The 57,671-nt window shown below is 39.8% G+C and carries 45 protein-coding genes and 1 tRNA gene (2 of these 46 running past the window's edge); 38 read left to right on the top strand and 8 right to left on the bottom strand.

All coding sequences use genetic code 11. From position 1 onward, the window contains the following. The 18 genes from VPHSUH08_RS08430 to VPHSUH08_RS08340 all read left to right on the top strand — a co-directional run. Positions 1 to 1,091, top strand: the 3' portion of a protein-coding gene (locus tag VPHSUH08_RS08430; RefSeq protein ID WP_105087219.1) for a glycosyltransferase family 39 protein. The gene continues 541 nt to the left of window position 1, outside the view; the window shows 1,091 of its 1,632 coding nt (coding positions 542-1,632); its start codon lies beyond the left edge, outside the window; it ends in the stop codon at positions 1,089 to 1,091. A gap of 434 nt (positions 1,092 to 1,525) precedes the next feature. Next, positions 1,526 to 2,479, top strand: a complete 954-nt coding sequence (locus VPHSUH08_RS08425) for an ABC transporter substrate-binding protein (protein ID WP_105087218.1) — start codon at positions 1,526 to 1,528, stop codon at positions 2,477 to 2,479. 10 nt (positions 2,480 to 2,489) lie between these two features. After that, positions 2,490 to 3,242, top strand: coding sequence for an ABC transporter permease (locus VPHSUH08_RS08420; protein WP_038125664.1), 753 nt, complete (start codon positions 2,490 to 2,492; stop codon positions 3,240 to 3,242). Between the two features lie 11 nt (positions 3,243 to 3,253). After that, positions 3,254 to 4,027 (top strand): ABC transporter ATP-binding protein, encoded by a 774-nt coding sequence (locus tag VPHSUH08_RS08415; protein ID WP_004698211.1) that lies wholly within the window; start codon positions 3,254 to 3,256, stop codon positions 4,025 to 4,027. A 448-nt stretch (positions 4,028 to 4,475) separates the two neighbouring features. Then, a complete protein-coding gene (locus tag VPHSUH08_RS08410) occupies positions 4,476 to 5,273 on the top strand; it encodes a uracil-DNA glycosylase (RefSeq protein WP_105087217.1) in 798 nt (265 codons plus the stop codon). Between the two features lie 12 nt (positions 5,274 to 5,285). After that, positions 5,286 to 6,362, top strand: coding sequence for a DUF805 domain-containing protein (locus tag VPHSUH08_RS08405; protein WP_105087216.1), 1,077 nt, complete (start codon positions 5,286 to 5,288; stop codon positions 6,360 to 6,362). Positions 6,363 to 6,746: 384 nt separating this feature from the next. Continuing rightward, positions 6,747 to 8,909 carry a ribonuclease J gene (locus VPHSUH08_RS08395; protein ID WP_105087214.1) on the top strand — a complete coding sequence of 721 codons (2,163 nt, stop codon included), beginning with the start codon at positions 6,747 to 6,749 and terminating at the stop codon, positions 8,907 to 8,909. Positions 8,910 to 9,102: 193 nt separating this feature from the next. Beyond that, positions 9,103 to 10,062 (top strand): DUF2232 domain-containing protein, encoded by a 960-nt coding sequence (locus VPHSUH08_RS08390; protein ID WP_105087213.1) that lies wholly within the window; start codon positions 9,103 to 9,105, stop codon positions 10,060 to 10,062. Between the two features lie 16 nt (positions 10,063 to 10,078). Next, complete coding sequence (locus VPHSUH08_RS08385; protein ID WP_105087212.1) at positions 10,079 to 12,106, top strand: DHH family phosphoesterase; 2,028 nt, start codon at positions 10,079 to 10,081, stop codon at positions 12,104 to 12,106. Next, positions 12,103 to 12,549 carry a 50S ribosomal protein L9 gene (rplI, locus tag VPHSUH08_RS08380; protein WP_008602173.1) on the top strand — a complete coding sequence of 149 codons (447 nt, stop codon included), beginning with the start codon at positions 12,103 to 12,105 and terminating at the stop codon, positions 12,547 to 12,549. The genes VPHSUH08_RS08385 and rplI overlap by 4 nt, the downstream gene beginning before the upstream one ends. A 69-nt stretch (positions 12,550 to 12,618) precedes the next feature. Further along, positions 12,619 to 13,977, top strand: a complete 1,359-nt coding sequence (gene dnaB / locus VPHSUH08_RS08375) for a replicative DNA helicase (protein WP_105087211.1) — start codon at positions 12,619 to 12,621, stop codon at positions 13,975 to 13,977. A 309-nt stretch (positions 13,978 to 14,286) separates the two neighbouring features. Next, on the top strand, positions 14,287 to 15,072 hold the full coding sequence (locus tag VPHSUH08_RS08370; protein WP_233189892.1) for a DUF3969 domain-containing protein: 786 nt from the start codon (positions 14,287 to 14,289) through the stop codon (positions 15,070 to 15,072). 204 nt (positions 15,073 to 15,276) lie between these two features. Beyond that, a complete protein-coding gene (locus VPHSUH08_RS08365) occupies positions 15,277 to 16,560 on the top strand; it encodes a DNA repair protein (RefSeq protein ID WP_105087210.1) in 1,284 nt (427 codons plus the stop codon). A 56-nt stretch (positions 16,561 to 16,616) separates the two neighbouring features. Beyond that, entirely contained in the window at positions 16,617 to 16,943 is a 327-nt protein-coding gene (locus tag VPHSUH08_RS08360) for a YolD-like family protein (protein WP_105087209.1), read from the top strand. 177 nt (positions 16,944 to 17,120) lie between these two features. After that, positions 17,121 to 18,653, top strand: coding sequence for a glycine betaine ABC transporter substrate-binding protein (locus tag VPHSUH08_RS08355; protein ID WP_105087208.1), 1,533 nt, complete (start codon positions 17,121 to 17,123; stop codon positions 18,651 to 18,653). Between the two features lie 218 nt (positions 18,654 to 18,871). Beyond that, a complete protein-coding gene (locus VPHSUH08_RS08350) occupies positions 18,872 to 21,001 on the top strand; it encodes a heavy metal translocating P-type ATPase (protein ID WP_105087207.1) in 2,130 nt (709 codons plus the stop codon). 465 nt (positions 21,002 to 21,466) lie between these two features. Next, the gene (locus VPHSUH08_RS08345) at positions 21,467 to 22,420 is read left to right on the top strand and encodes a magnesium transporter CorA family protein (RefSeq protein WP_105087206.1); all 954 of its coding nucleotides are present in this window, start codon (positions 21,467 to 21,469) and stop codon (positions 22,418 to 22,420) included. A 139-nt stretch (positions 22,421 to 22,559) separates the two neighbouring features. Beyond that, positions 22,560 to 22,648 (top strand) — tRNA-Ser (locus tag VPHSUH08_RS08340). Between the two features lie 294 nt (positions 22,649 to 22,942). Here VPHSUH08_RS08340 and dinD read toward each other — a convergent pair. Continuing rightward, a complete protein-coding gene (gene dinD, locus VPHSUH08_RS08335) occupies positions 22,943 to 23,788 on the bottom strand; it encodes a DNA damage-inducible protein D (RefSeq protein WP_199176063.1) in 846 nt (281 codons plus the stop codon). A gap of 244 nt (positions 23,789 to 24,032) precedes the next feature. Between dinD and VPHSUH08_RS08330 the strand changes: the two genes are divergently transcribed. From VPHSUH08_RS08330 to VPHSUH08_RS08305, 6 genes are all read left to right on the top strand, one after another. Next, positions 24,033 to 25,259 (top strand): MFS transporter, encoded by a 1,227-nt coding sequence (locus VPHSUH08_RS08330; RefSeq protein WP_105087205.1) that lies wholly within the window; start codon positions 24,033 to 24,035, stop codon positions 25,257 to 25,259. A 148-nt stretch (positions 25,260 to 25,407) separates the two neighbouring features. Next, on the top strand, positions 25,408 to 25,959 hold the full coding sequence (locus tag VPHSUH08_RS08325; protein ID WP_105087204.1) for a GDSL-type esterase/lipase family protein: 552 nt from the start codon (positions 25,408 to 25,410) through the stop codon (positions 25,957 to 25,959). Between the two features lie 657 nt (positions 25,960 to 26,616). Further along, entirely contained in the window at positions 26,617 to 28,086 is a 1,470-nt protein-coding gene (locus VPHSUH08_RS08320; protein ID WP_158251058.1) for an anthranilate synthase component I family protein, read from the top strand. Between the two features lie 14 nt (positions 28,087 to 28,100). After that, on the top strand, positions 28,101 to 28,679 hold the full coding sequence (locus VPHSUH08_RS08315) for an aminodeoxychorismate/anthranilate synthase component II (protein WP_105087202.1): 579 nt from the start codon (positions 28,101 to 28,103) through the stop codon (positions 28,677 to 28,679). Further along, on the top strand, positions 28,676 to 29,557 hold the full coding sequence (locus VPHSUH08_RS08310) for a DMT family transporter (RefSeq protein ID WP_105087201.1): 882 nt from the start codon (positions 28,676 to 28,678) through the stop codon (positions 29,555 to 29,557). Before VPHSUH08_RS08315 ends, VPHSUH08_RS08310 begins: the two co-directional genes overlap by 4 nt. 11 nt (positions 29,558 to 29,568) lie before the next feature. Further along, positions 29,569 to 30,243 carry a flavodoxin family protein gene (locus VPHSUH08_RS08305; RefSeq protein ID WP_158251057.1) on the top strand — a complete coding sequence of 225 codons (675 nt, stop codon included), beginning with the start codon at positions 29,569 to 29,571 and terminating at the stop codon, positions 30,241 to 30,243. A gap of 87 nt (positions 30,244 to 30,330) precedes the next feature. On the opposite strand, the gene VPHSUH08_RS08300 is transcribed toward VPHSUH08_RS08305, so the two are convergent. Next, the gene (locus VPHSUH08_RS08300; protein ID WP_105087199.1) at positions 30,331 to 31,323 is read right to left on the bottom strand and encodes a hypothetical protein; all 993 of its coding nucleotides are present in this window, start codon (positions 31,321 to 31,323) and stop codon (positions 30,331 to 30,333) included. Between the two features lie 350 nt (positions 31,324 to 31,673). Between VPHSUH08_RS08300 and VPHSUH08_RS08295 the strand changes: the two genes are divergently transcribed. After that, positions 31,674 to 35,168, top strand: a complete 3,495-nt coding sequence (locus VPHSUH08_RS08295; RefSeq protein WP_105087198.1) for a PD-(D/E)XK nuclease family protein — start codon at positions 31,674 to 31,676, stop codon at positions 35,166 to 35,168. After that, positions 35,158 to 38,913, top strand: a complete 3,756-nt coding sequence (gene addA / locus VPHSUH08_RS08290; protein ID WP_105087197.1) for a helicase-exonuclease AddAB subunit AddA — start codon at positions 35,158 to 35,160, stop codon at positions 38,911 to 38,913. Before VPHSUH08_RS08295 ends, addA begins: the two co-directional genes overlap by 11 nt. An 80-nt stretch (positions 38,914 to 38,993) precedes the next feature. On the opposite strand, the gene VPHSUH08_RS08285 is transcribed toward addA, so the two are convergent. Beyond that, a complete protein-coding gene (locus VPHSUH08_RS08285) occupies positions 38,994 to 39,935 on the bottom strand; it encodes a diacylglycerol kinase family protein (protein WP_105087196.1) in 942 nt (313 codons plus the stop codon). A 208-nt stretch (positions 39,936 to 40,143) separates the two neighbouring features. Here VPHSUH08_RS08285 and VPHSUH08_RS08280 point away from each other — a divergent pair, with 208 nt between their 5' ends. Further along, positions 40,144 to 40,851 carry a GntR family transcriptional regulator gene (locus VPHSUH08_RS08280; protein WP_004694848.1) on the top strand — a complete coding sequence of 236 codons (708 nt, stop codon included), beginning with the start codon at positions 40,144 to 40,146 and terminating at the stop codon, positions 40,849 to 40,851. A 192-nt stretch (positions 40,852 to 41,043) separates the two neighbouring features. Here the strand turns inward: VPHSUH08_RS08280 and VPHSUH08_RS08275 are convergent, their stop codons facing one another. Continuing rightward, entirely contained in the window at positions 41,044 to 41,427 is a 384-nt protein-coding gene (locus VPHSUH08_RS08275; protein WP_058948167.1) for a helix-turn-helix domain-containing protein, read from the bottom strand. A 189-nt stretch (positions 41,428 to 41,616) separates the two neighbouring features. Between VPHSUH08_RS08275 and crcB the strand changes: the two genes are divergently transcribed. From crcB to VPHSUH08_RS08260, 3 genes are all read left to right on the top strand, one after another. Then, complete coding sequence (crcB, locus tag VPHSUH08_RS08270) at positions 41,617 to 41,997, top strand: fluoride efflux transporter CrcB (RefSeq protein WP_008602202.1); 381 nt, start codon at positions 41,617 to 41,619, stop codon at positions 41,995 to 41,997. An 84-nt stretch (positions 41,998 to 42,081) separates the two neighbouring features. Then, entirely contained in the window at positions 42,082 to 43,062 is a 981-nt protein-coding gene (locus VPHSUH08_RS08265; protein WP_039965212.1) for a molybdopterin-binding protein, read from the top strand. A 420-nt stretch (positions 43,063 to 43,482) separates the two neighbouring features. Continuing rightward, positions 43,483 to 45,981 (top strand): S-layer homology domain-containing protein, encoded by a 2,499-nt coding sequence (locus VPHSUH08_RS08260; protein ID WP_105087195.1) that lies wholly within the window; start codon positions 43,483 to 43,485, stop codon positions 45,979 to 45,981. A gap of 134 nt (positions 45,982 to 46,115) precedes the next feature. Here VPHSUH08_RS08260 and VPHSUH08_RS08255 read toward each other — a convergent pair whose 3' ends face one another. The 3 genes from VPHSUH08_RS08255 to VPHSUH08_RS08245 form a co-directional block, all read right to left on the bottom strand. After that, on the bottom strand, positions 46,116 to 46,346 hold the full coding sequence (locus VPHSUH08_RS08255; RefSeq protein WP_024061274.1) for a hypothetical protein: 231 nt from the start codon (positions 46,344 to 46,346) through the stop codon (positions 46,116 to 46,118). Between the two features lie 9 nt (positions 46,347 to 46,355). Beyond that, a complete protein-coding gene (locus VPHSUH08_RS08250) occupies positions 46,356 to 47,183 on the bottom strand; it encodes a metallophosphoesterase (RefSeq protein ID WP_105087194.1) in 828 nt (275 codons plus the stop codon). Positions 47,184 to 47,259: 76 nt separating this feature from the next. Further along, positions 47,260 to 48,033 (bottom strand): DUF4931 domain-containing protein, encoded by a 774-nt coding sequence (locus VPHSUH08_RS08245; RefSeq protein ID WP_105087193.1) that lies wholly within the window; start codon positions 48,031 to 48,033, stop codon positions 47,260 to 47,262. Between the two features lie 117 nt (positions 48,034 to 48,150). On the opposite strand from VPHSUH08_RS08245, the gene VPHSUH08_RS08240 reads away from it, so the two are divergent. The 7 genes from VPHSUH08_RS08240 (at position 48,151) to VPHSUH08_RS08200 (ending at position 54,554) form a co-directional block, all read left to right on the top strand. Next, positions 48,151 to 48,672 carry an 8-oxo-dGTP diphosphatase gene (locus VPHSUH08_RS08240; RefSeq protein ID WP_105087192.1) on the top strand — a complete coding sequence of 174 codons (522 nt, stop codon included), beginning with the start codon at positions 48,151 to 48,153 and terminating at the stop codon, positions 48,670 to 48,672. Positions 48,673 to 48,798: 126 nt separating this feature from the next. After that, positions 48,799 to 49,896: an A/G-specific adenine glycosylase gene (gene mutY, locus VPHSUH08_RS08235; RefSeq protein WP_105087191.1), complete on the top strand. Its 1,098-nt coding sequence runs from the start codon at positions 48,799 to 48,801 to the stop codon at positions 49,894 to 49,896. Between the two features lie 16 nt (positions 49,897 to 49,912). Beyond that, complete coding sequence (locus VPHSUH08_RS08230) at positions 49,913 to 51,094, top strand: metallophosphoesterase (RefSeq protein ID WP_105087190.1); 1,182 nt, start codon at positions 49,913 to 49,915, stop codon at positions 51,092 to 51,094. A gap of 819 nt (positions 51,095 to 51,913) precedes the next feature. Next, positions 51,914 to 52,912 carry a DUF805 domain-containing protein gene (locus VPHSUH08_RS08215; protein WP_232054988.1) on the top strand — a complete coding sequence of 333 codons (999 nt, stop codon included), beginning with the start codon at positions 51,914 to 51,916 and terminating at the stop codon, positions 52,910 to 52,912. A gap of 221 nt (positions 52,913 to 53,133) precedes the next feature. Further along, on the top strand, positions 53,134 to 53,379 hold the full coding sequence (locus VPHSUH08_RS08210) for a hypothetical protein (RefSeq protein WP_232054987.1): 246 nt from the start codon (positions 53,134 to 53,136) through the stop codon (positions 53,377 to 53,379). 176 nt (positions 53,380 to 53,555) lie between these two features. Then, positions 53,556 to 53,807, top strand: coding sequence for a hypothetical protein (locus VPHSUH08_RS08205; RefSeq protein ID WP_105087186.1), 252 nt, complete (start codon positions 53,556 to 53,558; stop codon positions 53,805 to 53,807). A gap of 288 nt (positions 53,808 to 54,095) precedes the next feature. Continuing rightward, a complete protein-coding gene (locus tag VPHSUH08_RS08200) occupies positions 54,096 to 54,554 on the top strand; it encodes a hypothetical protein (protein WP_233189891.1) in 459 nt (152 codons plus the stop codon). Between the two features lie 191 nt (positions 54,555 to 54,745). Here VPHSUH08_RS08200 and VPHSUH08_RS08195 read toward each other — a convergent pair whose 3' ends face one another. Then, complete coding sequence (locus VPHSUH08_RS08195; protein WP_077707746.1) at positions 54,746 to 56,101, bottom strand: lyase family protein; 1,356 nt, start codon at positions 56,099 to 56,101, stop codon at positions 54,746 to 54,748. 448 nt (positions 56,102 to 56,549) lie between these two features. Between VPHSUH08_RS08195 and VPHSUH08_RS08190 the strand changes: the two genes are divergently transcribed. After that, positions 56,550 to 57,671, top strand: partial view of an OPT family oligopeptide transporter gene (locus VPHSUH08_RS08190; RefSeq protein WP_105087185.1) — the 5' portion only. 957 nt of this gene lie beyond the right edge of the window; 1,122 of the gene's 2,079 nt are visible here — the first part of the coding sequence; the start codon lies at positions 56,550 to 56,552; the stop codon falls past the right edge of the window.

Below are 57,671 nucleotides of genomic sequence, written 5' to 3'. Positions count from 1 at the left end.
TGTTGCCTGGTATGATTTTACTTGTCTTTGCAGGTATTAATCGTTCTTGGTCTATGGTGAAAGCTATCTTTGATTGGCGTGGCATTTTAGCTTTTTGTGTAGTTTGTTTGCCGTGGTATGTGTACATGTACAGTGTTCATGGTCAAGATTTTATCAATGGCTTCTTAGGGCTTCACAATGTGACTCGCGCTACTCAATCGGAACATCCGGAAGATAACGTATGGTGGTATTACCTCGCTATCTTCCTTGGCGCCTCCATGCCGTGGACAGGTGCTGTTATTTACGGCATAATCGATGGTTTCAAACAACGTCATACAGGGTTTATCTATAATATGACCTGGGGTGTTGGAATTGTGCTATTTTACACCTTGATGGCAACAAAATACCCTCTATATACCTTTGTTAGCTTAGTCCCATTTAGTGCTATCGGTGCTTTGGGCGTTATGAAGCTTATTCGCAAAGGCAAATCTAGAGCCTTAAAATGGATTATTATGGGGCCGACGTTACTTCTGTGGATTGCTTATGTGGCAGGTTCTTTCTTCGCACCATGGGGTTTTTATTGCTTGCTCTATGTCGTGGTTGCTATGGCAATATTGTTTATGTTCTATGCGTGGTATACGAGAAGAGGATATCGTTTAGTTACAATTATTGTACTTGGTACGATGGTTATATCTTCTATAGTTGTTATGGAAGGCTTAGAGCCATTTGTTAAGCAGCGTAGTAATATTGATGTTGTTCCAGTAGTGGACTCCTATGAAGGAGATGTTTATTACTATAACGGCTATAGTACGGCTGTTGTGTATTATACGGGGCATAAGGTTATCAAGATTAATGGTGATGAAAGTCGCTGGGATGATCGAGATAAATTGAAAAAACGTAGCGCTGAATGGCAGAAGAAATATCTTATGGAACAAGTAAGTGAAGAGGAATTTAATAAAACTATCGAATCTGGTAAGCCACTTATGTTAATCGTTCCTAAAGGGGAGATTAAGCATTTCCGTCAGTCCTCCATTTATCCACATGTATCTGAGTCTAGTGAAGCCGGTACATCTGAAGTTTACATATTAAATAAAAAGACTTTATTCAAATAATTGTGAAAAGTTAATAAATATTAAAACAGGTAGCATCCGTTGGATGCTACCTGTTTTTGTGAATTGGCACCTTACCGCTTTTTTGTTAATTAGTTGCTTGCAGCTTTTTTGTTAATTAGAATCTTGCGGCTTTATGTTATCTGAACGGTTTACTGGTGTTAATCCTTTATATACTATTGGTTTGGCATTCTTATTTACATTCTTATTCAATTAAATATTATCCTATCTATATTGATGCTTTTCGTAGCTAAGTAATAATACCTACAATATTGATATGATTTGTTGACATAATTAATACATATTGTTATAGTAGGTTATATTAAGTTTAAAAGACGAGGTGTTCTAAAGCCTGATTTCATATAAGGTTTAGAAAAATGCGAAAAGTGACATGAGTCATAAACGCCCCTTGTTGTGAGGTAGAAAGAGGGGACATTATGAAGAAAACTTGGTATCTAATCATGGCTATCGTGCTGTTGATAGTAAGTGGGTTGGCGTATGGTTATTATGAACACAGTAAACCAAAGACCGACCGAGAATTAAAAACTGTACGTGTTGCGTATTTACCGATTACTCATGCGCTGCCCGTATTTGCTACGAAGGAATTGGAGACGGCAGATGGTCCTGTCCATGTAGAGCTTGTTAAATACGGTTCCTGGCCGGAACTCATGGATGCGCTCAATACCGGTAAAGTAGATGCTGCAGCTGTTCTCGTTGAACTCGGAGTAAAGGCTCGTGAACAGGGAATTGATGTGTGTGCAGCGGCATTAGGTCATACGGAAGGCAATATTATCGTTGTAAATAATGATATTAACTCTGTACAGGATTTGAAAGGCAAATCCTTTGCCATCCCTCATAAACAATCTACACAAAAGATTCTCGTAGACCTCATGCTTGAACGGGCAGGCCTTAGCGAGAGGGACGTACAGATAGTGGAGATGAGTCCTCCCGAAATGCCGTCCGCATTGTCGATCGGTCAAATCGCAGGATATAGTGTGGCTGAGCCTTTCGGTTCTCTCGCCATAGAAATGGGGGCCGGGAAGGTCTTTGAAGACCCTGATCACTTATGGCATGACAATATTTGCTGTGCTCTCGTATTCAACGGTCAATTCGTCGATGAACATCACGACTTGGCGAAGGCTTTCACAAAAGCCTATCTCGATGCAGGTAACTATTTAGATGAGCATCCGGAGGCGCAAAAGGAGATTGCCTTGAAATATATGAAGTTTAAGGATCCTGTCATCGAGCGTTCCTTGCAGGTGATTGGGTTTGGAGATTTGGCCCTCACCGAGGATCGTTATAATGCGCTCGTGCATCACATGACCCATGTCGATCTGATTAAAAAGGTGCCGAGTTATTCGGAGTTTGTAGATACATCGCTGTTGCCATAGGGGGTAGACCATGAAGAAATACACATATGTGCCGGGGGCGTTCATCGCGGTCTGGCTGATTTGGGAGCTGGTTGTCCGCATCGGCGGATTTAACGAGGCCTTGTTGCCGACGCCGTACAAGGTGCTGCTCGGCTTCGGGGAACTTATCGGGGACGGCGTATTGTTCAAGGATATTGCGGATAGTTTGGTGCGCTTTTTCATCGGCTATATCATTTCCGTCGTAGCCGGTGTGTTCTTAGGCCTTATTTTAGGTTGGTATAAAGGCATTTGGAACTATATTAATCCTATCGTTCAGGTGATTCGTCCTATTTCACCGGTGGCATGGTTGCCGTTTATCGTCCTGTTTTTCGGTATCGGTCAAGCGCCTGCCATCGTTATCATTTTTATCGCGGCATTTTTCCCGGTTCTATTGTCCACGGTGTCGGCGATTCAAAATATCGATCCCGTATACATCAAGGTGGCTCGAAATTTTGGTATCAAGCAGCCGGAATTGTTATTTAAAATCGTATTACCCGCGGTGTTTCCTGGTATTGCATCGGGACTTCACATCGCGCTTGGCACGGCGTGGATATTTCTGGTGACGGGGGAAATGGTAGGTTCCCAGACGGGGCTTGGATTCCTCATCATCGATATGCGGAACAATTTGCGTAACGACCTCTTGATGGTGGCGATTCTGACGATTGGCTTTGTGGGACTTTTACTTGATTGGGGGGTGTCCCTCATCGAAAAATGGATTTATAGACGTTGGGGCATTGAGAAATAGGAGGTGGACGTATGGGTTACATTTCGGTGCGCAATGCACACAAGGAATTTATGAAAGATGGAGAACCGCTCACCATCCTTGAGAATATTAATCTGGATATTGAACGAGGCGAATTTATTTGTCTCTTAGGGCCGTCCGGGTCAGGTAAAAGTACTCTTTTAAATGCTATGGCAGGCTTTGAGCTCGTTACCTCCGGTTCTATTACCATTGACGGCGCAGAGGTGAAAGCACCCCAACTGCGGTATGTAACGGTCTTTCAGAATTATGGATTATTGCCGTGGCGAACGGTGGAAAGCAATATTGAACTGGGCCTTGAGAGTAAGAACGTACCGAAGGAAGAGCGACCTGCTATCATCGACAAATACGTGAAAATGGTGGGGCTCGACCATGCACGCAATCGTTATCCGGCGGAGTTGTCCGGCGGGATGCAGCAGCGTGTATCCATTGCGCGGGCGCTGGCGGTCGATCCGGATATTATCTTCATGGACGAGCCGCTAGGGGCCCTCGATGCGTTGACACGCATCAATTTACAGGATGAAATCTCCCGCATCTGCCGTGAAGAGGGCAAAACGGTCGTATTCGTTACGCATGACATAGAAGAGGCTGTAGTCCTTGCGGATCGCGTCGTAGTGCTCGCCGCTAATCCGGGACGGGTGCAAACCATTATCCCCGTCAATCTCATCGATAGGACGGACCGGACCTCCGCATCCTTCGTCAATATTCGAAACCACATATTTGAGCAATTCCAGCTCGCCAAAGAAGACAAAATCGAGTTTTATATATAAATGTGATGTTGTATATACTAGTAGTAACGTAGCAACAAATGTGACAACAAAAAACTGTAGTTTCAAAGATGTTAGAATCATTCGTCTTCATCAAGGCTGTCGCCTTGGCGGTAGAAAATCTTAAGTCGCTTTGAAACTACAGTTTTTTATATTCTCCTGTATGTGGATGTTTTGAATATTAATTTCTCATCAAATTTTCAGAAACAGGTGCTATTACAATATAGTAACAGCATACATTTTATGTAGTGCGTGATTATCATAGATCATGATTGGGAATCGCAATATATGGATTGTATTATAGGGTTTAGCTTATAAATACAGTATATGTATAAATACAGTATATGTATAAATACAGTATGTGTATAAATACAGTATATAAAGGATTGATAATCATGATATACAGCATTATTTATTATATGGTTCGGTAGTATAAATTGGGGGAGAGCCTATGTCCTTATTTACATCAGAGGAAGAGAAAACGCTGTCTTTTGATGAATATATGGCCTCGTTTGATACGAATCAGATTGCAAAAGTACAGCAGTTTGTAGACTGGCTCGGTCAATATAGGGGCGAGCTTGTTCACAATCCGTGGGGTGAGGTGAATCCTGATCTCGAAATTGTTCGACCTGATTTTGATGCGGCTCAAGTGCGTCGGAACAATTTGATGGCGTATTTGTTGCCGCGGTTGGGACGTTCCAAAATTTTTGTAGTGGCGGAGGCTGTCGGATATCAAGGAGGACGCTTTTCGGGTATTGCCATTACTTGTGAGCGTATGTTGCTGGATAAACATAAAACGATTCGGGCTCATCAGATAACGCCTGTTACATTACAAAGAACCAGCTCTCCTGTGAGCCCTATGCTGAAACGGACCCAACAGGAGCAGGGCTTCAACGAGCCTACGGATACGGTAGTATGGAGTGCTATCATCGAACAGGAAATTGATCCGTACGATGCGTTGCTGTGGAATATATTCCCCTTTCACCCTCATAAGGCGGGTGCACCGCTCACTAATCGGACGCCGACCGAGTCCGAGCAGCAGCTGGGTTGGGAATATACGAAGCGATTGTTGGCATTGCACACCGAATTAGGTGGATTGGAGCCGCTTGTGCTCGCCGTCGGTCAAAAATCGGCGGACACAATGGGGCGATTCGGTCTTTCAGCCGTCGGACTTAGACATCCGGCTAACGGTGGCGCTAATTTATACCGTGAAGGTTTTGCTAAAGCTGTAGAGAAAGTTTTGAGATAGAAGGTATTACATATGAAACGATATTGTGAATCCTGCCGTCAGTATTGTGACGAGGCGGCCATGTTCTGTCCGCATTGCGGGCAGCATACGACTGCGGTGGAGGTTGAGAGAATCGCACCGGAAGGGGATATTATCTATCCGTTGGCGCATTATCAGTTGAGTTACAAGGATACATTTCTCCATGTGGTGGGCCGCAAATTTATGAATTCAGATGGCCGTGCGTCCAGAGGGGAATTTTTGCGGTTCTTTTTGATGTGGCTTTTAGTTATCGCTGGAATTCTGGCTCTATCTTATGGGCTTACGGTGGTGCTTCATACGGGTATTTATTTAATCCTGTTGGCATGGATGTTATTGACAATCATCGGTCTTATCTCGCTGATTCCGTTGGGCTCTCTATGCATCCGTCGCCTTCATGATACCGGTAAAAGCAGTGACCATCTGTTTTTTATCTTAATTCCTTTCATCGGACCGATTATTCTATTTGTTCTACTGTGTAAAAAAGGCGAACCGAAGGTCAATCAATATGGTGAGGCGTTGAGGAACATCACTATTGACAAAAGGTTGGCATCTATTATGAAAGTATCGCCTACAAGCAGCGCTTTCACTACTCGAATTCTCGTTGCATTGCTGGTGAGTGCTATCTGTGTATGCAGTGTTTCGACTCGTTATATGGGACCGGAAAATGAACTGGATCCGGGCGGATGGTTTACGAATATCGTCGTCGGTCAAGGTAGTGATGAAGCTGCACGGAATGCGGTACACGATTATTTTGACGCGGTCAATGAAAAGAACTATGATAAGGCTTTCACCTATATTACCGATCATGCTAGGACGAATCCCGTAGAAAAGCAAAAATGGATGGAGTCGATGAAGTCGGCGCCGAAGGTGGTTGTCAGGTCCTTAGGGACGAGTAGTATCAATCGTGTAAACAGTATGAAACGCATCATTTATGAAGCGGATCTGCAAATCACTAAACCAGGAGATGGCGCTGTTGAAGCTGCCCATATGACACGCTACATATCTCTCGTCGAAGAAGATGGCGAATGGCATATTGAAGGGTTTTATAAAAGCATGCCGGATGAAGAATAATAAAATAGTTAGGGCGGTTCGGTCTGAACCGCCCTTTTTAATATTTGTTTAACTTTTGGCGAAATGAGAGGCGAACTCTTTTGTTTATGTTGTTTTTATGTTATAATGAGCACAACGTGTGAAAGCGAGGCTTTCATCAAAACAGATCGGACTATATTGCACTGCGTATCGGATTGAGATAAAAACAGAGGTCTCTTACGGTTGAAGCATCTGATAGTGCACTATACTCATTTGCTGCGGCAAATGGCACACAAACTAGGAACGGCAAAATTTGATAGCGCATTTTTGCGCCCATTTGACGAGACGCTAGTATAATAGCGCCTTTTTCTTTGTGTGACATTTCCTCGTGGCATAGATCAATTCAAGTGATAGGTGAGAAAAACTATGTTAAATAAATTAATGAACAAAATTTTAGGAGGAACTGTGAATACAACAGATAATCAGGTTACTGCGCAAGTGAAAGCAGAACCGACAGTAGCAAAAGACGCTACTCTTACAGCTGCGGCTGAAGGCGAGCAAAAACAAACGCGTCGCCGTACAAATACACGCCGCCCTGCTGGCGAAGGTCGTACGCGCCAACAAACAGCTGGTGAAGGTGCAACACGCCAACGCCGGTCTACAAATACTCGTACAAGTGCGAATAGTGGTCGTACTAATACGACTCGCCGTACAAATACACGCCGCAATGTGGAACAAGGTGAAGGTCAAGAACGCAAAACTCGCCAAACTCGTGCACCGCGTGGTGAAAATACACGTAATGCGCGTACTAATAATGGTCGCAATGGCCAAAATGGTCAGAACCGCAATAATAACCGCCCAAATAACCGTTCCACGGGTTGGAATAATCAAGAGGAACAAGTAGAATTAGTCGGTCGTACGCCAAATGGCGCCAACAAGGGCAAATTCCAAATCATTCCACTAGGTGGTCTTGGTGAAATCGGCAAAAATATGACCATCTTCCAATACGAGAACGAAATTATCGTTCTTGACTCTGGTCTTGCGTTCCCTAGTGAAGATATGCTTGGCGTAGACATCGTTATTCCTGATATGAGCTATATCATCGAGAATAAGGATCGCGTGAAAGCTGTCGTAATTACTCATGGTCACGAGGACCATATCGGCTCCTTGGCGTACCTAATGAAAGAAATCAGCTGCCCAGTATATGCAACAAATCTCGTTTGCGGCTTAATTGAAGGCAAGTTTAAAGAACATAAGGTATCTCCAAAATGTCTTCGTACGATTGCTGCCGGCGATGAAGTTCAAATTGGTCAAGTGACTGTTGGTTTCATCCAAACAAATCACTCTATTCCTGACTCTTGCGCTGTATACTTTAATACACCAATCGGAACAATTCTTCATACAGGGGACTTTAAAATTGACCAAACTCCTGTTGATGGCCGTTTGATGGATATGCACAAATTTGCTGAGCTCGGTAACAAAGGCGTATTAGCGCTATTATCGGACTCTACAAATGTAGAAAAACCAGGCACTACCGGATCTGAAAGTTCCGTAGGTCCTGCGATTAAACAAGCCGTTGGAGAAGCGAAGGGACGCGTTGTTCTGGCAACATTTGCATCCAACGTATCCCGTATTCAACAAGCTATTGATGCAGCGGTTATGTTCAACCGTAAGGTTGTAGTTATGGGCCGTAGCATGGTCAATGTTACAGAAATTGCCCAAGAGCGCGGATACTTGAATATTCCACCAAATACAATCATCGACGTAGACGTAATGCACAACTACACAGATGACCAAATCATGATCTTAACAACTGGTTCTCAAGGTGAACCGATGGCAGGCTTGTCCCGTATGGCAACAAGCAACCATCGCACTGTAGAATTGGCACCGAATGATACTGTTATCATTTCTGCTACACCAATTCCAGGCAACGAAGGTGCTGTAGGTAGAACTATCGATAACTTGCTTCGTTTAGGTTGTAATGTGGTATACGGTAAAGACCGTGGTATCCACGTATCTGGTCATGCGAGCCAAGAAGAGCTTAAAACGATGCTTAACCTTGTTCGTCCAGAATACTTTATCCCGGTTCATGGTGAGTACCGCATGTTGCGTCGTCATGGTGAACTCGGTGTTGCTATGGGTGTAGATCCTAAGAAGGTCCTTATCGGCGACAATGGTCAAATCTTTGAATTCGATAAAGATGGTGGTCGCAAAGGTGGCCGCGTACAAGCTGGCGCTATCTTCGTTGATGGCCTTGGTGTTGGTGACGTAGGTAATATCGTTATCCGTGACCGTCAACAATTGGCACAAGAAGGTATGGTCATCGTCGTTATGGCGATGGACAAAGCTTCCGGTACTATCGTAGCTGGTCCAGACCTCGTATCTCGTGGCTTTGTATACGTTCGTGACGCAGAAGAACTCATGCTTGCTGCAGAACGCCGCGTAGAACAAGTTCTTGAAGATTGCGAAATGCAACGCATCAAAGACTGGACAACAATTAAACAAAACGTACGCGATGCATTGGGTAAATTCTTCTATGATAAAACCCGTCGTCGTCCTATGATCTTGCCGATTATTCAAGATGTATAATCTTATATAATACAGAAAAGTACCGCACCTCAAGGTGTGGTACTTTTGGCATTTTGAAAGAGAAATAAAAACTACCATTAATAGCATTGCTATCGCATTCGTCTACTATATGGGGTATTTGAAGTTACCCTTTTAAACTGTTATAATTAAAAGATACCAATTAATATATCTTCTTATGTAAGAATGGTGATTTATGAATAAAACAAATACAAGAGCGATGGTGGAAACAGCATTTGTATCGGCCATTGTTGTTATGTTAACTATAGTAGGATTGACAGTGCCCTTTCTTAGTTTGCTTGCAACCTTGGTTGCACCATCTGGGATTGCACTGATTGGCATTCGTTGGGGTAGTCGATATAGTTGTGCCGCATCAGTGGTAGCTTTTGTCCTCGTTTCACTTTTAGTAGGCCCATTAATGGCAATGGCTACTATTTTGGCATATTCTTTGCCGAGTATTTTCCTTGGAGAAGCTTTCAGAGCAAATTGGTCTTTTGGTAAGCTTATCGTTATACCTGCTATTGCACTTACTTTAACGAGCCTTATAGGAATTTTAATTTCTGCAGGCCTCACATCTTTTGACTTATCTCAGATTAGTCGAATGATTGATGTGGATCTTAAGAATGCTATAATTGAGTCTGTAAAGCAGCAACCTATGACACAAGAACAGATGGATGCATATATTAACCGTTTAGATTTTGCATTTCAGCAAGTGAAACGAATGCTTCTAGCCTATTGGTTTGCAGCAAATGCAATAGTGATTTATATCTTAGCTAAGCTTGTATCGTATATCGGTCGCCGCACAAATAGTGTGATGCGTACGTTGCCAACAATGGATACGTGGCGCATGCCGCTTTGGGGGGCTGGTGTACTAGCGGTTGGTATAATCCTTGCTTATGCTGGGCCATATCTTGGTTATACTGAAAGTATTTTTGTTGATGTAGGTCTTAATCTAGCTTTATTTGGTGCTATGATTTGTGGACTTAATGGCATTACATGCTTATTGTCCATCATGAAATCCTATAATTTAGCAGGTATTTTTAAGTTTGCTATTATAGCTTTTTTATATGTAATGAGTCCATTGGCACTCGTTATATATGGTGTTTTTGATATGTTTTTGGATATGAGAGCACGTTTTGAAAAACGTAGCTCATAATAGAAAGGAGGCCGTTATGAAATCCTTTCAACGGAGATGGAAAGGTTTAGAAATTACCATTGTTGCCGTTCTCGTATTATTGCTATTATTGTTGGCCTATTTAAATTGGGCTATTGCAATTTTAGCATTAATCATTGTAGTAGCGGCGTATTTGGTTAATTATAATACCCTTCATAACCGGCGTCGTTTAGCAAGAGAACAGTTTAGTGCGATGATGAAGAATGTCACACAAGCTTCTAACTTTGCTTTACAAAATTTGCCAATGGGGATTGTTCTTGTTAATAAACAAGGTACATTGGTGTGGAATAACAGTGTTTTCGCTGACTGGGTTAAGGTGGACTGGAATAAGCTCCAAAAAATGTCTGCGTTGTTACCTGGTTTCCGTATCGATAAAATTTGGGGTAAATCCGGATATATGACGGAAAAATATGAAAATCGATACTTCCAAATTATTTATAAATTTATCGATCCTCGGGATACGCGATCAGATATTGATAGTGAAGATGAACTTGCGGAACATGCAGTGATGGCATTGTACTTCAAGGACATTACAGAACTAGAAAAAGCCCGTATTAAAGCGGAAGAGGGACAGCCTGTATGGGGCATGATTCAAATCGATAATCTTGAAGAATTGACGAAAGGCCTCAGTGATCGTGAGTATACTAGTATTTGGACAGATATAAATAATATCATCATGGATGAAATTGACCGTTACGAAGGTTTTATTCGTAACTTCCAAGATGATATGTATACCTTTGCCATTTCTCGTGGTGCGCTTCATGAGATGGAGGAAGATGGTTTTAAAGTGCTTGAACGAATCCGTAAATTACCATCTCCTCGTCAAGTACCAGCTACGATTTCCATTGGTATTAGTGAAAATGTAGGCTCTGTGAAAGATGTATCTGGCCGTGCTCGTGCAGCCTTAGATATTGCATTAGGTCGCGGTGGTGACCAAGTGTGTATTATGGATGGTGAAAGTACGCGCTTTTTTGGCGGTAATACGGCAGGCGTTGAGAAGAATACGCGCGTTCGTGCTCGTGTTGTATCTCAAGCGATACATGAGCTTATGATTGATTCTGATAAGATCCTTATCATGGGACATCAGCGCGAAGACTATGATGCCTTAGGTGGCATTATCGGTGTAGCTGCCATTGCTCGAGCACTTGGTAAAGACGTGCGCATTGCGCTTTCAAAAGAAACTAGTGCCATTGATAAAATGGTGAATGTTCTTAACGAGTCAGAGTTCTGGCAAGAGAATATTATTACTGCAGAAGCTGCAAGAGTATGGGTAGATGCGAATACGCTCACTGTCGTGTGTGATACGCACCGTCAAGAAATGGTAGCGGCTCAAGAGGCGCTTGAAATTTCTGAACGACGTATTGTTATCGACCATCACCGTCGTGCAGCAGACTTTGTGGAAAATCCATTGCTTACCTATTTGGAACCAACTGCATCGTCCACATCTGAACTCGTAACAGAGCTTGTACAATATGCAGGCGTTCCTGTGAAGCTTTCAAAAGCGGAAGCCACAGGTATCTATGCAGGTATCGTATTAGATACAAAGAACTTTATCCAACAAACTGGTGCGCGTACCTTCGAGGCAGCAGCATTCTTGCGCCGTGCAGGAGCGGATATCGACAGAGTTAAACAATTATTTATTGAAACCTTCGATTCTATCCAATTGCGTGCTAAAATGGTATTTGAAGCAAGTCGTACTGAAGGGATTGCTATTTCCGTAGCGCCTGAAGGTTTGAAGGATATGATGGCGTTGGCTGCACAAAGTGCGGACATGCTCATTAGTAATGAAGATATTGAAGCGGCTTTTGTACTATATTCCTTGAATGACGGCGGTATCGGCGTCAGCGCTCGATCCAAAGGCAAGGTAAACGTACAAGTTGTAATGGAAGCCTTGGGTGGTGGCGGTCACAGAACTGTGGCGGGTGCTCAATTACAAGGTATGACCGTAGAGGAAGCAAAGCAGGCCATCTTGGAGCATGCTCTTGATGCGCTTCATTCCGCAGAACAAGAGGAGGAACAACAATGAAAGTAGTATTGCTAGAAGACGTTAAAAAAGTTGGTAAAAAAGGCGAAATCGTTGAAGTTAGCGATGCATATGGTCGCAATGTATTGATCAAAAAAGGCCTCGGCCTTGAAGGTACAGCAACTAACGTAAATAATGCGAAACAAAAACAAGAATCCATTGCTCATAATAAAGCCGTTGCAAATGACGAAGCTAAGATCTTGGCAGCTCAATTGACTAAGATTGAAGTAACTGTAAAAGTTCGCATGGGCGAAGAAGGCCGCGTATTCGGATCCGTTACTGCTAAAGATATTTCCGATGCTGCTAAAGCTCAATATAAAGTAGATATTGATAAAAAGAAAATTGAAATTAAAGAACCATTGAAAACATTGGGCGTACATGACGTACTAGTTCGTGTTCATCCTGAAATTACAAGTACTATCAAGGTTAATGTAGTAGCCGAATAATAGTATTCACCATGCTCTTTGAGTATGGTGAATTCTTTTATCCATAGTGGTTGTGTGAAGGGGATTATCATGGATGTACGCATTCCACCGCATAATCTAGATGCGGAAAAGGCCGTTTTGGGGGCTTTATTAACTAATGGATCCAATATGGGAGCCGTTGTAGATACGGTGACGAGTATTCTTAAATCTGAAGATTTTTACCGCGATGCACATCGTATTATTTACGATGCTATTTTAGAGATCGTGCATGCCAATAAGACGGCTGACTTTATCACCGTTGGTGAAGAACTAGACCGTCGTAAGCGCCTCGATGCGGTAGGTGGTCTTGCTTATATTACATCTCTTGCGAATGAATCGGTTTCCTACAATGTGGAGGAACATGCGAAAATCATCAGCGAGAAAGCTCAGTTGCGCCGCCTCATCGATGCAGGGAATAAAATCGTAGGCATGACGTATGCTGGCGAAGATGAGCCGACGGCAATCCTCAATAAGGCAGAGCAAATGGTGCTAGACGTAAGCGGTCAAACTCAGTCTGAATCATCCTTTGCGGCCATTGGTGAAGTGGTTTTATCTAATCTAGATAAACTCAATGCACTGCAACAGCATGATGGTGCTATTACAGGCGTGCCAACAGGCTTTAAAGATGTGGATCACATTTTCAACGGCTTACAAAAATCTGACCTCATCCTCGTAGCAGCTCGTCCTGCGATGGGGAAAACAGCTTTTACCTTGAACATCGCTCAAAACGTAACGATGTTGTACGACAAGACGGTGGCGTTCTTTTCCCTGGAAATGGGCAAGGAACAGCTCGTTGGTCGTATTTTGTCCTCCGTGGCAGGTGTGAGCTCTGAAAAATTGCGCCGTGCGAACATGGATCCTGCTGACTGGGAAAAGGTTATTGCCGCAGCGGACCGCATGAGTAAATCCAAGCTCTTTATCGATGATACGCCGGGTCTTACCGTACAAGATATGCGCTCTAAATTGCGCCGTCTCAAGGTGGAACATGGTCTCGATCTCGTTATCGTCGATTATATTCAGTTGATGCAAGGTCGAAATGCTGGTAAGGGCAGTGAAAATCGTCAACAAGAGGTGTCCGAAATCTCTCGTAATCTTAAACTGATTGCTCGTGAATTTAACGTACCGGTTATCGCTTTGTCTCAGTTATCTCGTAGTGTTGAAAGTAGACCAGACAAACGGCCTGTACTTTCCGACCTTCGTGAATCTGGTTCCCTAGAACAAGATGCGGATATCGTTATCTTCTTGTACCGTGATAAATATTATGATGAAAACTCTGAAAAAGGGGACAATGCAGAAGTCCTCATTCGTAAAAACCGTAACGGTTCCGTCGGTACCGTGGAACTCCAATTCGTTGGGGAATTAACACAATTTAGAGACGTAGAATTCCGAGACCTAGGGCCGGAACAATAATGAAAACTATCGTGGGATGCCCTATATTGATGGGGCCCCGTGACATAGCTACATTTTAATTAAAAAGAAAGGACTATACTTCTTTGCTCCTCGTGACCTGATGTCGCTGCATAAGTATAGTCCTTTCTTTTTATCACTGTAGATATGAAGGTGTCCATCAATATAGTGGCACTAGATAGTTTTCGTTGTATTGTTGAGAAAAGGAATGTAAAAGTTTTTGTATCATGTTAGTAGAAAATAAGTCTTATTAAAGTGTATAATAGTACTAGATAGATTTTATAGTGTCGTACAATACGTAAGTATTGTGAGATGGAATATAAGGTTTCCATCCTATGTATGATGAATTTAACTATTAGTGGAAAACAAAATATTGAGTTTTATTTGTTGATGGTTGGATTAGGTGCTGCAGAGGCTTATAAATATAAGCGTATTAGGCTAGGTGTATTTGAGAGCCTGCATTATCATTTGTCCATGATAGATTTAATTGATGAATACCAATTGTCAAAGGACTTAAGGGAGATTGTTTTCCAAGGTATGGGCATGGAAGATATTGTTGATGCAGCAGAGTGGTTTGAAGACTTTGATTGGGAAGGTCATTTGCGTGATGCGATAGATTACTTGGAACTAGATTGTATATCTAGATTAATGGAGCCCTCATATCATACTTGTATTAATGATTTCAACTTGTTTGATGTACCTAATACAGATAGCGTTGATCATCTCTATATTTCTTTTATATCTCATCATAGTTTTGAGCAAATCATGATGATTTTTATGCTAGGGTATACAGTGTTTTTGATTGAGTTAGGTGAGTATTGTGGTGATGCCTTTGATACTTTTAAACGTAACTATCTTACTAATCTTCGAGCTATAAACTGTGGCGAGTCTGAGATTTTAAGTGATGCTCTTGAATTATTTGATTCTTGTGATAACCGAAAAGATTTTTTGAGCAATAAACGACAACAATTGTGGTTAAGAAAGATTTCTATAGATCTTAGAGGGTATTTTTGTAGCCTTAAAGAGTCTAGCATGGATTATAGTAGTGAAAAGGGATTAGTTTATTATAGAAGTCCTAAAGAAACCATATTGGGTTAAGTTATATGCGTACTTAAGAGTACCTACTATTAGATTTGATGTCTAATAGTAGGTACTCTTTTTATTTTTTATGTTCAAAATTTACTGTCATAAAAGCAAACATATGTTTGAAAATATTCTATATTTTTGTTATACTAATCATAGAAATTTTTGTGTTCTAGTTTTTGTAAAAGCCAGTTGTTTAGGGGCTTAGGGGGTGTTTGTATGGGTTCAGGTGATACGGATCGGATGTATATGTGTATTGATTTGAAGTGTTTCTACGCGTCTGTAGAGTGTGCCGATTTGGGACTGGATCCGTTTACGACACCTCTGGTGGTGGCCGATGGTTCTCGTGGCAAGGGGGCTATTACGTTGGCTATTTCTCCTGCCTTAAAAAAGTTAGGTGTTAAAAACCGGAGCCGATTATTTCAGATTCCACCGCATATTGAGTATTTGACGGTGAAGCCACATATGAAGCGGTATATGCAGGTGTCTGCTGAGATTTATGGAACCTTGCTCAAGTATGTGGCGCCCGAAGATGTGCATGTGTACTCTATCGACGAGTATTTCATCGATATCACGCCCTATTTACCACTATATAAAAAGACGCCTCGTCAGTTGGCTCAGATGTTACTTGATGCGGTGCTAGCGGCAACGAAGATTTATGCCACCGTTGGGATTGGAACGAATCTGTTTCTCGCCAAGATTGCCCTCGATATTTTGGCGAAACATGCGCCTGATTTTATAGGGTATCTTGATGAAAGCCTCTTTAAAGAGAAAATCTGGTATCATCAGCCCTTGACCGATATATGGCAAATCGGCAAAGGGATTGCTAATCGACTACATAAATATGGTGCCTATGATTTGCATAGGGTTACCTTAGTGCCTGAGGCGAAGTTGTACAAGGAGTTCGGCGTTAATGCAGAGCTCATAATCGATCATGCTTGGGGCCGTGAGCCTTGTACGATTGCGGATATCCATGCGTATCGACCTATTAAGCACTCTATCTCTCACAGTCAGATTTTGTTGCGTAATTATACCTATGAAGAGGTATACGTGCCTATGCGCGAAATGGTAGAGTCCTTGGTGTTAGAGCTTTTACAAATCAAAGGGGTCACGAATCACATTCATGTCCATATCGGCTATGCTGATGAAAGGATGCGCTCTACAGGGGGTTCTAAAAAGCTTAAGCAGTACACAGATTCTCTACAAACGTTGACGGCTGCAGTTATTAAATTATATGAGCAGCATTGCCATAAAAATGAGCTTATCCGCCGCATAGGAATCAGCTTTGAGGATTTAGTCAATCGATCTGCCATACCTCAAGAGGTGGACCTATTTAGCACTTTTACTACAAATGCAGAGGAAAAAGAACGACAGGTACAAGAGGCTATGCTATCCATTAAGGAACAGTTTGGTAAGAATTCTATTTTGCGTGCCTCTAGTTTGCAAGAGGAAGGAACCATGCGCTTTAGAAATACCTTGGTAGGCGGTCATAATGGGGAATAGATATTATAATGGATACATTGGAAATACATTAGTCGCGTAAAGGGAGGTATAAATTAATGAAATATCGCATGTCTCGGTTACAGCGAGCAAAACAATTTATGCCCTTTGCGGCATTGAGGGGTTTTGAAACTTTATTAACCGCTGTAGCAAGGCCAAAAGAAGATCGGGCAGAGTTGTCAGAGGATCAAATAGATGAGTTAAATACAGTTTTACAATCTGTACGTTGTGGGGAGTGGGTGCGAATTGTTTACTATAACAAACAAAAATATACGGAACTTATAGGTGCTGTTGATATGATTAGTGAGCAATTACAAATTCTATCTGTACAAGGGACTGTTATTCCTTTCAGACATATTAAAGAGCTGAACATGTATGATATGTAAATATAAATATAAATAACGGCTTTTGTTGTGTATGGTAAATAGACTAGAGTTAAGGCATAATTAGGTATACAATGATATTATGGGTTAATATAGCTTGATGATAAATGTTTGAATTTGGTTAGCTGTAGTATACCTATATAGTTTTTTATTTCTTAACTTAGAAAGGCGGTGTATGTAATGCATGATGTCATATCATTACTTATCAATCGCTATGATTTTTTCCTCCAGTTGTTATGGGAACATATAGAAATTTCAGTATTAGCTTCTGTTATTGCTACCATCATCGGTGGATTATTGGGTGTGTTTATATACGAATATAAACGGCTAGCTGCGCCAGTTATGGTAGTGGTTAATTTCCTATATACAATTCCATCTATATCGATGCTAGGTCTCTTGTTGTACGTATCAGGTGTTGGTAATACGACCGCTATTATTGCATTGGTTATCTATGCTTTATTACCGATGGTACGCAATACATTTACTGGTCTTAACCAGATTGATAAAGCCATGTGTGAAGCGGGAATTGCATTAGGACTCACGCGGATTCAACGTTTGTGGAATATAGAGATTCCTTTGGCTATGCCGACGATTATGGCTGGTATACGGACTATGCTCGTTATGACCATTGCCTTGACAGGTATTGCATCCTTTATTGGTGCTGGTGGCTTAGGTGTGGCGATTTATAGGGGCATTACAACAAATCAAAGTGCTTTGACGATTGCCGGTAGTCTACTGATTGCACTATTAGCCATTACTGTTGATGCGCTCTTTTCTTTAGGTGAAAGAGTAACGCGTATTAGCCCTCATATGAAGCGTTATACGATTATATTTGTTTCGATTATGACGATAATTGCGATGGGTATAGGTGGCTGGGCCATGTATTGCCGTCATGTGAAGACCGATGTTATTCATATTGCAACGAAACCTATGACGGAACAGCTTATTTTGGGGAATGTTTTAAAAGAATTAATCGAGAAGAAGACTGATCTAACCGTAGAGGTTACAGAAGGTGTAGGTGGTGGTACATCAAATATTCAACCAGCTATGCTTTCCGGCCAATTTGATATATATCCTGAATATACGGGGACGGCTTGGTCTGCTGTGTTAAAACGTACAGATGCTTATGATGAAAGCTTATTTAATGAGCTTTCACAGGCTTATAAAGAGAAATATAATTTTGAGTGGGTCGGCATGTACGGCTTTAATAATACCTATGGCATAGGGGTGCGTAATGAAATCGCTCAGAGTTATGGCGTAAAAACGTATTCTGATCTTGCTCGTATAGCACCATCCCTAACATTAGGAGGGGAATATGATTTCTTTGGTCGTGAGGATGGCTATCCTGGATTACAACGGGTGTATGGCATGAGCTTTAAAGCGACTAAAGATATGGATATAGGTCTAAAATATACGGCTATTAGTCGTGGTGAGGTGGATGCAATGCCGATATTCACAACTGATGGTCAATTAAGTATTGCTCCGATTACGGTGTTACAAGATGATAAACATTTATATCCATCCTATATGTCTGGTAATGTGGTGCGTAGCGAAGTGTTGATCGCTCATCCTGAACTGCGACCTGTATTAGAAAGTTTGAATCATACGATTACAGATCAAGAGATGGCGAAGATGAATTACGCCGTTGAAACGGAACATCAATTACCAGCTGATGTAGCACATCAATTCCTGGTAGAACGAAGTTTGATATAAGGTGAATATAGTTAGAATTAAAGTAAATAAAATTTGATATAATAGTAAATATAATTTTGTATTGACATTTAATCTCTTTCAATATAAAATAAACATATGAACAGATATTCATATGAAAAGAATATCTAATAGAAACCTCTAATAAGTATTAGAAATATATTAAAATAATATTTTAAAATACATGGATAGAAACTTTCACTATTATCAAAGGAGATATCATGGAAGAAACATTATTGCTGAAGGATTTGAACTGTGCGAACTGCGCAGCGAAAATTGAAGATCGTATCCGTAAAATGGATGTGGTAGAAACTGCAAACTTTACAATTGCTACTCATCAGTTAAAATTGACTGGTTCTTGGGAAGACCGTGAAGCGCTAAAGCGTGATATCCAAGATATTTGTGATGCTATCGAAGAAGGCGTTACAGTGGCAGATTATGAGCGTAAATCTAAAGCGTCTGTAGATGAACACGGTCATGACCACGATCATGGCAGTGATGCTGTAACAATTGCAGTTATCGTAGCAGGCCTATTGTTCATGGCTTACGAAGCGTTGACTACAGTTGTGCCGTCCATTGGCATGCCAGAGTCTATCGAAACTCCAATTTACTATATTGCCTATATCTTACTTGCGTTCCCAGTATTGCGTATCGCAGGTCGTAATATCTTAAAAGGTCAAGTATTTGATGAGAACTTCTTGATGTCTATCGCTACATTGGGCGCCATTGCAATCGACGCATTGCCTGAAGCAGTAGGCGTTATCTTGTTTTACCGTATTGGTGAGTTCTTCGAAGAAAAAGCCACTGATCGTAGTCGTACAGAAATCATGAACGCTGTCGATATGCGACCACAAGAGGTGCGCGTTGTAGACACAGGCTGTGGTGGTGAAATCGTAGTTATGGCTCCTGAAAAGGTTGAAGTAGGCTGGACTATCGAAGTTCGTCCTGGTGATTTAATCCCTCTAGACGGTACAGTTCTTGAAGGTGAAACTCGCGTTAACACAGCTCCTGTAACAGGTGAACCTGTACCGGTTCGCGCTGTACCTGGCACTCAACTTATGTCTGGTTGCATCAACGAATCTGGCCGCATTACGATGCGTGTGGACAAGGTTCTTGAAGAATCCATGGTTACTAAAATTCTTGATGCCGTGGAAAATGCAGCATCTTCTAAACCTAAAATTGACCGTTTTATCACGCGTTTCGCTCGCGTATACACACCAATCGTTGTAGCTCTTGCATTGGCTGTAGCTATCATTCCGTCCCTTATTACAGGTGAATGGCATAAATGGATCTACACAGCCTTAACATTCCTCGTTATTTCTTGCCCATGTGCATTGGTGCTTAGCGTGCCACTCGCATTCTTCTCCGGTATCGGCAATGCGTCTAAACACGGTATCTTGCTTAAAGGTGGTCGCGTTATCGAGGCGTTGGCTAATGTGAAAGCAGTAGCTCTTGATAAAACTGGTACTATCACATCTGGTGAATTTAAAGTACAAAACGTAGAAACTGTAGGCTCCCATGTGAGCAATGCTCAATTATTATCTATGGCGGCTGCTATTGAAGCAGTATCTACACATCCAATCGCAACAAGCATCGTTTCCGAAGCAAAGGCACAAGGTATCGTTGTAGAAGCGTCTGACTTTGTTCAAGAATTAGCAGGCGAAGGTATGGTTGGCACCGTTGATGGTCAACAAGTCCTCGTTGGTAATCGTCGTCTCATGGAACGCTATGCTGTTCAAGGTTACCCAACAGAAGCTGCTGCATACGGCACAGAAGTACTAGTAGCAGAAGGTAATGTATACCTCGGTCGCATTATTATCGCTGATGAAGCTCGTCCAGATTCCGCAGAAGCGATTGCAGATCTTAATGGTCAAGATATTAAAACAGTCATGCTTACAGGTGATGCTGAAGCAAGTGCTAATTATATTGCTAAAGAAACTGGCGTAAGTGCGGTTCGTGCTCAATTGTTGCCACAAGATAAATTGTCTGTTGTACAAGATATTCGCTCTGAATATGGTCCAACTATGTTCGTAGGCGACGGCATCAACGATGCACCAGTGCTTGCTGGTGCTGATGTAGGTGGCGCGATGGGTAGCGGTGCTGATGCGGCTATCGAAGCGGCAGATGTTGTATTCATGCGTTCGTCCTTGACTGCCATCGCTCACGTACTCGACTTGTCCAAAGCGACTTTGCGCGTAGCATGGCAAAACGTAGTATTCGCTATTGCCGTTAAAATTCTTATCATGGCATTAGGCCTTATGGGCTATGCATCCATGTGGTGGGCGGTATTCGGTGATACTGGCGTATCCATCCTTTGTATCTTGAACTCTATTCGTATCTTGCGCCGTTAATTTGGCGACAGTAATCGCATAGATTTATATAGGAATATATAAGCTATAGGATACAAAGCATATAAAGCATATAATATAAGATATCTGATCTAAAAGGTTAGAGTCAAAATAAATAACCTCTATATTAGCGACAAGCCAGTATAGAGGTTATTTTTATAAGCTTTAACCTAATGATATGTTTTAAATTATTTGTTTGCATACTTACTCACTGTAAGTTTTAGTGGTCTAATCATTTGGTGGATTTTTTAGTTTAGCAGCCTTATTAATCTATCTATTCGCTAGATTTGATATAAGGATAGTTTTAAGATGCTTTTAACATATACAATTGTGCATTCTTAATAGACATAAAGCGATTTATGTATGTACTACATAAACAAAACTTTCACAATTGAATTGAATAATAGCTATAAAATAGTATATAATTTATTAGATGATTACTATATGTTCGTTGGAAGGAGGGATAGCATGATCACGGTGTACAAACACATAGAAGAAGAGTTAGTTTCAGACTGCACTGTATCAGATGCCACAAAAGGTTCTTGGGTAAATTTGGTGAACCCAGACCCCGATGAGTTGTCCCTCATCAACATTTTGACGGAAATTCCAACGGACGTTTTAAAGACCGCCCTCGATATGGAAGAACGTTCTCACGTGGAGTTAGAGGACAACTATATTTTCGTGGTTATCAACATTCCTGCGATTCGTGGTAATGATATGTACGATACGGTGCCACTTGGTATCTTTTTGACACCTGACTTCTTTATTACCGTATGTCTTGAAGAATCTGAGGTGTTGTATCCGTTCATTTCAAATCAACTGTCTACGTTCTATACGTATAAAAAGACACGATTCTTGTTCCAAATCTTGTACCGTACAGCTACATTGTTCTTACGTTACTTGCAACAAATTAACCGCCGTACCGACGATATCGAAGTTCAGTTGCGTCATACGACGAAGAACAAAGACTTTTTCCAATTATTGGAATTACAGAAATCCATGACATACTTTACCTCTGCGTTGCGCACGAATGGTACCGTTATGGAACGTCTATTGCGTTTGCGTGGACATAGCACCTATAGACATTTACTCAAGATGTACGAAGAGGATGAGGACTTACTAGAGGACGTTATCATCGAGAATAAACAGGCCATCGAGATGGTTGAAATGTATTCCAATATCTTGATGAACATGATGAACGCCTTCACATCTATCATCTCTAATAACCTCAATATGGTTATGAAAATGTTGGCGACCCTTACCATTACAATGGCCGTGCCAACCATCATATTCAGTTTGTGGGGGACAAACGTGCACTTGCCGTTCCAAGATGATCCAGACGGCTTTGTGAAAGTTGTCGTTATTTCTGTTATTTGCTCTGCTATTGCCATCTTTGGTATGTGGAAAAAAGACTTGTTCTAAATGGATAGCAAATAGCAAGGAAGATTAATGCAAAATTAACTACACATGAAAAAAGCTGGCTATGGGCCAGCTTTTTTGCTTGCTTAACTATTACGTTATTGCTTATTATTAGACCAATCTGATATAATAGTACTGTTATGGAGAGGTGTCCGAGTGGTTTAAGGAGCTGGTCTTGAAAACCAGTGACTCCGCAAGGGGCCGTGGGTTCGAATCCCACCCTCTCCGCCACCAATACATACAATTATCACAGATTATAACAAATCGTAACAAACTATAACAAACATAGTAAGAATAAAGGTTTATAATGGTATTATAGAATTGAAATTATAACGAATTATAACGCAATTTTGCCACCATTTTGCCACCAAAAGAATAAAATAATTTGCCCCCATTGCATGCAGTATGTAATGGGGGCATTTTATTTATATTCTATAAACTAACACTAAAATGTACTGTCAAAATCTAACTTATCTTGAACAAAGTTACCAAATGTCTTTAATGGCAATTGTATGGAGGAAGAGATTATTTTTTTTCTAACTTTTTCTGTTCTTTTTCTAATTGTTTAATACTTTTTGGTGGAGTAGGTAGGTCTTCAGGCATAGTACCACCTAATTCTTTAATTGTTTGACGCACTTTTGCACCGACTTCTCGATGCGCTATGTTTGCATTTTCTTTACCTTGAATATTATCGCGACGTAATTTGCCTTCTGTTTGTGTCAATCTAAACAAATTGGCCGCTAATTCCTCACTTCCCATATGATCTAATATTTTTTGTGAAGGTTTCAGCCCTTTTCGCTTATGGATTTCCTTGTTACCTAAGCCACCATATAAACCTTGATAGCCTGAGTTATGGAATTTAGCAAAGTCCTGAGGTGTTTCAACTCCTGCATTATTGGCTGCTTCTGATAATGCTGTATTATGTTCCTTTATATCTTGCCTGATTAGTAATCGACGTTCATCCTCGGACAAGGATATAAATTGTTCTTGCATTTCACGTTCATGAGTTTTAACTGCAAAATAGGTTTGGGCCTGTGCGATAACCGATTTTTTTGAATCGCCATTCATCGCTATCAGGTAACAAGCATATCTAGATAATACAATATCTTGTATCTCTCTATTAGCAACCCCAACATGTACCATTTTCCCGACGTCGGCAAAATGGTCGGAAATAGATAATTCGCTATTTTGACAAGCTATTTTGGCTTTTTCAATAACATTTAAGAAGTTATCCCATTTTGTATATTCTAAAATAGCTTGTAAATCTCGTGCATACCAAAATTCATTTCCATTAGCATCAATTTGTTTGATAGAGTCGAAAGAGTTTTCAGTACTATTGTCTATGGGCTGAATATCATTAAAGAAAAACATAATACAATCTCCTATGCGGGTAATTACAGATTAGTAATATTTTTAGCATCTATAGTTATATTGCTGGAGATACTAAATTATACTATGAATATTAACAACAAAGACTCTTCATTGCTTTCAGTATAGCATAGGTGAAAGTAAATGAGAATTGACGATAGAGAGAATAGTTTTATGTAGCCAATCTTTACTCACTTATGATATGCTATCGATATATTTATTAGATATTCTGTAGAAAGGAGCTCGTATGAATCGACTTAGTTTCTCGCGAACTCAGATTTTAATTCTCCTTAGCGTGTGGCTCACATTCTTGTTGAGCTTTGTTATGCGCTTGTCCTGGGCATCTGTTATGCCTATCCTCAATGAGGCGTTGCATTTTACAGCTAAGATGGGGGCTCAACATATTTCGGCCTTTTACTTTGGTTATGCGTTAACGGTATTACCAGGCGGCATCTTAGCCGATAAAATCGGTTACAGACGCACCATCTTGTTTAGTTTGATCGGTATGGCCGCTGTAACGGCTTTGATGAGTACCATTACAGACTATACCATGGCTTGGGGTTTGCGCTTCTTATTAGGGGTTATGTCTGGTCCCGTACAAGCTTCTTGCTTGAGTGCTATCGGCGATCACTTCGGTCCTAACCAACGCGGTGCGGCCGTAGGTATCTTCATGAGTTGTACTTCCTTTGGTATTACTACGGTAAACCTTTACGCTCCATATGTAGCTACACATTACGGTTGGCAAACGGCATTCCTTGTTACAGCTATCTTGCCGTTGGTAGTACTCGTGTTATGTTACTTCACAGTGCGCAAGCCAAGTGCAGAAATCCTTGCACAACGGGAAGCGGAGGCTTCTGCAGCAGCTGCTAAACTTGGCGTAGGCCAAACGTCCTTAGTAGAAAACTTGAAGCACATCATTTCCAACCGCAACATTCGTTGTTTGGCCATTGCGGGCTTCTTTGCAACAGGTACGACTTGGGGCGTAACGCAATGGGCGAACTTGTACATGGTTAAACAGTTAGGTGTAACTGCTATCTATGCAGGTCAAGTTATGAGCGTGTTCGGTACGGCTGCGCTCATTGCGAAACCAACGATCGGTATTTTATCTGATATTTTACCAATTAAGAAGAACCATTTAGCGGCGCTCGTTATGTTCTTATTTGCGCCCGCTTTAATTTTGTTTGCAAGTACGGTAAATCCAAATATGCTCTTTGTAACAGGTCCAATCCTCGGTATTGGTGCCTTTATGCATAGTGCGTTGACCAATGCTTTAGTAGTTCAGTCTGCAGCACCTCATTTGCGCGGCACAACAGCGGGCTTTGTAAATTTGTTTAACCAAATCGGTGCTCTCTTGGCGCCATTACTCTTGGGCAATGTCCTCGTCATGACGGGCAGCTACCAAATGTCCTTGATGTCTATCGCCATAGCGCCGATCATCGGTGCTTGTGCATTGTTCTTCATTCGTCTTAAATAATATAAAAGGATCCGTAAATGAACTGTCCTTCTAAAAATTGCGTCTAATTGGAGGGCAGTTCAAAACGGGTCCTTTTTGTAATTAATATGTATATTGTGTATGGTGTTCTTTTATTATATGATTGAGTCATAGTACAGGAGGGATGTAAATGGAAATCATCTGTTTTGGCGATAGCATTACGCGTGGCTATGATGTACCCTATGGACGCGGTTGGGTCGAAATCTGCGATGCTTCCATAGAGAGCGTTAATTTTACAAATTATGGTGAAGATGGCTGCTCCGTACAGGGGATGATATATAATATTGAAAATTGGGCGGTTACTGCGGTATCCGATCCAACACGTCATATTTTCTTGATGTGTGGCACTAACGATATTTTACAAGGTCGAGATAGTACCTATGTGTACAAGACTTTGGTGAAAGCTATTGAGCTGGCTAGTACAAAAGGGATGGTAATCATCGGTTTAGAAACTCAAATTGATAGCGATATGAATGGATTAAATCTGGTTGTACGAGAGGTTAATGAACAGCTAAAAGCCTACGCAGCGGAGCGTAATATTAAGGTCATAGATTTCTATACCACCTTGTTTGAAGCGGATCAAATTGGACAAATTGTCTTTGCTGGAGAGGTACACCCCAACGAGCGCGGTTATCGATTAATGGCACAAACCGCATTAAAGGTGTTTTTACAAATCGGTTAGATAGAATGGGAAAATGGGGTGGACACTTTAGACCGTATACCTGGGTATTTTATGGAGTTTATCAAAATATAGTGTATTTAATTGATGTAATAATTATTTATGTATAATAATAAATAATTATGATAATAAAGAGTCGCTATATATCATTTACATATATTATTATTTAGATATATTTCTAAAGGCTTTATTTAATTGGAAAAATAAGATTAGATAAATGTAGATTATATGTACTTTTTTGGGCTATAGTGAGTAAAAAAATACACATTAATTATAAAAGTGAGTTGACATTATAGTTAGTTAATGTATAATGTAACTAAATCACATGTGAATAATATTTCAAATCTTTGAATGAGAAGTAGTAACTATACTAACTATTCTACAGCAAGTTGATGACCACTATGGAGATGAGATGATCAGCGATTAGCGTATAGTGAATGGGCTCATGAGAGTTCACCGAAAGTATTACGAGTAGGCTGGAACGGTTGTCACCGTTATATGACTAGAGTATCGAAAGGTATATTGACTTTTCCGCACTTGAAAGTATACATAATGGGTGGTATAGCGAACACATTTCGTCCTGTTTAGGATGGAATGTGTTTTTTATTATTTAGATCTAAATTGGAAAGGTTAATATCTATTAATTGTTGGAGGTATTATATGAATACAAATTTAGAGTTTGGAATAGGAAGAGGCCTTATTAAGTGTACTTGTGAAGCGATTCAATGTTATATGGCTATTCAGGAACTTTATGGGGCTAATAACTGCTATATTTTTGAATCGCTAGCGGGACCTTCTCAGGATGTTAATTCTGCATATGTAGGTTTTGATAAGGTGTTGTCAATATCTATAAAGGATAGTTATTTAAATCTACAGGGTGATAGTGCTTTGATAGAGTATATTAAGAGTAATTTAAAAGCTATAAATACAGTTATTATTGATGGACCTGAAATATATGTTCGAGAGGGACATATATTTGATGTTTTGAGTTTTATAACAAGATTATTTCATAAAGAAGAATGTAATACTAAATTAAGTTTTTTATCATTTTTTTCTTATGAAAGTATACGATATATAGAGGATATACCAGATTTAAACCGAGTATGTAATTATGAAATACCTGATATAGTACTTGACTTATATCGAGGAATCATTGAGTTTAATTTAAATGATAACAGTATAACTTATGAAGAATTAAAGTTTACCGGACAACCTGTTATTGATTGGGTAAATATTGAAAGCACTTTACAAAGATACACAAAATATGATTTACCAATACCAGAAATTTATCCAGTCAATATTATAAAAGACAGTATGAGTAAATCTGAATTCGTAGAGATTGCAAATGAGTGTTTGAATCATATTGCTAATGGGGATATTTATCAAATTCAGATTGGTCATGAAATATCTATTAGTACTAATACAAGACCCTTTGATGTGTATTTGCGTTTGCGTGAAATTAATCCTTCTCCATATATGTATTTTGCACCTATAAATAGTGTTTTTGCAATTGGCGCTAGTCCAGAGCTATTTGTAAGAAAAAATGGTCGTGCTATAGAAATGAGACCAATTGCAGGTACTACAAAGAGAACTCATGATGAAGAACTTGATAATATGGCTATTGAGAAACTTAAATGTGATGAGAAGGAAATCGCAGAACATCTGATGTTAATTGATTTATGTAGAAATGATTTAGCTAAAGTTTGTTCTAAAGGAACATTGGAGTTGACACGTCAATTTTTTGTAGAAACTTATTCACATGTTTTTCATTTGGTTTCGGATTTACAAATAGATTTAGAGGAAGTATATGATATTTTTGATGTGATTAAGGCTACTTTCCCAGCAGGAACTATGACAGGGACACCTAAAATTGAATCTATGAAGCTTATTGAAAAATACGAGAATATTAAAAGAGGTCTTTATGCTGGTGCTATAGGTCAAATTGCATTAAATGGAGATGCTGTTTTAGCGCTTTGTATTAGAACGGCGCTATATTATGCAGGAAATTATCATATCCGGGCATCTGCTGGTATTGTTGCAGATTCAAAGCCTAGCAATGAATGGAATGAAACATTAAATAAATTAGCTGCAACATATCTTACTATTACTGGCAAATCACTTTTAGATTGATTTAGGGGGATAACATGAAAACATTAGTTGTAGATGCATATGATAGCTTTGTATATATATTAGTTGAATATTTAAAGCAACTTGATATGAATCCAATTGTATATAGGATTAATGAAATTAATATAGCTTTAATAGAGGAAGTTAGTCCTGATATGATTTTATTAGGACCAGGGCCAGGTCATCCAAAAGATGCTGGTTATACTGAGATTATTCATAGGTTTAAAGGACAAATTCCTATATTGGGGGTTTGCTTAGGACATCAAGCGATTGGCTTAGCATTTGACTGTAAAATCTCTAAAGCATGTAATTTACGACATGGAAAGAAAAGTTTAATAACAAATGATCAACAAGGTATATTTCAACATTTTGATTCTCCTTGTGTAGTAACACGATATCATTCTCTTATTATTGATAAAGAAGGTTTTAATAATGATGAACTAATTATAACATCGAACTCTATGGATGATCATTATATCATGGGAGTTAGGCATAAGAAGTATTCTATAGAGGGGATACAGTTTCATCCTGAAAGTATAGGTACTACCAATGGATTAGAAATGTTACAAAATTTTAAAAAGAGGTATGTAGAATGAATCTGTCAGTAAAAAATTTAGGCTTATTGGCAATATTTTTAGCAACTATTTTTTTATCAACGAAATCGATTTTTGCGAAACTTCTTTATTTAGATGAGATTACTCCTATTATGATATTAATGTATAGGTCTATCATTTCATTACCCTTTTTCTTATTCCCATTGCTGAAAGTAGATTGGAAGAATATGGAAATTAAACAGGTAGTGATATATGGTACAATCGGATCTTTCATCTATTTGTTGTCATCAATAGCAGATTTTATCGGGTTGCTATTCATATCTGCATCTTTGGAACGCGCTATTTTGTTTACTTTCCCAATATATGTTTTTTTACTATCTAAAGAAAACTCTAAAATTACGATAGTTCAGATAGGTTTAATTTTTTCGACAGTAATTGGGCTAATTTTTATGTTTAATCCAATTGTAATAGGGAATATTAAGGAGACTCTATTTGGAGGCGGATTAGTTCTGCTTTCCGCAATCTTTTGGGCTATATTCATAATTTATAGTAAGTATGCTGTTCGAATGATTGGTGCAACTGTTTTTACTAGTGCTTATATGTGTATAAGTACTATAGCTTTAGTTTTTATTTTTATGATTTTTTCAAGGGTTATTACAACTAATTTTTTGTTTGAAGATAGCATGATGGTTTATTTAGTATTATTGGCTTTAATGTGCTCAATAATCCCTTCTTATCTTTTATCTTACGGAGTAAAAGTTATTAGTGCAACACAAACTGCAATAATTAGTGCTTTAGGACCGATTTCAACATTAGTGTTAGATGTCATCGTATTGAATCATGATATTACTATAAATGAAATTATTGGCACTATAATTGTAACTTTAAGCGTTACCTATTTAACTAGATTATATAAATAATGGAGGCGCATATGAAAATAAAGTTCCTTGTTATTAATGGTTCTGAACGAACTAATGGTAATACTGAATTTGCAATAAATATTGCTAAGGAGATTTTAATAAATGTATCAAAAAAGTATAATGTGGTTTTTGACGTAATAAATTTGCGTGAGCTATCTATAAAATCGTGTAATACTTGTGAGGATGTAGAAAATTGTAATTATCGAACGGAACCATGTAGACAGAATGACGATATAGTAAAAGTATATGAAAAAATGAAAGAAGCAGATTGTCTGATATATGCAACCCCAGTACATGGATTTGGCATGCCTAGTTTAATGCAGTCTTTTATTGATCGTTTAGGCGTGGGATATTTAAGATTTGAGCGTCCATTAACTAATAAAATCGGAGGAATTATTGCTGTGGGACGAAGATATGCTCATTCTGCGGTTTTTACTCAGTTAATTCAAAATTTCTTACTGAATAGAATGATTGTTGTTGGTAGCGGATTTCCAGTATATTTATATGGAGGACAGAAGGGTGAGATACAAAATGATACAGAAGGCTTAGACTCTTTATATAGAATGGTTATTAGGATGCTTGAGTTTGCCATATTTATTAAATTGAAAAAAACAAATATAGACATTGGTAAAGAAATATTGCTTAATGAGCGAGATTTTATATATTCAATAAAGACTACAGTATAGAAAGAAAAGCTGTACTCAAAATGTAATTAATTTTACATTTGAGTACAGCCTTTCTTTGCTACTTATTAGCTTGAATTTTTGTACGAATTATTTTTTAGATTTAGTAGATACTTTATTGTTGGACACCTTAGCAGATTGTGCGATTGCATATGCAGTGCCTTTTACTAAATCAGAAGCTTCAGCAGTGTTGCCAGATACGGTTACAGCTGCTACAGTGTCTTCGGTTACTGCGAATAATGCAGTTGCATAAGGGTGTTGCGCACCATTTGGTACAGTTACAGCACCGGATTTAACAACGATGTAACGACCGTTGTTGTTAAAAATATCATAATGGGCTGCTTGTTTTACACCATCATAGCTTTCATTGTAAGCGAACAATGCAGCTACTTCACCACTTGCTACTTGACCAGATTGTTGCATGGAATGCAATTTAGCAGCTGCTACAGCTGTTGGTTGAGTCATGTTTACAGTGATGCGCAAAGAGTTGTTGTTTACAACTGCTTCAGTGATTACGTTTGTAGAGAATACATTCGCAACACCGTTGCCAGCACGGTTGTAAGAGCTAGCAGTTTTCACTTGGTAGCCGTTAGTGTATGCAGGCAAGTCATATGTGTAAGTTTTACCATTTAACAACAAGTCGAAAGCGTTCAATTGGTTAGCTTTGTAGCGAGAAACGTAGGAGCTGCCGTTGCCATTAGCTGTTACGGAGTTTACAGTTTCTTGGTATACAGGTTGGGCTTCAGTAGGGATAGGATCCATGATTTGAAGACCTACAGCTGTTGTTTGTGGTGCCACAAAGATTGGATCACCTAATTCTTTAGATACAGGCATTTGTTGAGCCATATCACCTGCTGTGTAAGGCACTGCTGGCAATGGTTTGTAACCAGGGCGCGGTGCACTTGTGGCATAACTAGTTTGGTAAGCTGGTGTAGCAGCTTGTGGTGCAGGATAAGAATATTGCTCTGCAGAAGCGCGTTCATAAGCGCGTGCGTTAGCGTCAATAGTTGCAGCGAACGCAGAGAAAGACATCGTTGTCGCTGCAAACACTGCAAAAGCAGTTGCTAAATGTTTTTTGTTCATAATAATTTACTCCTAAATACATGATTTTACAAATAACACAGATACTAACTTGTATTATATAGGAATTCATGCTAATTGTAAATAAAATATAAAATATTATCTTAATTATAAATAAATATAATCAAATGAGTCAAATATTGTACAATTAGTCATAGAATGTCATATTACTATATAATAATAATCAGTATAGTAATTTATTATATCGAAAAATTTCGTTTGATGCTATATCTAATTCGTATAGTGCTACAATTAATTTGTGTAGTGCTATTCTAATGCGTTAACTGATATGAGCAATATAAATTTGTGGATTATATTAATTGAGATGGTGAAAGTTTCACTAGGGAGGTCTCATGAGTATTAGCGTCTATTATGGACGAGCTGGATCAGGCAAGACGCGCGCCGTATATGAACGCATACGTCAGGTCATGACAGACTGTCCAGGGGAACCAATAATTTTGCTCGTTCCTGAACCTGCCACCTATCGGGTGGAACGGGAGTTAGCTGAATTTATGCCTGAGAAAGGCTTTACTACGGTTCGCGTCGTAGGCTTTGGTCGTTTGGGTTATCAGATATATCAATCGATAGGCTCAAAAGGGGTCGGTCAATCAAGTTTATCAAGCTTTGGCCGGTCTATGTTGTTGCGCCTTGTAATGAAACGAAAACAAAAGGAACTCGGGCTGTTAGAACAGGCCACAAAGCGACCTGAGTTTTCCTCTGTATTGCAACAACTCTTTTCTGAGTTTCGCGCCTTCCGTGTAGGCCCTGTGGACCTAGAACGAGGGGCAGAATCTGTTAAAAATAAAGTATTACAAAAGAAATTGCGCGAGCTAGCTATTTGTATGTCTGCCTATGAAGAAGAACTCAGTCGCCATGGGGAGCGCGACATCGATCCTATCATGGAAATCGTAGAGGCATTGCCACAATCTCCTCTCATGGAGAATAGCCACGTCTTTATCGATGGTTTCCATTGGTTTACGCCCACACACTATGAGTTGATTTATACCTTGTTTGACTTGGCGAAGGAAGCCGTTATTACTATCGATTTACCGATGGCTCCAAAGGCGTTACATCTAGCGCGTCGAGGGGAGCATCTCTTCAGCCGCCCTTTAGAGATTTACGACACCTTAGTCGCTCGTTATGGCTCTGGTATCAACTGGGTTGGCTTTGACGGGAAACGAGGCCCTCAAATCGTTCAAGCTCTAGAGTCTAATTACTTTATTAGTCCTAGTAAGAAAAACCCTACAGATGCAACGATTCCGCTTATTCGAGGCTATAACAGGGAACGCGAAGCCGATGCTGTGGCTCGTCGTATTTTAGCCTATGTAGAATCATCTGAAGAGGCGCGTTACCGAGATGTATGTATTATGCTCCGCGAGTCTGAAACCTATGGTGACACCCTAGAAAAGGTCTTTGCTCGCTACGGTATTCCGCACTTTATCGACCGTCAGCGGCCTATGAAAAACCATCCGTTAGGCGAGCTGTTGACGGCTCTCTTTGATATCGTACGTCATAACTATAGTCGAGACAGCATGTTCCTCTTGCTCAAGACGGACTTGATGCCGCTTACTCGTGAGGCTGTAGATGAGCTAGAGAACTACGTTCTCGAGTTTGGTATCGACCATTATAAATGGGAACGTGAAAGCTGGCCGTACCTACGAGGCTTTTATGAGGGGCAAAATGAAGATAACCACGTAGATGCACCACGCAGAGCACGTGTAAACAAAGCAAGACAAACGATTATGGATGTTTTATCTCCGTGGTTTGATTTTGCGGCTTATAGTGATGGACATACGGGCGCAGAATGGGGAGCTCAATTATATAGTTTGTTAGAAACATTGCAAGTGCCAGAGCGCCTTTATGAATGGGCGAAGGATGCAGAAACTATAGGTGATCAAGAAGCTAAAGCTAGTCATGAACAGATGTACAATGCGGTCCTTTCCTTTATAGACGAAATTTCTATGGTCATGAAGGATGAAATATTGACCTTGGATGAGATGATGCTCCTCCTCGAAGAAGGCCTTAGCGATGTAAACTATTCTATGATTCCTCCGTCTTTAGATCATGTGGTGATTACCACCATCGAACGTGGTTACAGCCAGTGGTGGCCTAAGGTGTTTGTAATGGGCCTCAACCAAGGTGTATTCCCTCAAAGTATGGGCGATGAAGGACTCATCAAGGACAAGGAGCGTCAAGAATTGGCCGATGCAGGCATTACCTTAGCAGAAGGTGCCTTGCCGAAGGCTTTCAACGAGAATTTCCTATTATACCTCGCCATGACGCGAGCATCCGATTCGTTGACCTTGTCCTATGCGGGCTCTAGTGAGGATGGAACCGGTCTTGAGCCGTCCCTCGTTGTAAAACGATTAGAATCCCTTGGGTACGTAGATCAGGCGGTAGAGATTCCTCTCTCCATTGCACCTGATACAGAGACGGATTACGTGTGGCGTCCACTCCAAAGTCTGTCATTGTTGTCGGAGCGTTGGGGTGCGCTCTTTAGTGGTTATGAGGTCAATCCTCTTTGGTGGGGACTCTATAACTGGGCTCGTGAAAGCGAAACCTATCGTCCTCGTTTAGCGGAGGTGTCACGTGGCATTCGAGATAACAACGATGTGCCTGTTATTACGCAGGATTTAGTGAATGGGTTGTTCTTGTCTAAAGGCTATATGTCTGGCTCTGTAACGCGCCTTGAACGATACCAACAATGTCCGTTCAAGTTTTATGCTCAATATGGTTTGAAACTAGAACCGCGTCCAGTACGTTCCTTTGGAGCTCCTGAAATCGGTACGTTCTTGCATGCGAATTTAGAGCGCTTAGGTAATTATCTATTAGAAAACAACATGCAATGGCGTGACCTCGACGAAGAGGAACAAGCAAATCTATGCCGCACCGTGGCAGACGAAATCTTGCAAGAGAATCAACTGGGTGAAGAAACGAGCGATGCCTACCAAAAAGCCATCGAGCAACGTGTACAGAGAACATTACATGTGACGGTAGACCGTCTCGTAGAATGGTCAAAGCGCAGTGATTTTGATACGAAGTATTTAGAGCAAGACTTTGGTCGTCAAGGTGGCTGGGACCCTATTCGAGTCCCTCTTGGTGAAGACCGTTACTTGCGCCTCATCGGGCAAATTGACCGCATCGACGAATATACACGGGATGGTCAAACCTATGGTATGGTTATCGACTACAAATCGGGTGGCGCTCATGTGACGGCCCAAGATGTGTATTATGGCCTTAAACTGCAACTCATGACCTATCTGCTGGCGTTAGAATCCGCTTATGGTAAAACACATGGCGAATCTATGTCCCCTGCAGCGGTGGTTTACTCCTACGTGAAGAACCCGAAAATCCCTGCTGATGCGCCTATATCTTATGAAGATGCTGTTTCGTTGGCTAATGAAAGCGATGCTTGGCAAAACAGTGGGTACTTCTCCGATGATATAGAGCTGTTGACGCATATTGACAATAAGTTTTTGTCCTATGGTTCTAAGCGAGGGCCTTATGTGCCGATTGCTACGAAAAAAGATCAAACCATTTCTAGCAGAGATTTGCGGAAGGTTAAGTCTACAGGTGAATTTGACATAATGTGCCGCTATACAAATCACGTGATGGCTGAGACGGGTCGTCACATTGGGGAAGGGCAGTTCCCGATTAAGCCATATCAATTGAATGGCCTTAGACCTTGTACATTCTGCGACTACAGAACGGTATGTCGCTTTGACTCTAGCCGTAATCGATATAATTATTTGTCTAGATTGTCCGAAGATGATGCATTAGAACGGATGAAAGAGGTCTTAAACGACAGAAATAATAGCAACGAAGGAGGTGAAAACCATGGGTGTTAAATGGACGCCAGAGCAGGAGTCTGCTATTATAGCGCCTAAGGATTCCTCCTTAGATAATCAGACCTTACTTGTTGCGGCTGCTGCCGGTTCAGGTAAGACCGCGGTTCTTGTAGAACGCATTATTACGCGCCTTAAGGACATGGATAATCCCTTATCTGTTCAAGAACTCATGGTTGTAACTTTCACAAAGGCTGCGGCCCAAGAGATGAGCGCTCGTATTGGCCTTGCCTTGGCTAAAGCCATGGAATCTACAGATGATGCTGCACTACAAACGCGCCTTGAACGACAGCTCAATCTGTTGCCCTCTGCTCATATTTCTACATTGCACTCCTTTTGCCAATGGGTAATCCGGTCCTATTTCTATAAGCTCGACATTAATCCGACAGCGCGCATCGGCAATGAAGCAGAAATGGCATTGCTACAACAAGAGGTATTAGCCGATTTATTAACTAAATCCTATGAAGAGGGCCTTTATAATATCTATGAGCTAGCGGATTTCTTCAGCGATGATAAATCCGATGCAGGCTTAACGGCGAAGATTATGTCCCTGTATAACTACGCTATGTCCCTCGCCAATCCCGATGGATGGTTACGCAAAGCCTTAGAGCCTTATAAAGAGGCGATGGACATAAACCCTAGCGATACGTTATGGGGCGAATATATGTGGTCGAATCATTTAGCTACTATCAATCGTATTCGTGAGCGCTTAGAGCGGATGGAACAAATCTTGCTCGATCCGACAGGGCCTCACAAATGGCAAAACATATACGATAATCAACTGGCTGCACTAGGCATGCTTTCAGCGGCTCAAACTTGGGACGACATGGGCGAAGTTTGTAAACATATAGATACCTTTATTAAAGATCAGTTCCGCATGGGTTCAAAAGAGGCGCAAGCCTATGATCCTATATTGGTGGCAGAGTTTAAATCTTTGGGTGGTCAAAATAAAGATGACCTCAAAGCTATGCAAACCGCTATATTTACCGTTCCGGAAGCTACCTTGCAAGACCAGTTCAAGGCTCAATATCCAATCATAGAAGGGTTAGTAGAACTCACAATTGCGTTCCACCAAGCGTATCGGGATATGAAACAAGAGCAAGGCATCATGGATTTTAGCGACCTTGAGCATCTATGCTTGGCCCTTCTCGTTGAGCCTGGCACAGAGGATGAGCCTAAGCCATCTGAAGTAGCAAAGGAACTGCAAGATACGTTCAAAGAAATCATGGTCGATGAATACCAAGATACGAACGGCGTGCAAGAGACGATTATCAACTTGATTTCTCGCGTCGATAATAGGTTCTATGTGGGGGACGTGAAGCAGGCTATTTATAGCTTCCGTATGGCCGATAGTTCTCTATTTATGGAGAAATACAACACCTATGGGGGTAATGATGCCGTAGAGAGACGTATCGACTTGGCGAAAAACTTCCGATCTGACGCAAATATTTTGGCTGCTACGAACTTCTTGTTCTACCAAATTATGACGGAAGACGCGGCAGAGCTCAATTACACAGAGGCTGAATCGCTCATTCCTGGCCGCATCGTAGAGGATGCGCCAGAGGATTGGGTCGGTGGTGACGTGGAATTGCAACTCTTAGATGTGAGTAAGGATACCCTTGGTGCTGGTGAAAGCGACGAGGACGAAGGAGATGATCCTGAAAACAACGAGCGTGAGCTAGATTTCATCATTCAAAAAATCAAAGAAATCCATGCTGCTAAGAAACAGGTGCAAAATCCAGATGGCACATTCCGTCAAATCGAGTGGCGAGACTTTGCTATTTTGCGCAGATCCTTAGCGGGCTGGGGGACGCGTGCCGTAGAAGCCATGCGGCAAGCGGGAATTCCTGCAGTTGTAAATGAGCGAGATGGTTACTTTGAAGCCCAAGAGATTCAACTCTTATTGGCATTGTTATCCGTCATAGATAATCCAGAACAAGATTTGCCGATGGCTGCCGTGTTGCACTCTGGCCTGGTAGGCCTTGATGCCAACGAACTAGGTGCATTGCGCCTGTCTGGTGAGGGCTCCTTATGGTCTCTTATGCCAGCCTATGCAGAAGAGGCTCAAGATGAGCGTTTATTGGCCTTTATTGGGCATATGGAAAGGTGGCGCACCTTATCGCGTCGTCACGGTGTGACCGACTTGTTGTGGGATATTTACGAATCTCAAGACTATGTAAACTATGTGGGAGCTATGCCGAATGGCCTCGTTCGCCGTGCCAATGTGCTCGCCTTATACGATAGAGCCAAGGGCTATGAAGCCTCTGGCTTCCGTGGGCTCTTTAGGTTCTTGCGCTTTGCGGAAAGCTTGCGCGACAGCAACCAAGATATGCCTCTTGCCAATGTGGTGAGCGAGGCGGACAATGTAGTGCGCCTTATGACCATCCATAAGAGTAAGGGCCTTGAGTTTCCTGTAGTATTTCTATCTGGTGTACAAAAAAGATTCAACATGATGGACTTGCGTTCAGAGCTTCTTATCGATAAAAATGCAGGTCTTGGTTTGAAAGGGTATTTCCCAGATATTCGAGTATCCTTCCCGACCATGCCTTGGTTTTATGTGAAAGACGTAAAAGAAGCGGCCCTCAAGGCGGAGGAGCAGCGCATTCTCTATGTTGCCTTGACACGGGCACGAGATAAGCTGTTCATGACAGGCTTTATTAAAGGCTTTAAAAATTCTAAAGGTGTGTTAAGCACCATAGGTGAGCTCATTAAAAATGCGGCTTCCGTAGAAACTCAACAGTTACCGACAGATATTATTACACAAGCCAATACATACCTAGACTGGATGATTATGGGCTTTGCCCGTCATTTAGATGGCGGTAATCCATTGCGCGTAGCCATCGAGTACGAAGGACCCACCTATTTTGATTTACCGGATAAACAGTGTCGTTTAAAGGTTGAAATCCATGATGGCTCTCTTTATGGTGATCTCGATTACAAAGCGGATATCGACGAGACAACCATCAACAAGGTGCGTGAGTTAAAAGCTGTTAATTCTGTAGAATTACCGCAGGAAATCGTGGACCGTTTTAACTATACCTATCCATACAACGATGCTACACGACGTACTGCTAAAATTTCCGTTAGTGAATTGAAGCGACGATTCCAAGAACGAGAACTTGAAGCAGGAACTATTGATACTTTGAATGAACCGATTGCAACGGTAGAAGTTTCAGCAGATGACCTAGCAAATTCCGTATTCGGTCGAAAGCCACAAGCATTACAGTCTGAAGATGATGTATTAACCGGTGCTCAATGTGGGACCTTGATGCATGAGGCTATGCAATGGCTACCTCTTGTGACGTATACGCAAGCTTCTTTGACGAAAGAACTCGATGCACTGGTGGCGAATGGGACTTTTACAGAGGAAGAACGGAATTTATTAAGCGATACGAGTTTGTATAAATTTTTTAGCTCTGATCTTGGTAAGCGCCTTATCAATGCAAAACGTATCGAGCGAGAGTTGCCGTTTAGCATGCTCTTTGAAGGAAAACGCGTATACGACACCTTAGAGGACGGGGAAAATCTGTTCCTTCAAGGTATTATTGATACGGCCTTTGAGGAGGATGGCGAATGGGTTCTCGTAGATTACAAAACGGATCGCGTTACATCCGGAGAAGAACTCATTAAGCGCTATAAAATCCAAATGGACCTCTATAAAGAGGCCTTGCAGCGATTGACGGGAATGCCCGTGAAAGCATGCTATATTTATAGCTTCCGCTTGCATGATGCAATCATTGTGGACTAATGTACATAGATTCTTATAAACTAATAAACACAAAAGCTCTCTATCCGTTGATAGAGAGCTTTTGTGTTACCAATTACTTGTTATATATGTGGTAGTTTAGGCAGATTTAAGGCTTTTTTCTTTTTGTGTTTTGCAGGTGCAAATACTTTGAGTACGCGCGGTAATACTTCAATATCCACAGGCATATCCGGACCTGCATCACCATCCATATTGGTCGATAAATCATCGACGTCAGATAGAAGTTCGATATGAGCTTTTTTCACCGTTAATGTCGTTGTATAACGAGAATTATAGATGGCACCACTGATAATGAGTGGTAATACGCTGAGAATATCGAGGATAAAATATTCCTTGAAGATAATGATACGCATATAACCATCATCTACAGATGCTTCTGGCATAAAACGCTCAAAGCTAGATACTACATTGGTAAGTAGGGCTAAAACGAGAGGAGATTTGCAAATGAAATCATCGTCCTCTGTTTTAATGCGGTACGTGTAGTCCTTTGTAGTGAACAACGCTTGGCCTGCTCTCAAGAAATACGCGAGAGGGCCGAGTATGCTCTTTTCCTTTGGTGTAACTTCATCTACAACCTTAGGAATAACGCCAGCTGCAATATTATTGCAGAAATACCGATCATTACAACGGCCGATATCAATGGTTCGAGTTTCATTGATATCGATACGTCTGATAGCTTGCGTTGGATTTTGGTGAATGCCGAGCGCACGAGACATATCATTTACTGTACCAACGGGGATAAATCCAAAGGTACAGGAGAATCCACCTTGGGCAATACCATTAACGGTTTCGTTAACAGTGCCGTCACCACCCATGCAGAATACGGCATCAAACCCGCGCTCACAAGCGTCCTTAGCGAAACGTGTAGCATCGCCTTCGCCTCTGGTGAATTTGACCTCAATCGTTTCGAACAATGTACTCAATTTCCATTGTAAATCGAGGGCGTAACGGCGCGCTGCACCGCCTCCTGAGACAGGGTTGATGATAATCAAACAACGGCTCATAGTATACTTCCTTACTTTCAAAAATGAGATATAGCTATTATCTATAGTTAAATTGACAGTCTTAATGATGAGTTCTATAATTGTAATGTATGCACTTAATTTCGCACAACATACTGTCTAAGATATGTTGTATACTATATTATACTCATTTTAACCGTTCTTTGAAAGTCTGAAAGCACGAATGGTTAGTAAGGTTTAGGGGCTAGTAATGGGAAGACAAAGTTCAAAAGATAAATACAAATTGTCCGCAGTGGATTCTATCGAAAGATTACCTCTCAGTGAACAAGTATATTTAACATTAAAAACAGCTATCTTAACAGGCGAATTGATGCCTCAAGAGAAGCTTAACGAAGTAAAGATTGCAGAACAATTACAAGTGAGTGCTACACCTGTGCGTGAGGCATTCCGCAAATTGGCTAAAGATAATCTCGTAGTTATCGTTCCTTGGAAAGGTGTTACTGTAAAAGCTGACACGCCAGAAGAAATCGTAGCACTTTACCAAGTTCGTGAAGTAATGGAAGGACTTGGTGCTAGATTATGTGCTCGTCATGCTACACCTGAGCAAGTACAAGAGCTAAGAACCCTTTGTAAAGAAATGCATGAAATTGAAGATGCCACAGAACGTGTTGATGTAAACAGCCGATTCCATACAATGATTGCTCATTACTCTGGCAATGAACGCATTGTAGATTATCTAGCAGGTTTCCGTGAACGCGTTAATCGTGACATGTACATCAGTTCTTTCAATGCTGTACGTACACATGACTGTGATGATGAGCATGATCAAATCGTAGACGCTATTGAACGTCACGACGAAGTAGCTGCAGAAACAGCTATGCGTCAGCATATCAACAATGCATTTATCTTTAAAAAAGCAAATGCAGAAGTACAACATAAAAAACTTAATGAAGTATAATGTCTGCTGATGCTGATGCTGATGCTGATGTAATAGGCATAATGACATATGAAAAGCTCCGCCATTGACGGAGCTTTTTTGATTGTTATTTTGAATAGTAAATTCAATTTTCATTTAGAGTATTTAGAGCATCTTGATATAAATTAGTTATCATTTGTTGTATTTAATTAACTGTTCTTTTAGTCTATCGGATTAGTTTGTTCTTGTTTTGTTTCGAGACGTTCTTTTGGTGTGGTTCAGAAGCTCTAGTCGTTTATAGTGTGATGTTAGGTGCGCATTACAGTTTTTATAGTCTACAACACGCAGTCTTACGAGCTGGCCTACGTTGATTTGAAAGGCTTGGGCAATTTTAAATAAAATTTCCAAAGACATGCCTGAAATGCCTGTACCACATTCTAATTTGCTTAAATAACTACGACTGATACCAATGTGACGAGCTAATTCTTGTTGAGACATATTTAGGGATACACGAATAATGGCGATTTTATGACCTAAACAAACATATTGATGTTGTAAAAACGGGTCTTCGTACGCGTTGACTCTCAATTCCGTGAGTGGTGTAGACGAGGGGTGCATAGGGACTCCTTCCTTTTCCCTACTCTCTAAATATAGTATACTGAGATTGTTAGCATCTGACTAATATAGAAAACTAGATAATTATCGGCTATTACAGATAATTACACGAATTGTGAAAGTAGTATTACATGTATGCTATAGTAATGGGATCATAACATCTAGTATGTTATCTTGAGTAGAGGAGGCAATATGGAAAAATACATAGCCGTTGCCCTTGGTGGCGCCATTGGGGCCTTATGCCGTATGGCTCTCGGTGAATGGGTGATGACAAAGGTCAGCTCGTTTCCGTATGGTACGGTAGTAGTAAACCTCGTTGGTTGCCTCATTATCGGTTTAGTCTTAGGCCTTTATATGCAAAAGCCAGATCTACCTCAATGGGCGAGATTCTTCCTCGTTGTAGGTGGGTTAGGTGCATTTACCACCTTTTCAACCTTTGCCTTTGAAATGCTACAGCTTATGATGGCTGAATCCTATGTACAAGCGTTATGGTACGGTGTGGTACAAGTAATAGGGGGCCTAATTCTCTGTTGGGTTGGTATGCTAATAGTGCGTCTACTCTGTACTATGTAAACATATTAATATTGAATAATAGTATTAAATACATTTTGATGTTATATAATAGCGTATTTTGTTATTAATGACTTGGGAGATATTATGAAATCTATTAGAACACAAGATGCCGTAGGGCAAACATTATTACACGATCTCGTAAGAATCGTCATAGGTGAGGTGAAAGACACGCCCTTCCGCCGTGGCCATGTAATTACAGAAGAGGATATTCCTAAACTCTTGGATCTTGGCAAGGAACATGTATTTGTAATGGAGCCGGAAGATGAGGGGTTCTTGCATGAAGAGGATGTAGCTCGTGCTTTATACCATATGGCAAGCGGTGAAAACATGCACGATGGCCCTATGGCACAAGGTAAAATTGAAGCCATTGCGGATGTAGATGGCCTTTTTAAGGTTGATGTAGACCGATTACATGCTATTAATAGCATTGGTGAGTTGACTATTGTAACAAAATTTAATAATACACCTGTGAAAGCAGGCGATAAACTAGCAGGCATGCGTTGTATTCCATTGTTGTTAGAAGAACAACAAGTAGAAGATGCAAAGAAAATTGCTGATGGTAAGCCTTTGTTACATGTAAAGCCATTCGTGCGCAAAACAATGGGTATCGTTACGACCGGCTCTGAAGTATTTGAAGGTCGTATTAAAGATGCTTTCACACCAATCATTGAAGAACGTTGTGCTGAATTTGGTGTTACAAAGGTAGCTCACGAAATTGTAACGGATAATACAGACGATATCGTGGCGGCTATCGACAAGGTGAAAGCAGCAGGCGCAGATATCATTTTCTGCACTGGTGGTATGAGTGTTGACCCAGATGATCTCACCCCAGGAGCGATTAAACGCTATGCAGATCACGTTGTTACCTATGGATTACCTGTGTTACCAGGGTCCATGGTTTGCATTGCTTACTGTGCAGATGGCACACCAATCCTTGGTGTACCAGGTGGTGTATTGTTCAGCAAACCGACTGCTTTTGATGAAATTGTGCCACGCCTCATCGCAGATGATGAAATCACCAAAGAAGATTGTATAGCTATGGGCCATGGAGGATTCTTGGGTTAATAGGTTAAAATAACTAGAATAGTTAGAATAACTAATATAGCTATTCTAAGTAATATAGCTAAAGCAAACAATATAACTAGAATAATTAGTATAGCTAATATAATTAATATAATTAATATAGCCAATATAAGGAGATAAGATAAATCTTATCTCCTTATATTGTTATTATACTATTAATTTATAGTATGATGAATTTGATAGAATTTTTATTTATCGATAAAATTGATATTTATATCTATTTTGTTAAAAAACTCGTTTACTTCATTTAATATTTAAAGTACAATAATAGTTAAGGATAATGATAATACATTATTTAATAATGGACATATTTTATGCTGAGTTTTGTTGAATATATATTATAAATGATAATATATTATCCGTTGTATTTATAATTTTAGATGTAGGGAGGAATAGTAAACGATGAAAAGCAAACAAGTTGCATTATCATTGGCAATACTACTTGCGTTAGGCACGGGAACTGTATTACATGTAGAAGCACAAGGAAATCCGACAGAGTATTCACGTCACTTTGGTGATGAAAACACGGTTACCAGTGACCATAGTTTAGCAGTAGGTTTCAGAAATACGGTATCCGGTTCATATTCAACTGCTATAGGACAGTCTTCTACCGCATCTGGTGAGACTTCACTAGCTATCGGACGAAGTGCACAGGCAACTGCTAATAATACCAATGCTATTGGTCGGAGTGCACGGGCAGAAGGTGAAAACGCTACGGCAATAGGCCATGGATCAGTTTCTTCAGGCCGTAATTCAAATGCCTTTGGTTCATCCGCTAAAGCATCTGCTGAAGCTTCTACAGCGGTTGGCAATAGTACAAAGGCTAGTGGTATTTCAAGTACCGCTACTGGATTTAATGCTGAGGCATCTGGTAATTTCTCTTCAGCATATGGTAATGATGCTAGAGCAAAGGGAAATCGTTCAGTAGCCGTTGGATATAATGCAAAAGCTGAAGAGAGTGCAACTGCTGTAGGTAATAATGCTAATGCTGGTGCTGCAAATGCTGTTGCACTAGGTTCAGGTAATACGATTACTGCACGTGGTGGAGTTGGAATTGGTAGCAGTAATTCTGTTTCTGGCATTGATTCTGGTGCTTTTGGGGTTAGTAATAACGTAGCACAAGCAAATACATATGTACTGGGTAGTAATGTGACGTCGACACAAGGAAATAGTGTTCTCTTAGGCAATGCATCTACCGATAGAGCTGCCACAACAGAAACACAAGCTAATATAAATGGTATTAACTATTCCGGCTTTGCTGGGGTAGGGTCAGCTCGTAACGGCGTTACGAGTGTTGGTGCATCTGGTAAAGAACGTCAGGTGATTAATGTAGCATCTGGGAAAGTATCTTCTGATAGCACGGATGCTATAAATGGTAGTCAATTATATGCAGTAGCAAATACAGTGGGCGGAATTCTTAATAATCACAATACATTAATTCAAAATAATATTAATGAAATCGATAAAAATAAAGAAAAAATTGCCGACAATGAACGAAAATTAAAAGATCATACAGATGTCTTACAAAAACATGAAGATATTTTAAATGGACATAGTCAAGAATTAGAAAAACATAATAAATTAATTGTAAATCATGATAATCAAATTACTCGTTTAACTAAAGAAAATCTTCGTCAAGATGCTGATTTACTTCGTCATGAAGATCAAATTCAAAATCATGACATTCAATTAAAAAATCAAACTGAACGTATGAATAATCAAGAAAAACGTATTGACAATCAAGATAAGCGTTTAGATTATTTAGATAATCGTGTTGATAATCATGATGCTCGAATTGAAAATCATAGTGAGCGTATCGAAAGTCATGAACGTCGTATTGAATATAATAAGACTTTAGCCACAGAAGCATTAAAAGAAGCTAAAAAACATACTAGCATTTCTGCAGGTAATAATGTAACTGTAACTACAAGCACAAATGCTGCTGGTGGTACTGATTACAAAGTATCTGTAGATAAAGTTAAATTTGGTAATGTTTCTTTGGACAATAAAGGTCTAAATAATGGTGGCAATAAAATCACTAATGTAGCCGATGGTGAAGTATCCGCTACATCTAAAGATGCCGTTAACGGTAGCCAATTGTATCAAGCTACTAGCGGTATTAGTAATGGTGTGAACCTATTAAATAGCAAAATAGGAAAAGTTGGTGCTGGTGCGGCTGCATTAGCGGCTATTCATCCATTGGATTTTGATCCTGATGATAAATGGAATTTTGCGGCTGGTTACGGTAACTATGCCGGTGAAAATGCGATGGCATTAGGTGCTTTCTACAGACCAAATGAAGACACTATGTTCAGCGTAGCTGGATCCATGGGTAACGGTGAAAACATGGTCAATGCCGGCGTTTCATTGAAATTAGGTCAAAAAAATGGTGTATCTACTTCTAGAGTAGCTTTGGCTAAAGAGGTTCAAGACTTAAAGGCCATTGTAAAAGCCCAAAATGTAGAGATTCAACAAATGAAGGCATCCATGGGAATGGCACCTCAGTATGACAAGAAAGATGTGAACTTCCCTGATGTACCGGCTAATCATTGGGCTTATGAATATGTAAAAGACTTGGCGGATAAAGGTCTTGTTGAAGGTTATCCTGATGGCGAATTTAAAGGCGATCGTGCGATGACTCGTTATGAGTATGCCGCGATCATTTACCGTGCTTTACAATTGGGTGCTCCAATTGATGGCAAAATGGGGCGTGCGATTAACGAATTTAATCCTGAATTGGCTCGTCTTCGTGATTTGGATCGTACTCGTGTAGATCGAATCTCTGGTAAAGATAATGATCGTCATAAGGTAGAACGACTTCGTGTCAACAATAAAGACAATAAGCAAACTAATGATTACAGAGATGTTTATGGTAGTCATATCGAGCGTAATGCGAAGTAATTACTTGTCATGAATTAACCTTTTAAACTAAAAGGAAGACAACAAAATAGTTCTTGTATAAACTAAAGAAAAAACAAAGGAGGCTGTGATAAACAGCCTCCTTTGTTTAATTAATTGCATTATTGATTGCGTTATTAAAATGATTTTTTACCTAGTGTAGGGTGGCTACAACGTTTTAGCGTTAGGGTATCAATCATATGGACGGCTTCGTCCAATGTAATATCTTCGCGCTTCGTTGGTGTTTCTAGGACTGCTAACGGATGCTCCGTGCCTACCTCACCAGAAGGCAAGTATATATATTCTTGGTTGACGGCATCACCAAAGATATAGCCGGCTTGTAAATGTTCTTTGTGAATGCGACTCATGGTCTCTCCTTAAATAATTTGCTTTAGCTTGAAGTCTAGATAGTCTGCAGATACCAATTCTAGTTTTGTCGTACTAAACTCCTTTGGAATTCGGTTAAAAGAAATTTGATCGTGTAAGTGGCCAAAGATGCAGATATCTACTTTATATTGTTCTAATAGGTCCGTAAAGCCAGAAGGAGCGTTGGATTCGTTAAATGGAGGGTAATGTAGCAACAATAACTTTGTTACAGGAATATTCTCTATATCTATAATTGAATCAGGTGTTGATGAATAGGATTTTTTAGAACAGGTCATATCTGTGACGTTTGTTTCCGTCCTGAGTTCTTCAAGCACTTTATGTATTGCTTTATCCATTTCTTGAAGTGCCGCTTCAGTACGCATCAATTCTCTATCGTAAATGGATTGGTCCGTTTCCGGAGAGAAGTGGGAGTCTCCAGGACAGAGGTAGGCACGCGTTCCTCCGAATGCAATAAGGTGCGGTCCCTCTTCGGTTTGGATGAGCTCTGCGGTGCCGTGACCTTGTATAAAGGTAATAGCGTCGCCCATGAGATTATGCATCTTGTTTGCTGATGCCCACCAATAATCATGGTTGCCGCGAATCATATATTTTTTACCTGGTAAAGATGCAATTTCTTGTAAATCGCAGGCCGCTTCCTCGAGGCGGAGGGCCCAGCTCATGTCACCTACGAGAAAGACGATGTCTTCATCGCTTACATTGGCATTCCAATGCTCTTTGATGCGGGCCCAGTGATCATTCCAGTGAGGACCAAAAATATCCATCGGCTTTGTGGGAGGATTGCCAGATAGATGGAGGTCGCCGATGGCAAATACTTTCATAAAAATCCTTTCAAATATGTATGGTTAAACCATATATAAAATTATATATCAAATTATGTACGGTATATGGTTAGAGCTATTTAGTAGCTTGAAAATAAGGCGTAATATCGTGCTTGATTTTAGCAGCTCGTCCCTCATCGCAAGTTTGAGGAATTTTGTATCCTACATAGAGGGGCGTCGTTACATAACGCGCCACTACTTTGATGTAATCATAGCCGTCCTCAAGATTATATACGAAGTAATTATAGGACTGGCTAAAGTTTGCTACACTATGCAATACATAGCGCAAAATTTGTTGTAGTCGAAGGGCTATAGCACGAACCGGCGCATCTGGTTTGAAGCGAATATTGTACTCAAAGAACCCGATAATCGGATGGGTAGACAAGGTGATACGCACATCTTGATCCTCATGCAATAGCCAGCCCTCCATATTTTGGGCTGTAATATCTTTGTGGTAATCGTAATTTTCAAGGCCTATGATTTGGCTGTGAGGATGACGAATAGAGCCACCGGACATATAGCCATAATTCTTGAAGAACAGTACAGATTTGAACTCTTTACGCTGACGAGTTTCGCGCCATTTATCGAGACCAAATTGGAGAATGTGGGCGGCTTCATTTGCAGGTAAGGTGGAAAATTCGCCTTCGTCGGTTTCTGTTTCGATAATGACGGTAGGCCAAGTTTTTTCTAATACAGGATACTTGTTCATGAGCCATATAATATGACCTGATGTATCGAGAATATCCGTCAATTTGGAACGATCACAGAAGGGACAACGCACTTGTTCATTGCGAATATTGACGGGCTTTGTCCGTCCTAATTCGATATTAAATCTAAGTGGTTTGTTCATCATGTGCCTCCTTCCTTGCAAGAAACTCTATACTCTTAATCATACCACAACTAGCGCATTCGTACATAAAATAATGGTATAATAATAGTGTGTTATTTTTGTGACTAAGGAGGCCCTATGAAACCAACGACGCTCGTATTTCCCATTGATGAACAAAATCGTATATTGTTAGGGCGTAAGAAGCGTGGTTTTGGGGCTAATAAATATAATGGTTTCGGTGGTAAACTTGATGATGGTGAAAGCTTCCGAGCGTGTGCCATTCGCGAATTATTCGAGGAATCTGGTCTTCAAGGACGCCCGGAAGACTTAGAATGTGTAGCGGCTTTTGATTTTCAATTTCCTTTTGATGAAAGCTTAACACACGTGAGTTATGTGTATTTCTTGCGTGCTTTCACAGGTGATGTAGAGGAAACAGACGAAATGGAGCCTCATTGGCTAGAACCAAATCAAATTCCTTATGAACATATGTGGGATGGTGACCGCAGATGGTTGCCGATGTTGTTAGAAGGTAAGAAATTAAAAGGACCTATTGTGTTTGGACGAGATAATAATATGGTGGATAAGATGGATTTGACCACTGTTGATACTGTTCTTGAAAGCGAACACTTGGCGCGTATCGATCTGTATATTAATGGATGATGAACGTACGATTGGTTACAATTTAACGTTAAAATTGTTATCTGGTGGGTATTGGAGTATAAAATAGGGACTATGTAGCCATAAAAGTGGTACTAGGCTCCTAAATTTATAATATATTGAGGTAATATGACTGATAAAAAGAACCCAAAGTGGGTGCCACAGCTATTGGCGTGGTATGATGTGCATAAACGGGAGTTGCCGTGGCGAGATTGTGGGGACCCTTATAAAATTTGGGTTTCCGAGGTGATGAGCCAGCAGACCCGCATTGAGGCTATGAAGCCCTATTATGACAACTGGATGCGTCTATTCCCAACTTTGGAGGATTTGGCAAAGGCTTCCGAAGATGAGGTGGTTCACGCTTGGCAAGGGCTTGGCTATTACAGCCGTGCTCGTAACTTGCGCCTCGGTGTAAAGGATGTAGTTGAAAATTACGGCGGTATCGTGCCTCATGATCGTAAGACCATGGAGTCCCTAAAGGGTGTAGGTTCTTATACGGCTGGAGCCGTATTATCTATGGCGTACAATGAACCAGAAGTGGCCGTAGATGGCAATGTGTTGCGCATCTATGCTCGTTTATATCGCATCTTTGACGATATCTTGGGTACTAAAGGTAAAAAGGCTATTACGGCTATCGTAGAGGAGACTTTGCCTCACGATCGACCTGGTGATTTTAACCAAGCCTTGATGGACTTTGGCTCTGCTGTGTGCATTCCAAAAACTCCACGTTGTGGGGAATGTCCTATTGTAAATATGTGCGCTGCCTATCAACATGAGGATACAGATAAACTGCCTGTGCGCATCAAGAAAACAAAGGTAGTAGAGGTGCCTTTATTCGTGGGGATCTTGCAGTATAAAGGCTATTATTTATTGCATAAACGGCCGAACCGTGGACTCTTACGATCCATGTGGGAATTCCCATCTGTGGAAATGGTATCTGCCTTTGAGGACGGAGAACGAGGCCTTGAAGAATTAGTTCAGGCCCTTGGATTTGATCTATCTTTGCAACCAGTACTTGTGAAAGAAATAACACATGTTTTCTCTCACCGAAAATGGTTTATGAAAGCATTCCGCGGTGATTTAACGTACACAGGGGATGCTAATAATATATCGATTGCAGATATCCAACAGCAATTGCCAAAGGACTGGATGCTCATCAAGCGTGATGAGTTCTCCGACTATGCTTGGGCGGGACCTCATGGTAAACTGACGGAAATCGCAAAGTAATTTGTAGGAGCAATGAATGAGAATTCTATTTAATATCATTTTTTCTGCCATCCTCGCAATAGGTCTGGTAGGATTTTGGGCTCTATTCCTCAACTTGTGGAAGCCTAAAAAGAAATGGCCAGCCTGGGTGGGCTATATAATCATTATCGGTGCGTGGTTCGCGGCTATCCGATACTATATACTCAATCAAGTGGATTTATATGGTACGATGTACTATCCTTTGATGAATATGTTCCGTACTGAAAGCTACGGATTCCTCTTTGGTGTATTCCTAGCGATTCCTGTATTTATCATACTTAGTCTATTATATTGGACAATCAATAAGATTTGGAGCAAAACACCAGAGGAAAATAGAACAGGCCGTCGCGCCTTCTTTAGAACTGCTGCAACTATAGTGCCGTTGGCTACTATTGGTGGCTCTAGCTATGCTGCCTTTGCGGGTCAACAAGAGGTAGTGGTAACTCATGAAAGCTTTGGCTACACGAACCTACCACCTGGTTTGAAAAACTATAAAATTGTTCAACTTAGTGATATTCATATAGGACCGAGTATCGACTTAGATGACTTTGATGAAATCCTAAAACTAGCGCTTTTACAAAAGCCTAATCGCGTTGTCATCACTGGCGACCTCATTGATAAGCTTGCATGGTTACCGCAAGTCTGTGAAAGACTGACAACATTTGCAAAACAAATCCCAGATGGGGTTGACTTTATCTTGGGAAATCACGAGTATCATCACGATGTAAATAAGGTACTTGACGCACTTAAACGAAATACACCTATGAATATTCTCGTGAATAGTAATATTCAAATCATGGGCGGCAAACAACCTGTATATATTGCGGGCGTTGCGTACGATAACGATCGTAAAAAGGACAACCGGGAAGCCATGATTAACAAAGCTTTATCTGGAATTCCAGACTATGCCTTTGTTATTCTATTGGCTCATCACCCTGAATTCTTCGAAGAATCTATTGAACGAAAGATTCCGTTGACTCTATCTGGACATACCCATGGAGGTCAAATCGTATTCATGGGTATGCCGTTAGTACCAACAGGCACACCATATACAAAAGGTCGCTATGTAGAAGAACAAAGCGTATGCTACGTTAATAATGGTACAGGACACTGGTTCCCAATCCGTATCAACTGTCCACGAGAAATTACGGTTATTACATTCTTTGATGGAGTGGCTTAGTTTGAAAGACAAACTCACTATAGGTATACATTAATGTATATTAAATCCTTTATATATAAAATCCTTATATGTATTATTCTGCTTATGCTATTTGATATCTCTCTAATCTACGATATGACAGCGGATATATATAAGAGATATCTCAAAATAGCAATACTAGTGGCAATTGGATGCCATTTAGACTTATATCTGGAACTCAGTAAACAAGAAATACTGCTAATACAGGCGTTTAAGGATGATACATTTAACGAGACCTATGAACTGTTAAATACAAAACAGGCTATTTTCATTATATTCTTGGTTGTGTTAATGACTATAAATATTATGAAATATTAGAAGACCATAGGGGATAAACTAGAAGAGGTACTGTATTTTAGATACAATACCTCTTTTTATTATATGAATTTATATAATAATTGTGATATATTAGAGTTAAAATTTTTAGTTGTGTTGTGAAAATATAGTTTTTATGTTGGGAGTAATTATATATTTCTAAAAATATATAATTATTTTGTGCGAGGCTTAGTACTTTTTTTACTTATATGTATTCCATATAGTCTTGTCACAAATCCAGAGTTGATTGAAGATGAATTAGACTTTTATTTCTTTGTTATTGCATATGTCATAACACTTTTGTTTTATGTGGTATGGAACTATATTTATAACTATTTAAGACGTAAAAGAGGGTAGCATTTGTGCACATTCATTTACCATTAGTTCTGAAATCTATCTTTTTTCGGTGATTGTTTTATATTGGCTTATATAAAATACTGTTAAAAAACTTTCACCATTATTGGTATCTATATGATAATTAAAAGTATGAAACAGTTTTTAGTTGATGAATTTTGTAAGTTTAAGATTGAAGTAATAGCGTTAATTCAATATGTAAGGAAGCTTAAAACACTTACGATGAATGTACAAACTTATCTTTCAATAAATATTTTAGTTTTCTTGGGCATAGAAGCAAATATTTTCATGCTTTCTCTTCCTTTTGATAGAATATATAATCAAGAATACTATAATATGTTATTTTATGTAGGGCATACTCTTTATATTCTTTTTGTTTTTATTACAAATTACATGCGGTTGAATTATTATAAAAAGGCTTCTCTTAATTGGCTTAATGTTATTATAATGATTTCTTTAGTAATGGTTTTACTTTTGGGTAAAAGTATTACTATTTCTAGTTCTAATTTTAGCTTTAGAGGCACTACTGATTATATATTGGGGAATGAGGTACTATGGAGCGTAGATACACCTGAGATGTTCTTTCCTTTTCTGATGGGGCTGATACTATTTGGGGCATTTGGAATCGATAAATTGTGGTCTGCTCATAATACTATTGAAACTAATGGGATTATTTTTGATAATAAAGTTATTGATGTGTGGTGGGGCAATAGAAATGATTTAACCGATGGGCAAATTAAGACCTTAAAGTTATATTATAGTCGACAGGAGTCCTACCCTTTTTGGATTGATATCTATAAAAGTATTTTAATAGATAGTTTATGGTTTTATGGACGCAGTACTGTTCGTCAGTGGCATATGTTTAATGTGTTTTTAGCTTTTATTATGTATAATTTTGTTGTAACTTATACTATTGAGCCCTCCATTCTAAGATATACTTTATACATTTATCTTACATATACTGTAATTACTATGATATGTAGACGCTTGATGGATACCAATAGTAGTATTTTTTGGCTTATTTGCTTATTTGTACCTTTAGTTAATATATATGTGCTGTATTTACTATATAATAAAACATCTGCATTATATGATCAGGAAAGTAACTCTATTTTTTATTATCCTTTATAACTAATTAACCTCTGCTATGATAGTATCCTAGCAGGGGTTATTGTATTTATTTATAAAATCCAGAGTTTAAATTAGAAATATCATTATTTCTAATGTTAAAATAAAAATGAAATATATGTTGCTCTTATCTTTGAGAAGAGTAAAGTACATTGTTTATTAAAGTATGATTATTATTGTATGTGCTGTAGATTTTTAGTAAAAATCAAAATTAGTGAGAGAAAATGAATAAACTAGAAGAGATAAGAGGTTATCTAGACATGAATGAAGAGATTGAATTTAGGTATAACGGTTTAGAGTGCTTTGTGACTCCAAATAATGTTGTTTGGGAATTTTGGATTAATGATGAATGTGTTATTAAAGAGCCAGATTTAGACACTTTTTTAATGATACCTTGCTTAGAAGGTCACACAATTAGCGATATTTTTGCCAATGAGTTATATGATGAGAAATCTCTGTACATTTTTTAAACCTTTAGAGAAAGTATTATATGTGTAATTGGTTTATATTCGATTAAGCAAATGACTTGAAAATGCCAAGCGTACTAATTAGTCTGTTGCGTTTAATATCAGTATTTATAAGGTGATCGGTAGATCCTTAAGGATAAGTATGTTTGACTAGAAAAATTAGGAAGGAGTAAACATCAATGAGTGGTTCAGATGTTTCTTTATATGACGAAGTTATTGAAGGCTTGAGATGTAACAGGGAGTTAGAACTATATTATAATGATTCTACATATGGGATTGTTACTTATGGTGCATTATGGCAACTATGGAAAAATAAGGATCTTTTAGATGAATGTAATGATTTTTTACCGTTATTAGAAAATCCAATAATAAATGGTAGGAGTTTAAAAGATATTATAAAGACGAAAGATTGTGGACTACTTTTAATGTAAAAATGATTGAATTATAATCTAATAAAACTATAGAAGGAATATAGATGATAGACTTAGAACCTATTAAACAGATAAAAAGTCCAAGTTTAGAAAATGTTATAATTTTTGCTTTGCGATGTGTAAATTATATGATTATAAATGATAAACTTAATGGTTTCATTGTTATGGACCTGGCGTGGAAAGAAGTTAATACCTATTCTTAATAATATTAAGGAATTCTATTTTTATCAATTATATAAATTTAGTGATGACATAATTTTAATGCGTACCAATAAAGGGGTAGTATCTTTGTCATTGATTGATTATTCTGTTCGTATTATAGATGAAATAGCAGACTATGATGAAAAATTTGCATATTTTGTTTATGAAAGTGAAATAAAAGAGTCCTTTCTTCATAATGGAAAATTAGTATGCTTGGATACAAATAATATTACGATATTAGATAATCTAAAAAAGATTCAGATTCAAAACCCTATTTCTGTTCCGTATTTTGACATATCTGTGACTGATAAATATGGTTTAGCTGTTGCAGAGAATCAATTACAGATTTTTAATCTCAATGGAGATATAAAAAGCAAGATATTATCATATAAAAGACCATGGTATGGTGGGAGAGCTGATATAGTTGAAAAAGATGATGGACTTCATCTATATGTTATAAGTCGTAATGATTTGGACGAATTAACAAGTCTTTCAGAATATGTAATTCCATTTGACAAGACGCCTAGTTATGTAATTTTATTATAAGCTTTATACGACTTATTAAAGGTGAGATTTGATTTAGATATTTTGTAACTCTACGTTTAGAATAATTGCCTAACTAAAAGAAGGACTGTAAACGAATGCTTTAAAGTAGTATTTCGTTTACAGTCCCTTTTATATTCCGTTCATTTGAGGTATGAGAGGATGTTACAGATATGTCATAGAGGTGAGAGATTTTATTTCATGCGAACTGCTTCGGCAAATTCGTCTTCGGTCATGAGTTTTTCTTCCAAGATGATTTCTTTAATAGAGCAACCGCGTTTGTACGCTTCTTTTACCACCTTAGCGCTCTTGTCGTAGCCAATATATGGTGTTAAGGATGTAGCAATCATGAGAGATTGTTCTACGAAGAAGTTGAGTTTTTCAGGTACAAATTCTACGCCGTCGATGCAGTGTGTTGTGAAAGAGTTCATAGCGTCTGCGAGGAGGCGACAGCTTTCAACAAAGTCATAGATCATGATAGGCATGTATACGTTCAATTGGAACGCACCGCTACCTGCACAGAGCGTCATAGTTGTATTGTGGCCGAATACTTGGGCGCATACCATGGTCAAAGCTTCACATTGAGTAGGATTTACCTTGCCTGGCATGATGGAGGAGCCCGGTTCGTTTTCAGGAAGATGCCATTCGCCGTAGCCACAGCGAGGGCCAGAGCCTAAGAAGCGCACATCGTTAGCGATTTTGAATAGGGTAGTCGCTAATGTGTTAAGTGCACCGTGAGCCATCATAAATGCATCTTTGAGAGCAAGTCCTTGGAATTTGTTATTCTTAACACGGAATGGAGCGCCTGTTACCTCTGGCAATACAGTTTCCATAACGTCTAGATAGCCTTTAGGCGTGTTCACACCTGTACCAACCGCAGTACCACCGAGTGCTACGTCGAGGAGGTGGTCAGCATTTTGAAGGAGCATAGTTTTGGCAGTTTTTAGGCCGTCCACAAAGGCGCTAATTTCTTGGTCTACCATGATGAAAGTAGCATCTTGTAGGTGGGTACGACCAACTTTTTGCAATCCTTTTCCTTTTTTTTGCAATTTTTCAAAGGATCCGATAAGGCCGTCCAATGCAGGAATTACGCGTTTTGTAATTTCAAAGTATGCACAGATATGCATTGCCGTAGGGAATGTATCGTTTGTACTTTGACCGCGGTTTACATCGTCGTTAGGATGAAGCGGATTGGATTCATCTAACTGTTTAGCTCGGTGAGCGATTACCTCGTTCACATTCATGTTAGTTTGTGTGCCGGAACCTGTTTGGAATACGGTTAACGGAAATTCATCATCCCATTTTCCGTCCACGATCTCATCTACTACTTGAGCGATGAGTTTCGCTTTTTCCTCAGTTACTGCGCCACACTTTGCATTGGTTAAAGCACATGCTTTTTTTACAAGCGCAAGCGCCTTGATTTGTTCAATAGGGATGCGGTGGTCACCGATTTTAAAATTATTGAACGAGCGTTGCGTTTGAGGTCCGTAAATTCGTCTAGCGTCGACTTCGACTGGTCCCATTGAATCATATTCAATTCTTGTTTCCATAATGTTTACAACCTCCTTAAAAGACATGCCGACCCTACTGTCGGTACTTTAATTATATAAAATCCTGTATATTTGTACAGAATAAAAGAGAATGATTTCTATTTTCATATAATTGATAGGTGTATATGCATAATGCGCATATACACCTATCTCCTCCCTACAATATATATGTGATGATTTATATTTAATTTGTATATATGTTTTATATAATGCTGATCTGAGAGGGAGAAGGCGATAGCCCAAAAACGACTTAGCGGCCCCGCGAAGCGGGGTGGGTGGCTTTGGAGGCTTTTGGGCTATTGCCTTTCCCATAGCTCAAGGGTTGGAGAAAATATGTATACATTATAAATATCGCATATATATTGAAATCATCGCTTTAACACGATAAAATGGAAGTAGCTTAGTATATTGTTTTAAGTTTATGATTTCACAGAGGAGGTAAGTACTTATGAAACATGACTTTACGAGCCATGACCTTCATCTGCCGGAACTGACGTTACGTGGGATGCTACTTGGTGCATTGATTACTGTTATTTTTACAGCATCTAACGTATATCTCGGTTTGAAGGTAGGTTTGACGTTCTCGTCATCCATTCCGGCAGCTATTATTTCAATGGCAATTTTACGGTTCTTCAAGGATTCTAATGTTCTTGAAAATAACATGGTACAAACGCAGGCTTCTGCGGCTGGTACATTGTCCGCCATTATCTTTATTTTGCCAGGTTTACTCATGCTTGGGTATTGGAATGGCTTTCCATTCTGGCAAACATTCTTGCTCTGTGCCTGTGGTGGTTCTCTAGGTGTATTATTCACCATTCCATTGCGTCGTGCCATGGTAGTGAATAGCGATCTACCATATCCTGAAGGCCGTGCAGCAGCAGAAATTTTGAAGGTTGGATCTCACAATGGTGAACAAGGCCCTCAATCTAGCTCCGGTATGACAGACATTGTGTCCGGTGGCTTTGTAGCTGGTCTTATTAGCCTTTGTGCAAATGGTTTCAAAGTACTTGGTGATAGCATGAGCTTCTGGATTCCTGTAGGTAGCAAAGGTATTACTCAAATTCCTTTGGGCTTCTCTACAGCGTTGTTAGGTGCTGGTTACCTTATCGGTATCGCTTCTGGTATCGCTATCCTCGTCGGTGTACTCATCGCATGGGCTGGCTTCGTGCCTTACTTCACTAACATGTTTGCTCCAGATGGCGGTGCTACTGCTAAGTTTGCGATGGCTATTTGGAAATCTAAAGTTCGTTTCATCGGTGCTGGTGCTATTGGTATTGCTGCGATTTGGACTTTGATTACCTTAATCAAACCTATCATCGAAGGTATGAAAATTTCTGTTAAATCCATGAATAGCAGCTCCGCAGAACGTGAATTGCATCGTATGGATACAGATATGAGTACAAAATCCGTTTTAGGTGTATTCATACTTATTCTTATTGGCTTAGTATTTACATTCTGGGATTTCGTATCTGTTGTACCTATTAGTGCAGGTTTAATGTGGACACTCGTTGTAGTAGGTATCGTAGTAGCTTTATCGATTGGCTTCTTCGTAGCTGCAGCATGTGGCTAT

This window comes from Veillonella sp. S13054-11, assembly GCF_002959795.1.
GTDB classification, from domain to species: domain Bacteria; phylum Bacillota; class Negativicutes; order Veillonellales; family Veillonellaceae; genus Veillonella; species Veillonella parvula_E.
Note: the sequence above shows the minus strand (reverse complement) of the source record. Positions and strands in the feature narration are given on the sequence as shown.

Bases quoted from the DNA above. Each gene is read 5' to 3' on its own strand.
- VPHSUH08_RS08425 (WP_105087218.1), top strand. From the start codon at position 1,526: ATGAAGAAAACTTGGTATCTAATCATGGCTATCGTGCTGTTGATAGTA.
- VPHSUH08_RS08420 (WP_038125664.1), top strand. From the start codon at position 2,490: ATGAAGAAATACACATATGTGCCGGGGGCGTTCATCGCGGTCTGGCTG.
- VPHSUH08_RS08415 (WP_004698211.1), top strand. From the start codon at position 3,254: ATGGGTTACATTTCGGTGCGCAATGCACACAAGGAATTTATGAAAGAT.
- VPHSUH08_RS08410 (WP_105087217.1), top strand. From the start codon at position 4,476: ATGTCCTTATTTACATCAGAGGAAGAGAAAACGCTGTCTTTTGATGAA.
- VPHSUH08_RS08405 (WP_105087216.1), top strand. From the start codon at position 5,286: ATGAAACGATATTGTGAATCCTGCCGTCAGTATTGTGACGAGGCGGCC.
- VPHSUH08_RS08395 (WP_105087214.1), top strand. From the start codon at position 6,747: ATGTTAAATAAATTAATGAACAAAATTTTAGGAGGAACTGTGAATACA.
- VPHSUH08_RS08390 (WP_105087213.1), top strand. From the start codon at position 9,103: ATGAATAAAACAAATACAAGAGCGATGGTGGAAACAGCATTTGTATCG.
- VPHSUH08_RS08385 (WP_105087212.1), top strand. From the start codon at position 10,079: ATGAAATCCTTTCAACGGAGATGGAAAGGTTTAGAAATTACCATTGTT.
- rplI (WP_008602173.1), top strand. From the start codon at position 12,103: ATGAAAGTAGTATTGCTAGAAGACGTTAAAAAAGTTGGTAAAAAAGGC.
- dnaB (WP_105087211.1), top strand. From the start codon at position 12,619: ATGGATGTACGCATTCCACCGCATAATCTAGATGCGGAAAAGGCCGTT.
- VPHSUH08_RS08370 (WP_233189892.1), top strand. From the start codon at position 14,287: ATGGAATATAAGGTTTCCATCCTATGTATGATGAATTTAACTATTAGT.
- VPHSUH08_RS08365 (WP_105087210.1), top strand. From the start codon at position 15,277: ATGGGTTCAGGTGATACGGATCGGATGTATATGTGTATTGATTTGAAG.
- VPHSUH08_RS08360 (WP_105087209.1), top strand. From the start codon at position 16,617: ATGAAATATCGCATGTCTCGGTTACAGCGAGCAAAACAATTTATGCCC.
- VPHSUH08_RS08355 (WP_105087208.1), top strand. From the start codon at position 17,121: ATGCATGATGTCATATCATTACTTATCAATCGCTATGATTTTTTCCTC.
- VPHSUH08_RS08350 (WP_105087207.1), top strand. From the start codon at position 18,872: ATGGAAGAAACATTATTGCTGAAGGATTTGAACTGTGCGAACTGCGCA.
- VPHSUH08_RS08345 (WP_105087206.1), top strand. From the start codon at position 21,467: ATGATCACGGTGTACAAACACATAGAAGAAGAGTTAGTTTCAGACTGC.
- dinD (WP_199176063.1), bottom strand. From the start codon at position 23,788: ATGTTTTTCTTTAATGATATTCAGCCCATAGACAATAGTACTGAAAAC.
- VPHSUH08_RS08330 (WP_105087205.1), top strand. From the start codon at position 24,033: ATGAATCGACTTAGTTTCTCGCGAACTCAGATTTTAATTCTCCTTAGC.
- VPHSUH08_RS08325 (WP_105087204.1), top strand. From the start codon at position 25,408: ATGGAAATCATCTGTTTTGGCGATAGCATTACGCGTGGCTATGATGTA.
- VPHSUH08_RS08320 (WP_158251058.1), top strand. From the start codon at position 26,617: ATGAATACAAATTTAGAGTTTGGAATAGGAAGAGGCCTTATTAAGTGT.
- VPHSUH08_RS08315 (WP_105087202.1), top strand. From the start codon at position 28,101: ATGAAAACATTAGTTGTAGATGCATATGATAGCTTTGTATATATATTA.
- VPHSUH08_RS08310 (WP_105087201.1), top strand. From the start codon at position 28,676: ATGAATCTGTCAGTAAAAAATTTAGGCTTATTGGCAATATTTTTAGCA.
- VPHSUH08_RS08305 (WP_158251057.1), top strand. From the start codon at position 29,569: ATGAAAATAAAGTTCCTTGTTATTAATGGTTCTGAACGAACTAATGGT.
- VPHSUH08_RS08300 (WP_105087199.1), bottom strand. From the start codon at position 31,323: ATGAACAAAAAACATTTAGCAACTGCTTTTGCAGTGTTTGCAGCGACA.
- VPHSUH08_RS08295 (WP_105087198.1), top strand. From the start codon at position 31,674: ATGAGTATTAGCGTCTATTATGGACGAGCTGGATCAGGCAAGACGCGC.
- addA (WP_105087197.1), top strand. From the start codon at position 35,158: ATGGGTGTTAAATGGACGCCAGAGCAGGAGTCTGCTATTATAGCGCCT.
- VPHSUH08_RS08285 (WP_105087196.1), bottom strand. From the start codon at position 39,935: ATGAGCCGTTGTTTGATTATCATCAACCCTGTCTCAGGAGGCGGTGCA.
- VPHSUH08_RS08280 (WP_004694848.1), top strand. From the start codon at position 40,144: ATGGGAAGACAAAGTTCAAAAGATAAATACAAATTGTCCGCAGTGGAT.
- VPHSUH08_RS08275 (WP_058948167.1), bottom strand. From the start codon at position 41,427: ATGCACCCCTCGTCTACACCACTCACGGAATTGAGAGTCAACGCGTAC.
- crcB (WP_008602202.1), top strand. From the start codon at position 41,617: ATGGAAAAATACATAGCCGTTGCCCTTGGTGGCGCCATTGGGGCCTTA.
- VPHSUH08_RS08265 (WP_039965212.1), top strand. From the start codon at position 42,082: ATGAAATCTATTAGAACACAAGATGCCGTAGGGCAAACATTATTACAC.
- VPHSUH08_RS08260 (WP_105087195.1), top strand. From the start codon at position 43,483: ATGAAAAGCAAACAAGTTGCATTATCATTGGCAATACTACTTGCGTTA.
- VPHSUH08_RS08255 (WP_024061274.1), bottom strand. From the start codon at position 46,346: ATGAGTCGCATTCACAAAGAACATTTACAAGCCGGCTATATCTTTGGT.
- VPHSUH08_RS08250 (WP_105087194.1), bottom strand. From the start codon at position 47,183: ATGAAAGTATTTGCCATCGGCGACCTCCATCTATCTGGCAATCCTCCC.
- VPHSUH08_RS08245 (WP_105087193.1), bottom strand. From the start codon at position 48,033: ATGAACAAACCACTTAGATTTAATATCGAATTAGGACGGACAAAGCCC.
- VPHSUH08_RS08240 (WP_105087192.1), top strand. From the start codon at position 48,151: ATGAAACCAACGACGCTCGTATTTCCCATTGATGAACAAAATCGTATA.
- mutY (WP_105087191.1), top strand. From the start codon at position 48,799: ATGACTGATAAAAAGAACCCAAAGTGGGTGCCACAGCTATTGGCGTGG.
- VPHSUH08_RS08230 (WP_105087190.1), top strand. From the start codon at position 49,913: ATGAGAATTCTATTTAATATCATTTTTTCTGCCATCCTCGCAATAGGT.
- VPHSUH08_RS08215 (WP_232054988.1), top strand. From the start codon at position 51,914: ATGAAACAGTTTTTAGTTGATGAATTTTGTAAGTTTAAGATTGAAGTA.
- VPHSUH08_RS08210 (WP_232054987.1), top strand. From the start codon at position 53,134: ATGAATAAACTAGAAGAGATAAGAGGTTATCTAGACATGAATGAAGAG.
- VPHSUH08_RS08205 (WP_105087186.1), top strand. From the start codon at position 53,556: ATGAGTGGTTCAGATGTTTCTTTATATGACGAAGTTATTGAAGGCTTG.
- VPHSUH08_RS08195 (WP_077707746.1), bottom strand. From the start codon at position 56,101: ATGGAAACAAGAATTGAATATGATTCAATGGGACCAGTCGAAGTCGAC.